This is a genomic window from Zavarzinella formosa DSM 19928, assembly GCF_000255705.1.
GTDB lineage: Bacteria > Planctomycetota > Planctomycetia > Gemmatales > Gemmataceae > Zavarzinella > Zavarzinella formosa.
This window is the reverse complement of record NZ_JH636442.1, coordinates 650158-693372: the sequence shown is the minus strand read 5'-3', so window position 1 is coordinate 693372 and position 43215 is coordinate 650158. Positions and strand designations below refer to the sequence as shown.

Genomic DNA, 43215 nt, shown 5'->3' with positions numbered 1-43215 from the left:
GTTTTTCGGCAAACTCGCACTTTCGTTCCGAGTGGGAGCTATTTAGCCCGCGAAACACAAATCGGGACACGCTCGGCTTGCAACGGATCCCGAAATCCGGATCAGATGATTAATCTGACTCTCGGAACCGTCACTGCTTCTTCGCGTTCGATTGATGACCAGGCCACGTGTTCAACCGATGCCAGATAGACAATTCGAGCACGTCATCCGGCATGGAGACGGAGAAAGCCAGCGGGCCGATTTTCACAACATACCGACGATCATAAAAACTTAATTGTTTTGAGGCAAAAAACTGGTGCGTCTCTTCGGCGGTCGGATAGCCACGCTCGACCACCGTGAGTGGTCCAAAGTGTCGTTCACGGTAAAACAAATTTTGGCCGGCGATGCCCGTCTCCATGTAAGTGTCCCAGAACACCACCCGATAAGGTTTGTTGCTTTTTATGACGCCGTCCGCCCACATAATCGTCGAACCCTGCATCCACTCTCCTCGCATCCGATTCGGACGTTTGGGCGGCGGGAGACAGAAGACGTGTGGCGAACTAGATTTCGGTCCGTATTCCAAGATCAATGGCGTGCCCCTCACAATCATATAGCCGTTGATTGGACCATAGACTATGGCATAGTCGTTCCCCATGACCTCCGAGAGAAAGTTTTCCGGAATGTCGGCGAGGACCGTGCACGCGACCATGAAATACCGCCGAGCAATGGCTTCCGACGAGACATTATTGTTGTGGGGCAATAGTCCCAGCAACATCAGGCAGAGAGATTGCAACACAGCAGTTACTCCGGAAGTTTTGGCGGGGCTAGCAACTTGTCAATTTCGGTTTCGATTGTATCCCTGATTTCTTTCTTTTGAACGATTTCGCTATGAGCCCCGTCCGGATTGGTGAAGTCATCTTTTGTGTATTGTTTGTTCGTGAATCGAGGATCGGCAACCGCAACACCGTGGATTGATTTGCCGATTGTGTGCCCGGCGATGTCCACGTACAAAGACTTGCCTTTGTCAACTTGTTGATACCAATCCCAAGCCTTGCCGATCGAACCCCAGATAGCTCCTCTTACAATTGCCGGGTCAGTCGGACTGGGGAATCCCGCCTGCGGGAAATCCGGGTTCAACTCTTTTGAAGTCATCGGTTCATCACCCAGGTCAGCCCGCACAGGATCGATGAAGAAAACGTCGTTCATGGTAAATGACGGATCTTTTCGCTTTCCGAAGTCGGCGCCAATTCCCAGTTTCGGTTCGAAAATCGAATTTCTCAAGGCATGTTTTGCGATCTGACCGCCCCAACTATAGGCGATCATCACGAATTTGTCTTCCGGACTGGCCTTTTTCGCAGCCGCTTCGTCTTTTGCAATCGCTTCCGCTACGGCTCGACCAGCACCGGCCTTGTCCAAGGCTTGGCCTGAGGTGACGCCCGTGGGAAAACCCGTCCATTTCACCTTATCATTATCCTTGTACGCGCCATCCTGCAAGTTTTTGACCACATTCACATACAGGCCGTCATCTTCTTTCTTTCCGCTCGGGGTGGTTCCTTGGAGCCAATAAACATGCACAGTTCCCGCCTTCAGCATGCCGGAGTTATAGCTGACCTGAGTGTCATCCGTAACCGGGAACGTCTCCGTGTCACCGGTGTCTTGGTCCGGGGCGCTGCTTCCTCCCTTGGGATCACGGGTGAATCCCGGCAGAACCCCGAATTGAAGGTGATAGTCCCCGGGGACCAGATCCTTGGTCGGGAAGAAATAAGAGCCTTGCATGTCCGTGACTTGCGTTGCCACATGCTGGCCATCCGCCGCCACGAGATCCACGGCGACGCCCGCGAGACTTCCTTCGCCGTTGTCCAATTGCTGATCCTCGTCGGCGTCTCGCCAGACTTGACCGCTGATTCCGCCGCTGACTCGCACGGCTGTGCCTGACAATTGGGTCCGCAGTCCCGCCGCATTGGACGTGGAGTCATCGTAGTTTCGTGTGACGAAAGTCAACGTGTTGATTCCCTCAACGAACCCGGACGTGATGTCAAGCGATCGAAGAGAGCGGAAATCACTGACTCCATCCTCGGACGGGACATACCCGGAATCTACTCCGTTGATCAGGACTTGGACAAGTCGGTTGTCCGCCGACACCAGACCGGTGATCCTCGCCGTCGCGGGATCATAGTTGGTCAGGTCGAAAGTTGTCTGGTAGGTGTAATCTCCCGCCGCTTCGGACACTCCGCCGCCGCCCGACATGCTGTTCTCGTTGGCATGCGGCGACACCCACGCTGAAGTGTCGTTGTTGGCTGTCCAGTAACCGCCGAACGGATAGCCACCCAAGGTGGCGTACGAAGACCCGCCGGAAAGCGAGTAATGAGGGTCTGCCGCCCCTGGTGTCAGCGGAATGCCGGTGTCGTCCACCCCGGTTGAGTAGACATCGAACGGCACAGGAACCTCACCTTCAGCCGGATCCACCGGAAGCGACAAGGAACCGGTTGAACTGTCATCCAGGTAACTGGCGCTCAGATCGCCCTCCCCTTCCGGGAGGGAGATTGTCAAAACCGCCTGGCCGCCCGCCAACTCGGCGGCGCCCAAGAATTTGCCGCCAATAAAAAAGGCGACGGTTCCACCCGATGGCGTCGCGGCGGTCGGGTCCGGGGATGTCACGGTGGCGGTGAGAGTAACCGGCTGACCAGCGACCGGAGTATCTGTGGATGCCGTTATCGTGAGACCTCCGGAGGGCTTGGCCGTCCCGCTCAACTCGGCGCGAAATCCGCTCGGGTTAAGCAAATCACCGGCGCCGTTTTCCACGATAAATTCCAAGGTGTTCACCCCGGCAATGAATCCGCGAGTGATGGACACCGGACGAAAATCAGCGAAGTCAGAACCGCCGGACGGAACGTATCCCACGTCCTGCCCGTTGAGTCTGATGGCGACAACAGTGTCATCGGCCGCCACTCGACCGGTGATCGCCGCCGAAAACGGATCAAAATCGGTCAAGTCAAACGTGGTTTCATATGTGTACAAGCCCGCCGGTTCGCCTACCCCGCTGATGGACGAATTTTCATTGGCGTTCGGTGAAATCCACCCGGACGAAGACGAGTCGGCCGCCCAATACGGGAATGGAAAACTGCCTGAGTTTGTGGCTGAGGCCAGCCCGATGGCGGTGGATGTCGGAGTGGAAGTGATTAAGTAATGCGGATCGATGAAGCCGGCGGCGAGCGGCAATCCCTCATCGCTCACTCCGGTTGAAAACAAATTGAACGGGGCGGCGGCCGGCGCCTCAGTCCCCTGCCCCACATTCAGTTCGAGCGTGCCCTGCTGCCGGCCAACATCACCGCCTCCGGCAAAATTCGCGGCCAGTTCGACGACTCCGGCAGGCAGTGTGGTCGAAAGGGTCGCCACGCCTTCGATGATCGGGGCGCTGCCCAGCAATGCCCCGCCATACGTAAACGCAACAGTTCCGCTTGGAATGGCCGATGGTGAGTTTGCCGCCGCGACTGTCGCCGTGAGTGTGATAGATTGGCCGGCCACGGGGGCTTCAGTCGAGGCCGTCAAGGTTATCGCGCCGATCAGTTTGGCGCTTCCGCTCAATTCGGCGCGAAACCCGCTTGGATTGCCTGGCCCGCCATCATTGTTCGTCACGACAATGTCGAGCGTGTTCACACCCGAGACAAAACCCGTGGTCGCGGAAATATTCCGCCAGGCGGCGAAATCGCTCCCGCCGTCTGATTGGAAACCAATGTCTTGTCCGTTTAGCATGACAGCGACCACGGTGTCGTCGGCGGCGACCCGTCCGGTGATCGATGCCGAGGATGGATCGAAATCGGTCAAATCGAAGGATGTCTCGTATGTATACTGGCCTGGTAATTCATCGGTTCCGCTGGCAAAGACATTTTCGTTACTGTGCTGTGACAGCCAGCGAGATGTGTTAGAGTTGGCCATCCAATACGGAAAAGGGAATCCTGAATCATCGACCGCAACGGCCGGGGCGGCCTCCGTCGCGCCGGGGGCCGCGACCAATTGCCAGTGGGAGTCCGAGTCACCGGCCGCCAAGGGCAATCCATTGTCGTTGACTCCGGTTGCGAACAGGCCAGGGATGGCGGCTGGCACGTCCCTTAACTCCAACGTCTCAACCCTGAGAGTGTGTCGGTGGAAAGAGACGGTGGGGCGGTTAAACAGACTGCGAGAAAGGGAGAGCTTCCAGCGGCGCATGCAAGTTCCTTGCGGGTTTTTGAGTCGAATAAAAAGGATACGCGAGATCAAAGGGATATAAGATTCCACAACCGGTGCAAACCCCCAGCGTTACGATAATTTCATGAAAAGAATTTAGCCAAGGACATGGGAGGTAAGAGTTCATGACCCATGGTTTTATGTTCGTGAGATTATGGTGGCGTGTGCCACATGGAAGTTCCGAAGCGGATGCCGGAGATGATGGTGACATGGCCGCAGGAGGCGGCCGCGTTCATCCAATTGCTTCTGGCGAAGATCGCGGAACTGGAAGTGAAACTCGGCCAGAACTTGCACAACTCTTCAAAGCCTCCATCGAACAACGGACCGGCTGTCAAGCCGCTCCCCCGAAACCCTTGTCCGGTAAAAAGGCGGGTGGCCAGCCGGGGCATCTCGGGCAATCTCGGAAGCTGATCCCGACCGCCGAATGCCGCAACTGCTTCCGGGCCACTGACCGGAACCGATACGAAGCTGCGTTTTCAAGTGACCGAACTGCCGCCGGCGAGGCCCGAAGTCACGGAATATCAACGTCACCGACGGGTTTGTTCCTGCGGGTTTTCGACCGGCGGCTTGCTTTCTGAAGGGATGGCCGGCCAGGCCGGTCCCCGCGTGGTGTTGCTGACCGGGCGATATCGGCTGGGCAAGGAGAATGCCGCGAACCTCATGGGTGACTTGTTCGGAGTGTCGCTGTCGTCCGGCCATGTCTGTTCCGTCACGACGGTCGGTGATACTTTTTACGATTACATCTTCTGTCATTGGTGATATTGAACAATAGAATTTGGCCGATCGGCTCATTCATTTCAAATCATAATACCGCCCATATACGAACATGAAAAATTCCGCGAGCAAGTCTCAAGAATTGAAGGCCGGCCAAGCAGGCCGGATTGAACAAACAAAAACCCCCGCTGTTTTTGGAGCGGGGGTTTTTGGTGAAAATCAAGGGTTTCAATCCGGGATGCGATTCTGTTCCCGATTGGCCCCGATCATCTCGGCCGCCCGGGCCAGCGTTTGGCGGACCTCCAGATGCTCGGCGTGAGAATAGCGACCCTCTCGCATCAACTTTCCCCAACCGCCCTTCCCGTCCGCGTTCGCAAATCCCCAGCGGTAGCCTTCGCTCTTGAGATATTCCAGCACCGGATGCGGCCGCTCCCGGCCATAGGGGACGCCCTCTTCGTCCGTCATGCCATTGGGGGCGCTGTCAAAGCGGATCACCCATGCGCCATCGGCGGCGCTTTTTGACAGCCGGACACAGTTCCCGCCGCCGCTGATGCTCTCGATGCCGAAGGGGTCCGGCGCCTTCGCCCTTTGATTGCCGGCCAGCGCGGCGGCGTGCCCGTTGACCGGCGCGTCCTGGATGGACAATCCATCACTCGCGTCTGTGTCGGGGTGGTCTGTCTCCCCGACATCACCGGAGAACGGACCGGCGGGTGAACGCATCGACGGGTCAAATTCGCCGGGATTGAAGTCGGCTTCCGCGCCGCCGGGCGACTCGGTTTCAGTCTGTGGTTCGGATCTTTTTGCTCGGGATTTTGCCATGGGGGCGATACCTCTCGTTCGGGTTTGGGTCCGTCTGGGCCGGATGGCCGGGGCGGACCCGAACGAGAGGTAACGAACCCGGCAGGGGATGTCAACCAACCGGTCTCGCTCCGCGAAAAGAATCGATCGCTGTTCCGGTCGACGGAGAGGGGAGGTACGAAAAACCTTCTTATCGGTTGTGAAAGCCGGAAAATCCGGGTACGACCGTCGGGAACCACGTCGCCATTCCCGGTCATGCCCCGCAAACGCCCGAATCCCCGCCAGCCCCTGCTGGATTTCACCACCTCGCCGGAGGAGGAACCGTCGGACGCGCCGGCCTCGCCTGTTCCCCCGACGATCCCGTCAAACCCGGCTTCCTCGCTTTTCACCAATCTCGTCAAGCGTTCACCATCAGGTTTTTCCTCCCACGCGGATCGCGTCAAGGCTTCCCGGCCGCGGGCCCGATCGCTTTACGACGATATTCCTGACACCGTCGAAACCATTGGCGAGGCAATCATCAACCCGCCGGCCGAGAGCAAGGAACAATCCGTTTCCCCGTCAAACGGCGATTCTCCGCGTGTCGCCGACATCGACGCGCCACTTCCGGCCGGAACCGGTCGCTCCCCGGACCATCATTCCCTTGGGCCGGGGTTGGCGGATACGGCGGATTTCATGCAATACCTGTCGGAACTCCCGACGGGCGGGAAGGCCAGGGCCCGCGATCTCCTCAACGCCATCCGCGTCATGAAACAAGCGGAAGGCGAAGGGCGGCCCGCCAACGCTGACGAGTGCTTAATCCTGGCCCGTTTTGGAGGTTTCGGCCCGGTTGCCCTCTCGGTCTTCCCCGATCCGGTGACGGACCAATTCAAGGATGGCTGGGGCGAAATTGGCGAAGAACTGAAATCCCTTCTGACGCCACAGGAGTACGACAGCGCCAAACGGACGACCTTCAATGCCTTTTACACCTTCCCGGTCGTCATCCAGGCCATGCAACTGGCCCTTTCCCGCCTGGGCGTGTCCGCCGGCGCCAAGATCCTCGAACCCGGTTGCGGGATCGGCCGGTTCATCAACCCGGACTTTCGCTTCATCGGCGTCGAAATGGACGGTGTCTCCGGCCGGATCGCCCGGTTGCTGCATCCCGGCCAGGACATCCGGATCGAGAATTTTCGCGACACCCGCCTGCCGGAACTGGACGCGGTCATCGGCAACGTCCCCTTCGCCGACGTGAAGCTCGACCACCACGGACAGCGGTTTTCCCTGCACGATTATTTCTTTGCCAAGTCGGTAGACGCACTGAAACCCGCCGGCGTCCTCGCCCTGGTCACCTCTCATTTCACCCTCGACAAGCAGAATCCCGCCATCCGCGAATACCTCGCCGGCCGGGCGGATTTTCTCGGGGCGATCCGTCTGCCATCCGACGCCTTCAAACGGGAGGGCACGGCGGTCGTGACCGACATCGTCTTCCTCCGCAAGCGGGTGGAGGGGCAGGAACCGGCCCACGCCGACCCAGATTGGCTCGGCACGTCACCGCTCAACATCGGAGGAGTGGAAATCCCGATCAACCGATACTTCCTCAACCATCCGGAGATGGTCCTCGGAACGTGGGGCCGAAAAGACAACCTTTACCGCGAAGGTTACAGTGTCACGTCCAACGGCGACTTGTCCGCCCGGCTTCACGAGGCCGTCAAACGGCTCCCCGCCTTCGAGCCGCTTCAGTCGGAATCCCAAAAGCCGATCCCTCTGCCCGTCGAAACACCCCGCCCCTCATCGCGAAACACACCACCCGCATTCGTCCCGCCCCCGCCGCCCCCGCCGCTGCCGCACATCTCCGAGGGCAGTTTTTTCATCGGCGAAGACCGGATCATCCGGCAGGTGGAAGACGGCCGCTCTGAACCGGTCACTTATGGCGGCGTCCTTCAGAAAGCCGACTGCACGATGGGCGGACGCCGGTTCGGCTCCCTTATCGAGTTGCGCGACCTGTCCCGGCGCGTCTTGCAATCCCAGAACGAGGACTGGCCGATGGCGAACCGCGAGGAGGCACGCCGGGCGTTGAACCGGGCTTACGACCGGTTTGTGATGTCCTTCGGGCCGGTCAACAAGACGACATTCAGTGAAACCAAGGATGGCACGTCGATCCGGCGCATGCCGAATCTGGTGAAGTTCCGGGAAGATCCCGATGCCATGCTGGTGATGTCGCTGGAGGAGTACGACGAGGCCACCGGCAAGGCGGAGAAGGCCGCCATCATGAGGAAGGACGTGGTCGGCCCCAAGCCGCCCGTCACCCGAGTTGCCAGCGCCGAGGAGGGACTGCTGGTGTCCCTCGATCACAAGGGCGGCATTGACCTGCCGTACATCGCCACGCTCTACGGCAAGCCAGGGGAGGAGATCGTCGCCGAACTGGGCGACCTGATTTACCGCGACCCGGAATTGAAACAGTGGCAAACCGCCGATACCTACTTGTCTGGGAACGTCCGGTCGAAACTGGTTGCCGCCGGGAAGTCGGGGCCGGAATACGCCCGCAACGTCGAGGCGCTCAGCCAGGTGCAACCGGAGGACGTGCTTCCCGGCGATATCGACGCCAACCTCGGCGCCCCGTGGATTCCCGCGTCCGATGTCCGGGCGTTTGCGGGCGACCTGTTCGGCGTGACGGCCGACTCTTTTAAAGTCGGACATCTGAAAAAAGACGCGGTCTGGACGCTGGAGCCTGATTACCGGGCGATGAACTCGGTCGCGGCCACGGCCGATTACGGCACCGCCCGGATTAACGGAACGTCCCTGCTCGACCAGGCGTTGAACCTCAAGACCCCCGTCATTTACGACATGGTCATGAACGGCGGCCGGGAGGAGCGGGTTGTCAACCAGACCGAGACGCTGGCCGCCCGTGAGAAGCAGAAACAGATCAGGGAGAAGTTCAAGGCGTGGATCTTCTCCGATCCCGACCGAACGGAGCGCCTCGTCCGGGATTACAACGACACTTACAACAACCTGCGGCCGCGTCTGTTCGACGGCTCTCATCTCAAATTCCCCGGCATGAGCCGGGCCGTCACCCTTCGGCCGCACCAGGTGGACGCGGTGTGGCGCTGCATGACGGCCGGAAACACGCTTTTGGCGCATGTAGTCGGCGCGGGCAAAACCAATGTCTGCATCGCCTCGGCCATGAAGATGAAACAGGCCGGGCTTGTCAACAAGCCGATGATCGTCTGTCCGAACCACATGCTTGAGCAATTCAGCCGGGAATGGCTCCAGCTTTACCCGAACGCCAAGCTCTTGGTCGCCAGCAAGGAAGATTTCACGAAGGAACGTCGCAAGTTCCTGACCGCCAAGATCGCGACCGGCGATTGGGAGGGGATCATCGTCACGCATTCCAGCTTTGAGCGAATCGGCATGTCCGGCGAGTATCAGCAGAAGTTTCTTCGGGATCAGATCAAAGAGTACGAGCAGTTGTTGCTCGACAAGGCGCCTAGGGGCCGCAACATCATCAAGACCCTGGAAAAACAAAAGGCGAACCGCGAGGAGAAGTTGAAAAATCTGCTTGCGGAAGACAAGAAGGACGACGGGTTGGTGTTCGATGAACTCGGGGTTGACCAACTCTTCATTGATGAGTTTCAGGCGTACAAGAACCTGGAGGCGCCAACCAAAATGGATCGCGTCGCGGGCATTGCGTCGGGGGGGAGCGAGCGGTCGTTCGACTTATTCATGAAGGCCGTGTATCTCGATGAGAAACATCCGGGATACGGACTCGTCGGAGCCTCCGGCACCCCCATTAGCAACAGCATGGTCGAAATGTACACAGTGCAACGGTATTTCGACCCGGCCGGACTTCGCTCGCGCGGCATCGAACATTTCGACGGCTGGGCGGCGACCTTTGGGGAGGTGGTGGACACGATGGAAATCTCCCCGGACGGCGCCAGCCTCCGGCCCCGCAGTCGCTTCGCCAGATTCGTGAACCTGCCGGAACTGACCCAAATGTTCCGCGCGTTCGCGGACGTGCAGACGGCGGATATGCTTGACCTGCCACGGCCGTCGCTCGAAGGCGGCAAGCCGAAAACCGTCGCCTGCCCGATGTCGGAGCAGCAGCATGAATTGCAAACCAAACTGATCGAAAGGTACGACCGCATTCGCAGTCAGAAAATTGATCCAAGAGTGGATAACGCCCTGGCCATCACGACCGACGGCCGCAAGCTGGCCTTGGACGGAAGGATGCTCGGGGCGGCGGGCGATTTCCCCGGCTCGAAAGTCAACGCCCTGGTCCGCAACGTCGTCGCCATCTGGAAAAAGGCCGAAGACACGCGCGGCACGCAATTGGTCTTCTGCGACATGGGCGTGCATCCGAATCCGTTCTCCGTCTATGACGAGATCGCTTCAAAGCTGGCCGATCATGGCATTCCGGCATGTCAGATCGCGATCATGGGCGACGCCGACACCGATGCCAAAAAGCAGGCTCTGTTCGAGAAAGTTCGTCAAGGCACGGTGCGAGTGCTGATCGGCAGCACGACCAAGATGGGCACCGGCACCAACGTGCAGAAGCGGCTCGTGGCCCTGCACCATCTGGACGCCCCGTGGAAGCCCGCCGAGGTTGAACAACGAGAAGGACGCATCCTCCGGCAGGGCAACCTGAACGAGGAGGTCGCCATTTACCGATACGTGACCGAGAGCAGTTTCGACGCCTATATGTGGCAGGCGCTGGAGACCAAGGCACGTTTCATCGCCCAGGTGATGAGCGGCGATTGCGCCGTGCGGAAGGCCGAGGACATTGGCGGGCAGGAGCTTTCCTACGCCGAGGTGAAGGCCATCGCCTCGGGCAACCCGGCGGTGCTGACGCTCGCGGAGGCCGACGCCGAGTTGCAACGCCTCGCCATCCTGCGAAAGAACCATCACGACGAACAATACCTCGCCCGCCGAAACCTTCGGGAGCTTCCCGCGACCATCCGGCGGTTGGGCCGGCGGGTGTCCGGTCTCGAAAGCGACATGGAAGCCATCAAGTCGCATCAAGGTGATCCCGTGACCATCAACAATCACGGTTATTCCCGTGATGACGCCATGCCCGTTCTTGGCCGGCGGCTGGAGCAGTTGCCGACAAACATCAGCGAGACCCGAATGGTTCCGATGGGCAAATATCGCGGTCTTTGGTTTGGCCTCGTCATTCATCCCTTGGGAGGGGTGGAGGCTTGCCTTGAGGGCGAGGTGACCCGTCGCATCGACTTCCAGAAGGACAACCCCGGTCCCCGGGCGGTGTTCAACGCGCTGGATCGTTTGATCGACTCCTATCCCGATGAACATCAACGGTCGAAGGAAGACTTGAAAATCTCCGAACGGCAGCTTCACGATTACGAAACCCGGCTTGGAAAGACCTTCGCTCACGAAGACTTCCAGAGGAAACTCACCGGCCTGCGCGACCGGCTGAAGTTGGGGCTGTCGGAAAAAGCCACCGAAACGGACGTGGAAGGACCGACTGTGGACGAACTTGCCATGCAAATCCAGAATCTCCGGGCGTCAAACATGGTGGAGTCGGTGCCGCCGCGGGCGGGGGCACCGACGGCCATGAGGGCGGAACGCCCGGTGACGGCGCGAATCCGCGAGAAGGCCGTTGAGAAAAAAGCCGTCGTTGAATCTGAGATGCTTCAGCCCTCGGTCGTTGAGGATGAGGACACAGCCGGTTCGCCTGCATCGTTCACGGACATTCCGGGCAACCGGCCATCTGGGTTCGGAAGCCGCGTCAGCCATGCGAGGAAAGACATCGGAAACGATTCGCGGCCCGGGCTCTTCGGATGACAAGCCAACCCCCGCTCGGAATCCTCCTCTGGCTCTAGTGAACGGTCGAGAGGCCCGGCCGCCGCCTCTGTCGCATTTCGCCGCAGGGGCGTCATTCGACGACATACCCCCGCGACGAAACACTCCGACGGCGACGGTCGAGAGGTGGCGTAACGAAGTATGTTGAGGAAAAAACCAGCCATTGACCCCAAATTTGCGCATTTGGCGACGGCCTTCCGGATTGTCATAACAGATGGCTGGCAAGATGTTCAAATGACCGGATTTTTCATTGACCGGCCGGAGCCGGGTGATTAGAGTCATTTGCAACCGGCGGGATAGATTTTAGTGCTGTTCGGGCGACGGTTGTCAAATCACCCGCCGGTTCACTTTTGATCCAACACCTCAAGAACTTTCTGGGCCAGGGAAAAAGGCGTGTAGGGTTTTCGCTGGAAAGCGGCCTCTGCCTGCGAGACGCCGCGACGGCCGTGAAATTCGCCAGCCATGACGCCTTGGTGCCGGCGAAGGACTTGAATGAAAAATGCATGATGAACGCCAAACAAAAATGATGTTTGAATGCTTGATGGCAATGTGACTGATACTCAAGAACAGTCCGTCCCGAACGTTTCTAAAAACTTTTGGACGCTGATGAAGACACGAATGGCAAGAAGAAACCTGAAAAAAAGAGTGCTAATTCATCATATTGACGTGCCTTTCTGTGGGCGACGTCCCATCTCCACTTGCGTTTCCTAAAGCCTTTGCGCGAATTTAATTCGCATAACCATTGTCGGTTTTAGATTGGCCAGCTTTCCAACACTGGAAAGTAAAAAATCCGGCAAAACGCCTGGGGCGTTGCGCTAACTATTTTGCTCGACCTGCGGGGCAAAAATGACGATTTCATTTAGCTGGAATTTGTGATTTCCAAGCGATACTGTGCGGCGACAACAGTATCCGCAAGCAAAGCATCCGGGCTTTCGGGAAGCGTGGAATTCAACATGGATTTTTCCATTTGACCCACGCCCTCGCCAATCATTTCTGCCAAGTCTTTTTGAGAGATCACGCCGCTACGAATTCTCACCAAGAGCTCCGCCTCGGGTCGCGGGTAGGTTATCACATGGTGGGTTAGCAGTTCTTCGGCCTCATGGCACATGCGGACAGCATGGGCCATGCCCTTCCAGTCCGTTTGCGTGTCATTTTTCGGCGGGATTTTGGACGCGTTCGCCCAATGTCGGCAGAAGTTGGCCATCGGTTTTATGGACCGATGAAGCCACCGCCGCTTGTGCCCACGGATTTCGTCCCAGACATCGGTCGTTTCAAATATGAAGGAATCCGGGGTGAAGAGCATCGAAAGTGCCACTGGCTGCCCTGCAAGCAGATCCTGCAAGAATTTTTGCAATGAGAAAGATTCCGAATCCGTGTCCCCGGCCGTATTGCGGAGGTCTGGTGTGACTTTCGATCTTGACTTGATCGCAGGCAAGACTCTCTGAAGTAGAATGTCGTTTGCTGGAGGAAGATGAACTCCCTTCAAATCGACATCACTCTGCGGCGTGCTGGTGCCATACAAATGGCTTCCGGACCGCATTTTTACCAAAATTCTCATACCGATTCCAAATGCATCAGATTCCGGCATTGAGGAATATGTGAATGGCGAATGATCTGATACGGAAGCTTTACGAAGCCCGAAAATGCCTCAGGATGTTTTCTCCAAGCCATTGAGCAATGGGGGGCGGCACTGCATTGCCAACCTGTTTTGCGGTCTCCCACACCCCGCCCACAAACCGGAAATCCCGGTCAAACCCCTGGAGCAGGGCTGCCTCACGAACGGTGATCGCCCTGTCATATTCAGGATGGCCGAAACAGCCATTGGAGAAGGAAATACATCGGGTCGTGATTGTGGGAGCGGGCGCGTCCCAGCGCATTCTGCCATAACTGTCGTCAAAAGCGCTGCGCGGCATCTTGCTCCGGCCGCCATTCTTCATGGTCGCTTGAATTCTCGCCAAGTTCGCGGGTGACAGTTTCATGGTGACATGGTTCGGAATCGAAAAATCGCTCTCAGGCAGGCCTTCGATAGCATCCCGGACCGTTTTGATCGACCGAACGTCAGGATCGGACAATATAATCTCCGATTTCGCGGCCACCAGAACGAGCCGCTTCCTTTTCTGCGGCACTCCGAGAGTCTCGGATGAAACAACTTTGAAAGTGACGTGATATCCGAGTTGGCGCAACCGATTCAGTAACCGCTCCCAAGCCTTCTTGTAGGACACGATGCGCGGCACGTTCTCGAACACGAGGTAATCGGGCCTGAGAGCCCAGAGAAGCCGCAAATAATGCCCAAATTCCTCTCCGACGGGTCGCGAGGCCCGATGTAACTGACTGAACAATTGACACGGAGGGCATCCGGCCAGAACGAACGGCCTCCTGCGATCCAGCAGAGCGGCAAGGTCTGCGGCGCGAACATCTTTCACGTCGGCGCACACACCGCGAGCCCTTGGAAAATTGCGGCGATACGTTTCGACGCTCAATTTGTTAAAGTCCACGCCGGCCCGAATCCTCAACCCTGCCGAACGCAGGCCGCAACTCATGCCGCCAGCTCCGCAAAACAAATCAATTACTTCAAGCATTCTCTTTCTCCGCTGCGGCGAGAGCTTGCTTGAGCAGGTTCGCAATTTCACTGCACAATGGATTTTTCTGGGAGACAAACCTCTTGACGAACATGGCGTGGACATTCGTCGTCGCCAGGTCGTCATCCCCCAAAGCGGCGGCGAGTCTTGCAAATTTCTTTTTGCTGTTCGACTCGGCCAAAAGAGCTTTCATCGTCGAATCGACTTCGGCTTTTTCAAGCGTGGTTTCGAGATATGCCCGGGCCGCGTCGTCAGACCAAAGCGCCTCCTCCGGCGTGTTGAATGGAAGATAAAACACTTTGTTTTTGAAGTAATCCAAGTAATCGAGTCTGATTTGAACTTTCCGTGAATCCGGCATGTTGGAATCTTGGGTGAATCGAACATCCAACCCCGATTGCTCCCTGATGATTTCGTCCAGGGCCTGCGCGTTTCTCAGCGATCCTTTGATTTCACCAGTGTCGATGTGCGCTCGCCGCTTGTCACCGTCGAAAATCATGATTGGGACAGCCGGGATGTCCTTGATGAATACTGCCGCGTCTTGCTTCATTGCCGTATCGCCGCCGGGTCCGAACCTGATACGAACCCTTGCGGCGAAAGCCGGCCCCTGTGATTTCGCTACCGCGTCCAGCATGGCCTTCGCAAGCCGGTCTTCGACAATGATGTTGCAATTGGGCGAGAATTCTTGGCCGATTTCGTAAAAGGCTTCTTCGGCTGACACCGCGTCGATAATGTTGACGAAGCCATCTCCCGCGGCTTGCAGGACTTTGATCGACTCGCGTGGCAGATGACGAACGAACGACGGGGCGTGGGTGGACAAGACGACTTGCAGTCGCTTCTCCTTGATTTTCTTCAAGATGTAGAGGAGCAGTTGAGCCTGTGCTCCGGGATGGAGCGAGGTTTCCGGCTCATCAAGCAGCAAAAGTGAATTTGGCTTGGCCCGCTCAAACAGACGGGCGATCATTACAACTGCCGTTTCACCGCTCCCGGCATTCGCTTCGGTGTACACGCCGGCATCCGTGACGAAACGGACGGAATACCCCCATGATTCGTAAAAGCGATGCCACACCAACCATCCCGACGTGTAGGCTTTGCCGACAATCTGGCTGACAACTGCCAGCAATTCAAGGGACAATGGTTCTGGAGCTTCTGCAAGCAAGTTCTTGCCTTTGGCAAACCCCTCCCCTGACCTAAGCACTTGTTCCAACCATTTTGATCGATGTCTGATGTAGTCACGTGGCTGCGCGGTTTTTCGCACTTGGCGGCGGGGTTTTGCCGCGATTTTCTTACGATCTGCGGCTTCTTGAGCCGCATTTACAACCGCCTGCCACGGACCGCTTTTTTGAAATTCCAGCAGTGTGCGCGTGGACGCGAAATAATAGCATTTGTCGAACGCGCTTAAATAAAGTCGCAAACTCAGATATTCCGAGTCCATTTTGATTTGAGGGTGGCGGCCGTCCTTCTCATCCGGGGGCACGGTCATCCCGTATTTTTTGCCCCATCGCGTTGGCTCCCAGTTGTCTGGATCGCCCCCCCGCCCAACCCTCTGCTTGATTGGCTGACGTTCCGTTCCGCTGTCCATGTAGCTGTACCAGAAACGTGCCTGCTCTTCTGATGCCAGAACATGATTGCCGACAGTGGCTGAATCGGACGCTTCGTCAATGGGATCAACCCTTGTTCCGAACCAGTGTCGCCCGACGCTTTTACCCTCGGGCGCGCCGGCCAGCGCGTGCAGAATCGAGGATTTGCCGGAGCCGTTTCTTCCGACCAGCACCGTAAGGGGGAACGCGAAGTCAATCCGTTGGTTCGCCGCGATGCGACGGTATTTTGGAAAGACGATGTAGTCGATGTAGGGAGCGAATTGCTTCGCGTTCTTCATCTTCTTGATTGTTTCAATCAAGCTCCGCAAATCGGCAAAGGCCATCAGAATTCCCCGCCGAGAAGTATGCCCCGTCAAGAAGATCGGCACGCGAAACACGAAGGACGGCAATTTTTTTCATGAACCTTGGAGATTACCAATTGCACTGGCGAACTGTGAGATTTTTTCGGAAAGGTTCGTTTGTAGTGACGCCGAAGACCATTCGGCCTGCACCACGCTCCGAACCCTCCTCATACCTCTGGTGAAAGACGACAGTGAAAAAAGATCAGGGACGGGCATGCCCAATGAAGGCAAGGATTGCCAATGCATTCGAACGGCCGCTGCCATAAGCGGAGACGGTGATAGCCACTAAGTAAGCGGACCGACGGACTTACAGCTCGTCTGTATTCGATTCAACGCTGTGGCACCTGGTGTCCGACCGGCCAAGCCGTCCGACGCCAGAAGACCGGGCGGTCAACGGTGACCAATCCCGACGTCATGCCGAAAAATACTGATCGAAGACGCTTACACCCTCGGGGAAGCCATGGGGTTGCCCGTCTGGTGTGCCGACTAAGCCGGGCCATTTCCGACGATTCCGCACGAAGGCACCGGTTGGGAGCCGGAAGGCGAACCGGCCCGGTTGCCGCATGAATATGTCCGCAACTGGACCGCCAAAGTGATGACGCAGTTTCGTCTGGCCAACGGAGTCACGCGGCTCAAAGGAGTGATCTCATGTTCGACTCGCGTGTTGCATCCTTGGCTGCAACACGAATTGTCGGAGATTCTTGCCAATCAATCCAAGACGGTTCAGGCGAAGGCTTCATCATGCCTGGCGTGAGAGCAATGGCAGACGGGGCTGAAGGTCCGAATCACGCTGCCGGAGGAGTTGCCACAATTGCGAATGTTGTTGGTATTGGCTAACCTGGCCGGCCTCAAGACACCGACCTTCGTCCTGTGGCTGTTTGCCCATGGCATCATGTCGCTGTTCACCCCGCTTTCCGGGGTGTGGCAGAACATGGCTGAGAGCATCCAACGGGTTCTCAAACGCCGGGTGCTGGCCGGACAGAATCCCTCACATCCCGAAGAAATCATGCCCTGGTTTGAGTCGGTCGCCGGTCATTGGAACAAAAATCCCACGCCGTTTGTCTGGGGAGGAAAACGGGCCGTCCGGCGAAAGAGACAACGCGAACACCGCCATCGCGTCGGCAGATCTGGGGCGCAAACCAAGAAATCCCTCCGAAAATTTGGCCGTCGCAATGATGGCCACGCCCAACACAAGTGACCCACTAGTCTGAATAACAGACCCGGAATCCGACAAAGTATCCGACGGCTTGAGGAGCAGCGATTCGCGGCGATTTGTCACGCCCTGCCGAACGGCATCTGGTTGCGTCCATCCGAAAATTGCCGCCGCGAAGGACCGCAAATCCTCTATACTCATCGGCTTGCTGTACAGGTACAGAATCGCCGTCAGTGGGTTCCAGGCGGTCATACGGGCCGTAATAATCCTGGCACCATTCCGACACATTGCCATGCATGTCTTGCAGGCCCCAGTCGTTGCCTTTCAGGAGGCCAACAGAATGAACCTTATCCCCGCTATTGTCTTTGTACCAGCCAACGGTTCGGAGACTGCTTGCGGCATCGCCGCTGGAGAATTTCGTATTCTTTCCCGCACGGCAGGCATATTCCCATTCAGCCTCTTTCGGCAACCGAATCCGCTTACCGGTGAGATTACTCATCTTGTCACAGTACTCGTTCGCCTTTTCATACAAGACTCCTTCGACGGGCATGTCGGCAACCTTGATTTGGACGAAGCTTGGATTGCGCAAACCAACCGCGTTCCACTGAGCTTGCGTCACTTCTGTTTTGCCCATCCAAAATCCTTTATTGAAGTTGACCTTGCGTGGCTTGTTCTTGTCATCCGTCTCGCCTGCTCCCATCTCGAATTCGCCGGGGGGAATCCAGCAGAAGGTCATCTCGACTGCAGGATCACCGATCAAAACCGTCTTCTCGGTTCCAGGAGTTGGATCAATTGGGACAGGCTTCGGGACTTGATGTCGTGGGTCGCTCGGAACGGTCTTGGTGGGTTCAGCCTGTCTGTCGTAACCTTTCCAGAGCAGGAAGACCACTACTGCTCCAGCACCCAGAACTATCGACGCGACAAAAATTGCTCGTCGGTTATCGATCTTTCGAACGGGGATGACGGGGGTAACGGGGATATTGTACTTGCCAATGGCTGGGTGGTTCGGGAAGGGAGTGGGCGATCCTGCGAAATCAGCGATATTGCTAACTCCCACGAAGGTGCCGATAATTCTTGCCTGCAAAATTTCCATTTCAGAAATCGGCTTGCCTGCCAGATCTGCCGCCTCATCGACCTCCCGGCCGACGTAAACGAGAAGCGCGAACGCTTCAGCGATACTCTCTTCTGTGCGGGCGGCGTGAAACGTCAGTAACGCCTTTACCTGCTCGCTCTCTTCACACGCCTTCAGTTGGGTGACGAGCCACCATCGGATGAACTCTGCGGCTTTTCGGTCGAAGTTCAACACACTCCGCATCCCGGACACGTCTGCTCCCTGGCCAGAGCCGAACAGCCTGACTTTGGTGTACTCTAGTGTCAGATCATCGCTTTTCTTCACTAGCCCGGTCCCTGCCGCCGCGTCGATGTCCGTCGCGAGATCGACTAACCGGCTTCGGACCGCTTTTGACAGACGGATCATTTCATCCGACCGGTGTTGTGGCAACTGGAGTTGGCCGAGAGCAACATCAATGTCGAATTGGCGGTCGATTTCCGACTCGGATTGTTTGCCGGTCATAGGAGCCTGCCTTGGTGTCTGGTGCATTTTGCATTCTATCGCGTACGCCGGCAATGGGATATCCGGTTCGTCCTTCACGGGTTGTCACCTACCATGTGGTTATCGGGGTTGGCCCCTCGAATACCACCTCGCGTGTGGAATATGAATCCCTCACCACGGATTTCCCGCGTGTTGTGGGCCGACCTGCCGAGGCCGCGATCTTTTGCCCGCAATCCATCGCTTGGCTCACGAAAAGGATGATTTCTATGCCACGGACACCGCCAACCCCAGTTCAAACGACAATCTCGTGGAGCAAGAAGTGTAGCATTGAGAACGGGATCGTGGACGCTAGCCTTGAACAGATGAAAGGGAGCGGGCACAAGCACAAGCAGGACAGATTGTGGTCGCAAATCCTCGGCGCGATTAACACGCTGGCCAGTATCGTGGAGGCCACCAGTCAGGACCGCTCACCTGACCACCAAACCGCCAATGAAACTCTCGCCGGGGTCTACGCGAAGACCGAAACCACGTGGAACAAACAGTGTGTCAGTCAGGAGGAAATCGTGGCAGTTAGCGTCAAGCAGATGGGGAGCAACTCCGATAAGAAGGGCGAGTTGTGGTCGCACATCATCAACGCGATTAACACGCTGGCCGACATGATGGGGGCCAGCAAGGGCCGCTTCACCAACCATTACTACCAAGCTGCAAAAGCATCAATGGTGGCGGCCATCGGGGATGCCTACGGTGAAATGAGCCGCGAGACTTCCCAACCAAATCCGACGATTGACCGCTTAAAGGAAACATTGAACAAGATCGAAAACGATGATATTATAAACGATGTTATTATTACAAATGTTATAGCATTAAAGGCATGGCTAATGGCAGAGTCGAGAGGGAAGCGGGGATTCGTTGACATAATCAGGCCGGAGCCCAGACCAAACCCACCCGAAGAATACAAAGAAAAGTACGCCGAGATGCTTGAGTTGAGCCAACGAATTCTGGCTGAGTGCGAAAGCATTGAGATGGAGGCTGCAAGTAAAATTGCTCCCTTGAAGGACGAGTTGGAGCAGGCCGCGATCAGGTTTGAGCCTTACTTCGATGCCAAGTTGCGAGAGCAGTTTCAAAATGCCATGCCAAAAACCTCCAGCGAACGACATGCATTCTGTGAATGGGTCATGAAAGAGGTAATCGGGTTGGGTTGTCGCTTATTTGAGCCCAGGACTCAAAAAGCAGCTAATCTTAAATACCTTGATGCAAAAGAGCAGTATCGGCTGATTCCAATCGGAGCAACGAATGGCCCATCTAACCAAGAATTGACCGAATTGCTTCCATTTCAAATTACGGTTGGTGGAAAACGAAAAATGAATCAAGAAGGTCAGCAACGCTGATTGGTTTGGCAAATCAAATCGACAGAAAATCGCAGAATTAGTATTGCTTTTTAATTCTCGGCATAACTATAATTATGCCGAGGAGCGACGCTTTCTGGTTTAGTTTTGCAGCCTAAGCCGGAAAGTATCACAAACAAATGTACAGTGTAACTTGCCATATCGTTGTACATCTTGGTTTTGGCATGTCTACCCCAATCCTCTGTTAGATGCCGGACAATTGCCGTTTCGTGGTCGAGCCTTCCTCGTTGAGGATGGGCGATAGCGGCGCACACCTACGAGAAACGCTCGTCGGGCGGTTCGCAGGGGCAAGAAGCCCCCTCGGAAGCCGCAGCAAAGACCAAGTGGTCGTTGGCAGCCTGCTGTCGTTGTAGATGTCCGGCGCACGAGCGGTAATGCCCGTTAGTCTGGGCAAAGAATAACCTCCCCTCCGCATCTCACCATCGGGGCAACCTCGCTTCGTGCGAGTTTTGATTGAGTGAGTCCTGTTTTTCTCCTGAGAGTTGGGCGTTTGAGCCGCCGCTGCTTGACGTCTGATGAAAACAAAGCGGCTGGAGTTTGGTCTAATGCAGTATCAACCGAAGCCAAATCCGAAACCTACCCCCCCCCCGCCGCGGCTGAACGCCTCCGCGAGAATGACGCGCTCGCTGCCCTACTTCCAGCTGGCAGACGTGTTTCTGCGGATCGGGAACGACGCGATCGACTTCTACCACCGCATCACGCACTCGCAAACCGGGCTGACTGCCAAAGTGATCGGCAGCCACACCTTCACGTCGCAGGAGCGCGACACCCTGAACGCCGGCGGGACAGTGGTCGTCACGGACAAGAGCGGCAATTCTTTCCACATCAAACTCTGAAGTTTGTCGATGGTGACCCGTCTCAGTGGCGGGCCATCACACGCAACTTCAAACACTCAAATAGGAGTTTCACATGAGTTGGTTTTCCGTGGCACGAGTCGTTTGGGAAGTCATGCAACCGTCTGAACTGAACCAGGGCGAACAGCAGTGGATCGACCAGCAGCAACATGATCGTGAACTACTGGAACAGCATGGCTGTGACACACAGAATGCGCAAGACCACAACCCGTCGTACGGCTCCTACGACGGTAGTTCGTACGATCTAGGTTCGTCCGGCGGTCCGGGAGGCGAGTAACTGCCAATTTCTCGCTGCGTGGCACCTAACACTGCGTCACAAGTTGAAGCTTTGTTCATGGAATTTGTCAGATCAAAATAAAATATCCCTCAAATGAATTTGCAGTGATGTTCGCCCTCATCATTTCAAATCTCAGTTGTGCCATGTCCGCACTGCGGGCTGGGCGGCATTCTTTCCATCAGGCCCTTACGGGGCCACGGCGACCCACACGGATGTGGCTCATCCATTCGGCAATCCGTCACCGCAAGGAGGCGACGACGGCCACGGGGAAGCAGGAGTTCTTCAAATGCGACATATGATCTTTGGGCGGCTTTCGTGTCTCATGGTGGTCGTGACTGTGCTGTTCGGCTCGCCTCAACCACGGGCAAAAGCGTTCGAGCCGATCACCACCACCGCCATAGTGACGTTCTTGGTGACGTGGGTCCTCGGCGAAACGCTGAGTGCCGGGTACGATGTCGTAACTGGCAAGCCGGACTTGCGGGAGATGCAGCGAGAGATTTCGGCCCTGGCCGGCCGCAGTGAGGCGCACGCCGAGCGGCTGTACGCCCTCCAGAGTGCCGTCGCCAAGGCGGCGACCAAGGAAGAGGTGCGGGCGGCATTCATGAAGACGATTCGGGAAATGGACGCTCGGCACGGCAAACTTGTGCAGATGATCGAGGCGAACAGGCTGAAGAGCGAAGAGTCCGAGCGCCGGCTCGGGAAACGGATTGATGTGGTCGACGACCGCGTGCTGAAACTCGGGGAAGATTTGGGCCTGACACGGAGTGATTTGGAGCGGATCACGCGTCGCGTGGCCAAACTCGAGCAGCGCATAGACCAAACCAACAGGGACTTGAAATTTCTGCGGGAGGACTTCGACGAGTTTCGTCGGTGGAATGCTCGCGAGCAGGCTGAGCGTTTGGGCGTCGGGGGGGCCTATGCCCTGAACAAGGGCGACTGCCGCCAAGCACAGGCACTGCTCGAACAGGCCGTCGCCTACGACCCTGCCGACCCGGGTGCTTGGTATTTGCTGGGAGTTGCGTTTCATCAACAAGGCAACTCGGACGTTGGGGGCCTCATGGTTGCCAAAGGCGTGGCCGCCGAGCGGTACAAAGGCCCGTCACAGTGGTTCCGTAACTCGTTGGAACGGGTCCAAGGGCCGCCTCGTCGTTGGCTGGAGGCGCGGCGGTTCGACCCGGTGACCGGAGCCCGCTCAAGCGGGATCGTCCGCATTCTAGATATCCAGCCGGCCGACGGCGGCGAGCCGGCTGTGGTCGGAGTCGGTCGCTGAACCGTCGCAAACAGTGACACTGAACGCCCTCGCAGGAGAACCTTTCCGCGTTCAGGGGCTTCTGGCAGCAGCTAAACGCGACACCTCAGCGGTCGTACCTCGCCATTTTGACAATCACCTCATAAATGAACCCGCCGACGCCATGGGCTGTCAGAAAGTGATCGCGGCCCAAATCGTCGAGGGACGCTGCGAGGATGTGCTCGATGTCAAGGATAACCAGCCTACTCTTGCGGCGGCCATCGAAACGTTCTTCCGCGAGGCCACCCTTGCCCGGCTGACACCGAGATGGCGGCCAGTGCGGCCCGGTTTTTGAATTTGCCGGATTCGATAAGTACCTGGTAATGGCAGGCAAGTTTCAGCGGATCGCGGTGTTCTTTCGGGGCTGTTTTTGTGATTTGTTTTGGCCTCCGAAATGCCATTCCAAGGAAAAAGATGATGGCAGACAAACGACATAACCTGTTGATCTGTAAGATTATTCGGCAAACAACCCCGAATCGATTTTAGACAGCCTTGGGGACCTGGATGCTCATGCGAAGGAAGTGGGGTTAATCGTCATACATCCACCTCCTCAAACTGGCTTCCCAGCATTGGACCCCGGCAATAAAAAGTTCAATAGCCGTCTTGTCGCCCCGATCCTTTTTATACTTCGCGTAACCAAGAATTCTTTCACCTCTGCATTTACTCAATCCATCAAGTCAAGTTCGAACCTGTCGGATGAGCCCAAATAATCATTGCAGTTGGGTAACAACCGGAACCGATCACAACGGATGAAGCGATGGTGTCGGCCTTTTCAGGCCGCCCGAACTGTTCGTGGTTCGGGTTGCGTGGATTGTGCGAAATTTGTTTAATAGACAGCCTTGCTTCATCTCCCGAGGTGAGGACGATGACTTTCAGGCTAACCAGCACGCGAGGCGGACGACGCATGAATTGGAGCGAAACCTCGGTCCTGATCACCGGTGGAACCGGTTCGCTCGGCAATAATCTCACCAAACACCTGCTGAGCCTGCCGAACCCGCCGAAGAAACTCGTGATCTTCAGCCGGGACGAACTCAAACAATTCGAAATGCAGCAGTTGTTCTCTGTGCAGGAATATCCGCAGATCCGGTATTTCATCGGAGATGTCCGCGACCAGCCGCGACTGAAGCGGGCCTTCGAGGGGATCGACGTGGTGATTCACGCCGCTGCTCTGAAACACGTCCCCGCCGCCGAATACAACCCGATGGAGGCGATCAAGACCAACATCCTCGGGGCGTCGAATGTCATCGAATCCGCGATCGACGCCGGCGTTCGCCGGGTAATCGCCCTGAGCACGGACAAGGCCGCCAGCCCGATCAATCTCTACGGCGCCACCAAACTTTGTTCGGACAAACTTTTCGTCGCCGCGAACAACTTCGTTGGCGGCAAGAAGACCCGGTTCAGCGTGGTTCGTTATGGCAACGTCGTTGGCAGCCGCGGCAGCGTGATTCCCTTTTTCTTGAAGATGCGTTCCTCCGGCCGTCTGCCGATCACCGACACGCGGATGACCCGGTTTTGGATCACGCTCGACCAAGCAGTGGATTTCACGCTCAACAGTCTCGACATCATGGAGGGGGGCGAGATTTTCGTTCCCCGAATCCCGAGCATGCGGGTGACTGATCTGGCCACGGCCGTCGCCCCGGAATGCGAAATCGACGTGATCGGCATCCGGCCGGGGGAAAAACTCCACGAAGTAATGATCCCCGAGGACGAATCGCGGAACACTGTGCGCCTCGAAAATTTTTACGCGATCCTGCCGATCCACTTCGGCTTGGACATCAACGGCTACATGGACCGCCACAACGGCATCGCCTGCCCGGACGGATTCTGTTATTCCAGTGATCGCAACGATGACTGGATCACTGTCGAAAAACTGCGGGAAATGCTTTCGCTGGGAACGACCGGGATCAAAATCGCCGCGTGAGCGCCCTCTTCCGATTCAAACGGTCCCTCCCATGTTGAAACAAGCCAAGAGTTTTCTCAAGTCACTTCCGTTCACAGACCGCGTCAATCTGGCGTTCAAGCAATGGCAGGTTCGCGGTCTGCCGGACTTTTCCTCGCCGGAGTCCGTCAATCGTTGGCTGCTTCGTCGTACGCAGATGGAAGCACCCTCCATCCCTTTTTCCACGGAAGTGACGCACCATCAGCGGCTTGCCCGATGGTTGGTTGATTTACACCAGACGACCGCCCAAACACGACCCGAGTTGAAGGGGCGGCGAATTCTGGTCACGGCGTTGCACAATCGCACTTGGATTTGGTATTGCATGCCAATTGCGATGGCGCTGGCCGGCCGGGGCGCGACCGTCGATTTCGCCTGGGCTCAGTTCACGGATTACCTTGGCGAGATGCCGGGCAACGAATACGCGGTGTCGGCGACCTCTATTGAAGAAATTGCCCTTCCCGTGCATCCCCGGTTGCGGTTCATTCCGTTCAACCAGCTGCCAAAGGCTGAGACAACGGCCGAGTACCGGATGATCGCCGAAAAATACGGCTACCGGGATACCTGCCATATCACAGCCCGCGAGACATGCAGCCCGGAATCAAATCCAGAACATGCCCGCATCGCCCGCATTCGCACGGCCCGCAATTTGGAGGCACTGGGTCGATACGCCCGCCTGCTCGACGAGGGGAACTACGACTGGGCCATCTTGCCGAACGGGGCGATTTATGAATACGGCGCCTGTTATGACTTGGCGAAGTCTCAGGGAGTTGGTTGCTCTGCGTTTGATTGTCATGAACGAACGAACGTCATCAACGTGGGCGACCGACAGCCGTGCGTTTATTGGGACATGACCACGTTTTGGGAAGCGGACGGAAACCATGATCTTCCCCCCGAGCGACTCAAACGTGTCACTGAATTGTTGATGCGCCGAGAGCAACCCAACTGGGCCGCCCAAGGGGATTTCGTGTGGCACGGCCAACTGGCCGCAGTGCAACCCATCCCTGAATTGCTCGAAAAACTTTCTCTCTCGGCCGAGAAGCCCACTGCTCTGCTTTGCACCAACCTCGCTTGGGATTCGGCCGTGCTTGGCCGCCAGCGAACGTTTAAGAGCATGATTGAGTGGATTATCGAGAGCATCCGTTGGTTTGGCGAACACCCCGAATTTCAACTCATCGTGCGGGTTCACCCGGTTGAAAAAAGCGTCCGCACCAACGAACCCGTCGTGGCCACCGTGGGGGAACAACTTCCCAACCTGCCATCGAATGTCCGGCTGGTGGACGCCAACGAAAAGGTAAACACCTACGGCTTGATGCGTCTCGCCCATTGCGGGCTGGCTTATACGTCCACGGTCGGGTTGGAGATGGCCACCCGGGGGCTTCCCGTGGTCGTGGCCGGAAAGACTCACTACGCCGAACATGGTTTCACGATTGAGGAACCAGACCCGGAGTCTTACTTTCGCAGGCTGGGGCAATTGCTCGCCCCAAAGACGCCGTTTCGCCTCACAGCCGACGAAGTACGGCTGGCCGTGTGTTACGCGGATTTATTTTTTGAGAAAATGCCCCGGCCGTTTCCGTGGTGGAATCTCAATCTGAACGAGACCTTCGCGGATCACTATCCCCTGGCAAAACTTCTCACCGGGGATGGCCCGCCGGAGTATCTCGACACGCTGGATCTGTTCGCCGGTTTGCCACCACAAGCTCGATAATCACCGCCAGCCCCATCGACGCGGGAATGCGCCCGCCAGCCAGGCTGCTTTTCGCCACGTCGGCACGCGCGTCCTTTCCCTAAACAGATCACCGTTTCGGTGTTCGATTTCGAGAAGCAAATCCTCGTAAGTGTCGATCATCGCGGAAAAGATCGCCCGGCCGGCGGGAAAGAGAAACGGACGCAACCGGCGCCCCTCGGAATAATATCCCTTCGTTCGGTCGATCTGAAAACGCAAAAACGTTCGGAATTTCTCGTTGTCAGCCGACCATCCCTCGGGGGGACAGCCCCAGAGCATCCATTCAGATTCCGGCAAATACACCCGGCCATTGGCGAGATCCTCGGCCAAGTCTCGCAAGATATTGGTGAGTTGAAAGGCAATACCCGCCGACTCGGCAAACTTCAGGGCCATCGGATCTCGAAAGCCCCAGATGTGAACGCACGCCAACCCCACCGCTGAAGCAACCCGGTGACAGTACCCGCGAAGTTCCTCAAAGGTGCAAATTTGAACCGGGTGGAGATCTTGTTCCACCCCCTCAATGACCAGTTCCAGATAACGCACCGGGATGTCCCATCGCCGGATCGTGTCCGCCAGGGCAGGATGAATGGCATGGACGAATTCGTTGTTCATGGCCGCATGAAGTTGATCCCGCCACACAGTGAGTGCGAACTGTTTCTTTTCCGGTTCGCCGACCTCGTCCGCGAGATCGTCCGTGATTCGCATGAACGCATACAGGGCTTCCATCGCGCGACGCTGAAGCCGGGGAAGAGTCAGAAACGCCGGGTAGAAGTTTCGGGCCGTCCGGCGGGTGAGTTGATGGCAGTAACGATAAGAGACGGCTGTGTTCACCGGAACCATCCCGCGAACCGGCCGAGCATGGCGCCGAGAATCAATTTCGCCTTTCCCCCTTTTGTGAGCTTCGGCCGGGTCGTCCACACGTCATAATTCAGGTTTTCGATGCGATCAAGAATGGCCCGGCCTCCTCGCAGAAACAGATCGATATCCGAACGCACATCTCGCGGCAACCGGCCAAGGAGCGGTTCTCCGGTGTTGAACATCTCGCGGGTGCGGGCCACTTCAAATCGCATTAGTTCACGAAACGCCGGAGTGGGGCATTTCCCCTCCAAATCCGCATCCGGATAGCCAAACCGACGGCGGTCCTCCTCGGGGATGTACACCCGGCCGAGGTTTTCCAGATCACACCGAATATCCTGCCAAAAATTCGCCAGTTGAAGTCCGGTGCAAACATGATCGGAGAGAATCGCGTTCTCAGGCGTAAACGACTCGGACAAATAGAGGACCAACCGGCCGACCGGGTTGGCGGATCGTCGGCAATAATCAAGTAGCTGATCGTAGGTCTCATACCGACTGACAAACTGATCTTGCTCGAACGCACTCAAGAGATCGAGAAACGGCTCGGGGGGAATGCGGAAACGATCAATAGTCGGCTTCAAGGCCGCGAACACCGGATGCCGAATGTTTCCGGCGTAACAAGCCCGTAATTCCTCCCGCCACCAATCGAGCAGGCTCAACGCATTCTCCCGCCCGCCGGTTTCATCCGCGAGGTCATCGGCCCATCTACAATAGGAATAGACTGCCTGAAAATGCGGAACCAACCGCCGGGGAAGCAACACGGAGGCGACTGAGAAGTTTTCGTAGTGAGTCCTTGTCACCCACGCACAGTAGTCCTTCGCAGACCGGAATGATCCGCTCCACGGCGGGGTGGCGGGGCCGTGGCGAAGAAGTTGATCCGCAAAGTTCCATCCCGCGTCGGCCATGAATGATCCGTCGTCCCCGGTCGGTTTCACCTGTTGTATCGCAGCGGCCGGTTGTTTCCTCTTTCACCCGACGGGTGGCCCTGTTACGATCAACCCGTGTTTCTTCTCACTCCGATTTCCGGCGGAACTGTCATGACACGCCGTTGCCTTGCCTTCCTTCTGCTTTGCCTTCCCGGAATGGCGTTTGGCCAGGACCACGAGGAAGCCATGCTTCGCTCGGCCGGTCTTCCCGCCGACTCCGCATTCCTGATCGAATACCTCAAACAACGGACACGGGACACCATCCCGGCCGACGAACTGAACAAACTTCTTGAAGAGTTGGGCGCCGAGGCCACGGCCGGATCGGCGACGGCCAAACTCGTGCAACGGGGGCCGTCGGCCATTGCCGCATTGCGTCGGGCAAAAAACGACGCCGGGAACCAGATTCTTGGCGAACGCGCATCCAAATGTCTCGCCCTCATTGAGGGAAAGGCGGGGACCGACTTGACGGCCGGTGTCTTGAAACTGGCGACGGCTCGACAGGCTCCTGGCGCCACCGAAACGATTCTGGCTTTCGCTCCCCATGCCGAGGATTCTGGGGTGTTGGATGTCGTCGGCACTTCGCTGGTCCGGCTCGCCTATCCGGATGGCAAGTCAGACACTTCCCTCGCAAACGCAATCACCAATCGGCAGGCGCTGATTCGGATGCTGGCGGCGGAGGCCCTTGCCCGTGCCGATCAACCAGCAACCAAGCGAATGCTTGTCCCCCTGCTCTCCGACCCTGTGCGGATCGTCCGGCAACGGGCTGCCATCGCTCTGTGCAAGGCCGACGAAATCCTGGCTGTCCCGGTTTTGGTGGAATTGCTGGCGACGGCCACCAAGGCCGAGAGAGTTCCGGTTGAGGAAACTCTGCAAAATCTTGCCGGCGAGACTGGCCCCAAGGGTTTGCCCGTTGGCGATGATCCGGTCGCCCGGCAGGCGGTGCATCAGGGGTGGGAAAAATGGTGGAAGAAAGTTGACGGCCCCGGCCTGCTGGATGAATTCCGCACCCGCACGCTGCACCCCGAGGAAGTGGCCGGGGTGAGGGATTTGGTTCGCAAACTTGGGGACGAAAATTACCGAGTGCGGGAAAAAGCCACCGAAGCCTTGGGCAAACTCGGGGCGAAGGCACTCCCGTTCGTGCGAGAAGCGGCGAAGGACATGGATGGCGAACGCTCCCGCCGGGCCGAAGAGTGTGTCATCCGAATCAATTCCAGCGAGACGAAACGCCTGCCATCCGGCATTCCCCGCCTGACCGCCCTGCGTCGGCCCGTGGACGCGATCGATGTGATGCTCGCGTATGTGCCGTTCATTGATGATGACGAGGGGATCATCAATGAGATTCGCACCGCCCTGAGCGTCATGGCTCTGGATGCGAACGACAAACCGGATTCCGCGTTGCTGAAAGCGCTGAACGATCCGTTGCCGTCCAAGCGATCTCTCGCCGCCGAGGCTCTTTGCCGGGGGGCAGGGCCGGGGGTACGGCCGACCGTGAAGAAACTGCTTGCCGATCCCGTTCCTGCGGTGCGGCAAACTGTTGGCATTGCCTTGGTGGGCCTCGGCGACAAAGACGCCGTTCCGGTGTTGATTGACCTGCTCGGGACACTGCCAGCCAACGCGACTTGGCCGACGCAGGACACCCTTCAGATGCTGGCCGGGGAAACGACAATTCCCCCGGCGGCCTCCGACAGCCTTGATGACCGCCGCAAACACCGCAACCAATGGGCTGACTGGTGGAAAGCGAGCGAATCTAAAATTGACGTCGCCAAGCTGATGCAAGCCCCCGGTTATTTGGGTTACACACTGCTGGTTCAAGTTCAGAACAACAGCAACGGCCGGGTGATCGAAATCGGTCGGGATGGTAAAATCCGTTGGAAAATCGAGAACCTGCGATATCCCGTGGATGCCTTCATGCTGCCGGGAGAGCGCGTGCTGATCACTGAATGGGATGGCAACAAGGTGACGGAATACGACACCCGCGGCAACATCATCTGGAAAAAAGAGGGCCTGGTCGGCCGGGCGACCAATGCCAACCGACTGGCCAGCGGAAACACGTTCATCTCAACGACCAATGAATTGCTGGAAGTGGACAAGGCCGGCAAGGAAGTTTACAAGATCCCGGTTCCGCTGGGCATCACGGCCGCCTATCGTGCCGCCAACGGGGATATCGTTTGTCTGCGAAACGACAGCAAGGTGGTCCGATACAACACGGCCGGGAACGAACTCAAAACATTCGACTCCAAGCGAGATTCCTCGTGGACGAGCGGACTGGATTTGCTTCGTAACGGAAACATTCTCGTCACTCAGCCGAACCCCAGCCAGAAAGTCACCGAGTACACCCCCGACGGCAAACAGGTTTTTGAGTGGAGCACCCCCGGCGTCACCACCGCCACGCGACTGACCAACGGGAACCTGCTCGCGGCCAGTCACGGGGGAAAGATCGTGATCGAATACGACCGGGGCGGCAAAAAGGTTTGGGAATACAAGGATGACTTCCACATCTTCCGGGCGCGGCGCCGATAAAACAACTGCCGACGGGAAGCATCGGGTTAATTCGAGGACGGCATGGTTGAACTAGATGATTGGTGGTGGGCCGAAACGCCGATGGGAGACCGGATTCGCATTGATCCCGTCGGCGTGTTGGCCGACCGGGGAGTGAATATCCCTCCGGGAACCCCGGACACGACGATTCGCGAAGTGCTTCGCATTGTGTCACTGCTCTGGGTGGACGGCCGGATCATTCCGCTGGAACACTTTTACATTGACCCGGCCGACGAGGGACTGTTGTTTGGTCGCGGCGTATGGGAATCGACCCGCACTCAGGATGGGGTGCCGTGGCTTTGGCCGTGGCATCTCGACCGGCTTCGCAAAACGGCGGCCGTTCTGGGCATTAACATCGCTCCCGAACGATTGCCGAATGCGAATCAAGTCGCCGAATATGTCCGCACCCTCACTTCGCAAGACGTGGTGATCCGGTTGAACGCGACCGCCGGCCGACCGGGAATGCCCGGCATGGTGTGGATGAGCGCGGCCTTGCAACAAATTCCTCCGGCATCGATCAGTCTGCAAACATGTCCAAACCCGGTGCAGAAGGGACAACCCTATTTGCTCTGGAAAACGTTCCAATACGCCACCCGGTTGCGGGTCGGCCAACAAGCCACCCAAGCGGGATATGACTCCGCACTGTTGTTGGACGCAGATGGCAATCTACAAGAAGCCTCTCACGCCAATATCTTCATCCGACTACCCGAAGGATGGGCCACACCCACAGCCAACGGCGGTTTATTGCCCGGCACAGTGAGGCAATTCTTGTTGCAGCAATCCCCCCTGCCCATCCGGGAACAACTGATTCCGGTGGAATTGATCGAGCAAGCGAGCGAGGTGTTCGTCACCAACAGCAACATGGGAATTGTTCCGGTGACGCAGATCGACCGATATACTTACCCGGTCGGAGCCGAAACCACTGCCTTGATGAACTGGCTGACTCCCACGACACCGGCGGGAAATCAATTGCGATTTGTGGAACGCCGAACGCCAATGCGGTAAGGGCTGGATTTCGATGAATTGAACAAAAAAGCCCCGGACATTGTCCGGGGCTTCGGCAGTCTTCAATCCGAAAACTTATTTCACTTCCAACAGTTCGATCATAAAGATCAACGTGGCGTTTTGCGGAATGACCGGCGGCCGGCCATCGGCGCCATAAGCCAGTTCCGGCTTGATGATGAGCTTCCGCTTGCCGCCAGCCTTCATGCCTTGAAGCCCTTCGGTCCAGCCCTTGATAACGGCCGTCTTGCCGATGGTCAGATCAAACGGCTCCTTGCGATCCACGCTGCTGTCGAATTTCTTGCCGTCTTCCAGCGTGCCGGTGTAATGCACGGAGACGCTCGAACCCGACTTGGCCTCGGCCCCGTTGCCCACCTTGAGGTCCACATACTTCAACCCGCTGGCCGTGGTGACGATTTTGTCGTTCCCCGGTTCCTCGGCGGTGAGAGTGTTGTCCCCGGTGATGGAGACAACGACGGCCAAAATGACGGCGGCCAGCAAGACCATCCCGGCGGCCCCGGCAACAAATGTCTTCGCTTTCATCGCGTGATTGCTCCGAATAAGAGTGTGTTTCTGGAAGAATTAGTTTAGCTGACGTTGATGAGTTCCACAACAAAGGTCAGTTCAGCCTTCGGGGGAATCGCCCCCGGATAACCTCGTTCGCCGTAGGCAAGTTGGTACGGAATCACCAATGTCCGACTGCCACCAACTTTCATGCCGACGACGCCTTCGTCCCACCCCTTGATGACCTGCCCGCCCCCGAGCCGGAAGCTGAACGTCTTGAGGCGGTCCTTGCTGCTGTCAAACTTGCTGCCGTCCGCAAGAGTGCCGGTGTAATGCACTTCGACGGTTTTCCCGGAAACCGCTTCCTTCCCGGTGCCGACAACGGTGTCTTCGTACTTCAATCCGCTGGGTGTCGTAATCAAGGGATGCTCCCTGTTCCAAGGTTTCGATCCGGTTGTCAGACCATGATATGGACCAAACCAAGCGGGAAGAGGGAAGAAACCGCTTACCGCAACGAATCCAGAATCCCTAACCGCATGGCCGTGATACTCGGCAACAACCCGCCGATGCGACCCATCACGATGGTGAACAGCAACCCGCAGACCACCACATCAGGGCCGAAGATCAACCGGGTGACCACGCTCTTGCCACCGGGACCGCCCCCGCCGGAGACAGTGCTGGTGATGGACAGGCCGCCGTACAGGGCCGTCGCGATGACCTCGATCCCCAGCAACATCATGATTCCCAGCAATCCCCCGAGCAGGGCGATGGCCAGCGATTCGATCATAAACGATACCAACACTTGCCAGCGTTTGAAGCCAAGCACTCGCAACACGCCGATGTCTTTGGTGCGCTGGGCGATGGCGGCGAACATCACCAGCATGATGCCGATGATCCCCCCCAAGGCCATGATGATGGCGACAATGGTGACCATCATCACCATTTGCGAATTGGACTTGCCGAGATCCTCGTAATACTTGAGTTCGTTGACTGCCCGCACGCGAGGGGTGGTGAATTCCTTGGTCAGCCAGGCGGCCATGATTTGGGCTGATTCGTCTTTGTCGTCGTCAATCCGCATCACCACGCTGGTGTAGGATTGTTTGCCGAACTGTTTCGACATGCGGGCGTTTGTCGCCCATGTTTCGGAACCGAATGTGGACCCGGCAGATTTCATGATGCCGACGATCACCATTTTCAGGTCGCCCAATAGGAAAGTGTCCCCGACATCCATTTTCTCCCGGCCGTAATCATCCGCGAAAGCGGCGGCCGCCCCCTCGCCGACGACGCAAGGCGTCCCCGTGGAGCCATCCGGCAGGGCCATGCTCCCTTCCCGGCCAAACCATTCCCCCTTCAGCAATTCAATGTTGTGGACCTTCCCGGCCACGATGGCGTCCTCCAACCCGCGAAGCTGCACAAACCGCCGTTTACCGGGGACGGCCGGGGATTCCTGGTTGATGACGAAATATGTTTCCTTGCTCACCAGCTTGATCGGCGGTTGTCCGGGGGTGCCGGGCATGGTCTTGATGGTCACCGGCTTTTCCATGGTGCGTTCACTGTCGTTGCGATAATCAACAAACGCCTTTTCCAGTTCCAGTTTGCCAACGTCGCCGTAACCGAGGTTGCTGAATACCTCGTCCGTCGCCCCTTCCGACAGCACAAAGATGTTCCCCGGAATCCCCGAGTTGGCCGTCAGGCGGCTCACGCTGTCCAGAAAGCCCATCATGATGGTTAGCAGACCAACAACGACGGTGAACGCGAATCCGGTCATGGCCGTCGTGATCCAACGGACCCGGAGGTTCCGAAGGTTGTAATTCAACGGAACCTTGCCAATGGCAAAGATCAAACCGATGTCGATCAGGTACATCAGGATGAGAACGTAGGGCCAGCCATCGATCATGGCATTCGGCAATTTGAGCGAGAGCTGTTTGCCGAAGATGAATTCGGCTGCCTGCCCGAAAGTCCGGCTGGAGAGATTTAGCCAAGTGACGATCTGCACCGACACGGCCAGCAAGGCAATCAACAGCGTGATACCGGAGAGAAGGGAAAACAATCGGCGCCCGATGTCACCGAATATCGTTCTCGCCCGTTGTTGCGTGTCTGACAGCACGGTTTCCGAAGAGGCCACCAACGGAATACAGAGGATGAAAACCGAAAGGGGCAACAAGGCGAAGCCGACAATCAACATGAGGCCGATCAGGCCCAGGCCGGAAGCACAGAACCGGAGGATTGCGAGGGCGGTTATCGTGGTCCGGGTTGTCTTCTCGGCCGGGGGCAGACCATCCTCGTGCTTGACGACAACTTGCGTGGTGGGCGCCACTCGGGCCTTGATCGCCATGAAACATACTCTCAAAAAAAAGACTGGGACTCGGTCAATAATCCACTCACGCCACCCGGCTAAACACTTCGGACACCTTGATCTTCCGGGCTGACCACGCAGGCATGATGGTCCCGAGCGCGGAGGTGATCGTGCCGATGGCCGGTCCCCACCACAGGGCGCTGGCGGGGACAAAAAACTTGCCAAAAAAGCCAATGGGCAAGGGTATCCCGCCCATCGCATTCACCAACGAATAAGCGGTGGCTGTCGCCAGAAAACCGCTCAACGAACCGAGCAGCAACGCTTCCCCGAGAACAAGCGCCATCACCATCCAAGGCCGGAAACCCAGCACCTTCAACACGGCCATTTCCACCCGGCGTTCCCGCACGCCGATGCTGATGACCAGCGAGATCACCAGTGTGGTGACCGCCAGCAAACCGGGCGCAAGGGCATAACGCAGGAAGCGAATGAGATCCTTGTAGGGTGACAGGAAGTTGGCATAGGCCGAGGATTCGATTTCCATCTTCACCGCCGGGGTAAAACGGCCGGAGGTGTTTAATCGCTCGGAAAACGACTCGAAAACGGCCTTGTTCGGCAGACGAATCCAGATCAGGTTCATGCACTTATCCGCGAGCGGATGGGCCTTGCCATTTTTCCCCTCATACTCGCTCAGGGCATTGTCCAAATACTTTCGGCTCATCGCCGCGCTTTGGTCCCAACGGGTGCCGGCGGGAAACTCCGCGACAATCTCGAAGTCGAAGACCAAATCCTTGTAATTCAGGCTCGTGACCTGAATGCGATCCCCGACTCGCTTGTTCATTTGCACTAGCTTCGCATGACCGATCACGACGGCCCGCGGATTCTGGCCCATCATCTTGCAGGCTTCTTCCAGCATCTTGAATTGTTCGGCCGTCAGGTCTTCAAGGCCGGGCATCATCTTGATGACTTTCTCCGGCTCCGTGCAGAAGAAAAAGAGAGAGTTCATCGGAGTTCGTTTGGACGGGTCCAGCGTCCCGCCGACGAACGCCCACGTCATCAGGTTGTCTTCAATGTTCTCGGGCTTTTGTCCCTCCGGCAGTTCTTCCAACATCGACTTGATGGTGTTCAAGTGGCTTGGCTTCATCTGGCTGGGAATTTGGTATTTCTCCGTGATGAGCCCCTTCATATTGGCGTCTTTTTCCTGGGTTAATTTGTCCAGAAAATCCAACACGCTCCACACACAGGTGACCACCCAGACGAGGACGAAGATGGCGAGATAAGTCAGTGAGGTGCGCAAGAGATTGCGGCCCAGACTCCGAAGGATCATCGTCATGCCGCGACGGCCGAAAATGAACGAGAAGCCAAACACCAGCAGGGGAAACGGGCCGATGATGAGCATGAAAAAAATTCCGACGCCGCGAATCAGTTGGATAATGCTCAATTGCATGGAACTCTGCGACTCGACCACCAAACTCACCATGCCGTCCAGCCGACGTAGTTGTTCCTTTGACAATTCCGTATGGTCCCCCTCCGGAGGAGGCGCATAGATTCCCGCCTGTTGCTGACGAATGATCTTCTTCAATTCTTGATCACGGACCCTCGCTTTGGCCTGGGCGGCCTTTAACTGTGATTTTCGGTCCGCTTCTTCTTCCGGCGTTTCCGGCTTCATGGTTGCGGGGACGGACAAACCATCGATGATTTCCGGCGTGGCCCCCTCGTCCATGACCAGCATCGCATGTCCGCCGACAGGATCTCGCTTCCATTCAACGGCCGTCCCCTCCGGGTAACGCCAGATGATTTTCTCCCCGGCTTTGCGAGTGAGATCGTCGTATTTGCCTTCAAAGAGGGTTTGGGTTGTTCCCTTTTTCCCAAGGGGCAGTTTCTCAAAAATGTCGAACACGCCGAAATAGCCGAATGTGATGACGGTGGAGAACAAACTGATGGCCGGAAATCCCGTCCAGACGGCTTGGGCAAAGGATCGCCGGAGGATTTTGCCGGTGCGTTCCTCGGCTGCCCAGAACCAGAGATTCTTGTAAAACATGGACGCGAAAAAGATCGGCAGGGTGAGCAAGCCCATGAACAGGCCGGCGCCAACCAGAATGCCAAGAATCGTTAACAGGGCCAAGGCGGCCTGACCGAGGGAAAATTCAAGAGACATGCCCGGCATGATGATTCCTCAAGCGGCGTGATTCAATCTCAGCGTGACAATTACGCCACGCCCGCTTTTTGGCGTTGGCCGAGTTTGGCGGTGCGGTCGTCGTCCAGCACAAGGCGGCCTTTTTCCAAGTGCAACGCTCGCATGGCTCGTTCGGCGGCGTGGGGGTCGTGCGTAACCATAATGATGGTCTTGTTCATCTGCCGACACAGCACGTCCATCAACGTCAGGATTTCGTCGGCTGATTTGCTGTCCAAGTCCCCGGTCGGTTCGTCGGCGACGATCAGCACCGGGTCGGTCACCATCGCCCGGGCGATGCCGACCCGTTGTTGCTGGCCGCCGGAGAGCATCCCCGGCCGGTGGCTCATGCGGTCGGTCAGGCCGACGAGATCAAGGGCGGTCAGCACTTGCTTGCGGCGTTGCTCCTTGGTCATCGGCAGGAGCAACAGCGGTAGTTCGACGTTCTCATAGGCCGTCAGCACCGGGAGCAGATAGTAGAACTGGAACACGAAGCCGACACTGCGAGTCCGCCAGCGGGCCAGTTCGCTTTCGGACATCCGGGAAACATGTTCGTTGTCCACATAAATGTCCCCGCCGGTCGGAGAGTCCAAACCGGCGATGAGGTTCAACAGCGTGGTTTTGCCAGAACCGGACGGCCCCATGAGGGCGAGGAATTCCCCGGCGGGGACATCCAGCGTGAGCTTTTGCAACACCCGGATTTCCTCGCTGCCGCGAGAAAATGACTTGTATAAATCGCGGACGCGGACCATCGCTTGCTTTTCGGCGGGCATGACGGGATTCTCCATCAGTGTTATTTCTTGGGAGGGGCAACGGAGGCTTCGTCGTCTGCTTCGTCGGCCTTTACCTTGGCTTTGTAAACGTCAGTCACCTCGCGGTTCAGGAAGGTGACGGACACGCCCATTTCCGGCTTGAGATAAGAACCCTGTTTTTCTCCGGGCGGAATCACCACTTTAATACGCACCGGCACAACGCTTTTGGCCCGGTTGGCGATGGGCATCATGCGCTCCACATAACCCTCGTACACCCGTTCCGGGTAGGCATCGGACCGCACCTTGCAGACCAGATTTTGCTTGATCTTGGAGATGTCGCGTTCCTGCACTTCCAAGTCCACTTCCAGTTTCCGCAGGTCGGCGATTTCGCAAAGACTTGTCGCCACGCCCCCCACGACCGGATTGAGCAGGCTGCCAATCTCCGCTTTCTTGGTCAGGATGATACCGGTCACAGGCGATCGGATGGTGCAGTTGTCCAGCTTCCATTCCACCTGAGCCAGTCGGGCTTTGGTGGCGTTGTATTCGGCCTCGGCGGCCTCGATCTTTTCCTTGCGAGGGCCGGCTTTCACCAAGTCGTAAGCTTTTTGCTTGGCTTCCACCCGCTTCACGCCCGAGCGGTAATTAGCCTCGGCCACTTCGTATTCTTTGGTCGTGATGGCGTTGCTCTTCTGAGTCTCAAATCGTTGCCATTCCCGGCGATATTGTTCCTGGAGCTCCCGGGCATCCTCCAACTCGGCAAACGCCTGGGCGATTTCTTCGATCCGGCTTCCGGCCACCATTTCGGCGTATTTGGCCTTGGCCGACGCCATCTGGGCCACGGCCTCGGCCTTGGAGGCGAGCAACGGCGTCTGCTCGATCTCGGCGAGGATTTCACCTTTTTTGAAGGACATCCCTTCTTCGATGTTCAACTTCACAATCCGGCCGGCCACGTCGATGGGGCTGATGGATATCTGTTGGGTGGGGATGAGATATCCCTTCACTTCCAACAACACGGCTTCCGGGTTCGTGTTTTCCGGCTGGCCAGCTTTGGGCTTCTCTTCAGACTTTTTGGAAACCCCCGATTTGCCGGCGTCAGCGGATGTTGTTCCGCTCGGTGTCGTTGTGTTGTTCGATGGAGTCGCCCGATAATACTTGATGCCAAAGCCCGCCCAGCCGAAGGCCAGAAGGATGCAAATCGTCCACGGCAACCACGTGGAGTTGTTGTTCCGCGTCTTGCCGCCGTCAAGCTTGCCGGTGAGACGCAGTTCCCGCACCCGTTCGCTCAGGGCGGGCATTCCGTTGGTTGGTTCATCGGCCACGTTGCTTCGATCACTCATTGAGGTCGCTCCCGGCCGGTTTTTTTGGCCGTGGTTTTGATGAACAAGGGGGCCAGCAGGCCGACACACAACTCCAGCATTTCCCCGCGGTCAAAAGCATCCGGGTCGACGGCTAGTTGCATCGTGAGGCCGTGCATGATCGCCTGAAACAATGAAGCGATCGTCTTCGGGGATACTTTTTTCGCCAGCACCGCCGTGGGATTGGCGCTCACGCTCCAGTGCGCGCCCATTCCCATGCGCATTTCGCCGAAACTGGTCGCTAATTTTTCCCGGAAATCCTCCCGGTGGGCCATTTGGGCGAGAAAAGTATATTGGAGAGCGTGAAATTCCCATCCGACGGGGCTTCTTCCAAGAACGGTTGTCAGAGCTTTGGTGATCATCTCCCAAATACCGGGAAGCCCGTGCTTGTCTTTGATGTCGTCCAATCCATGCACTTGACTGATCAACAGGGCCAGAAGACGGTCGAACACCGCCAGCAGAATATCTTCCTTGGTTGGGAAGTAATAAGTGAGCTGCCCCCGCTTCATGCGGGTTTCGCGTTCGATCTTCGAGAGCGAAAGGTTGTGCAACCCCTGCGAAATAATGATCCCGACAGCCGCCTCGACGATCTGTTCCCGCCGGGCGCGGGCGATCACACTGTCGGCCGGTGGTCGATGATTTGGCGTTTTGGTGCCCATAGATGTTTGTGTAGACCGTTCGGACTACGTCGAATGTAGTCCGAACGGTCTACATCTGTCAAGACGACTTGGCGGTCTGGGGAAAGATTGCGGAAGTTTTCATATTCGTGATGTTCGGTTCGTTACACGTCCTTGGTTCGTCCGCTTGCTATAACTGAAAGGGAAGTTCCGCACCACGAGGCCACATCGCTTTGACAGTCCTGTTCGCCATGATTGGGGTGATCTTCGCCCAACCGCTTGCCGTGGCGGCCATCGCCGGGGGGGCGGCCGCCATCCCGGTCATCATCCATTTGCTGAACCGCAAACGGTATGTCGTCATCAACTGGGCGGCGATGCGATTTTTGCTGGCCGCCCAGCGCAAAAACACCCGCCGGTTGAAACTGGAGCAATGGCTGCTCCTGACCACGCGGATGTTGCTCGGCCTGCTGGTCGTGCTGGCGATGGCCGCCGTCTCCCCGTGGGCCGAACGGCTCTGGCAGCGGTTCTTCCCCGGCACGGTGCTGACCGTTTCCAATATGGGCCGCACCCATCGCATCATCGTGATCGACGGCTCTTATGCGATGACCACCCGGCGGGATGACGAACGCACCCGGCTTGACCACGCCCGCGATCTGGCCCGCGAGATCATCACCGGCGCCAGCCCCGGCGATGCTTTCAGCCTGATTCATCTCACGTCGCCGGTGCAACCTCTTGTGCCGGGTCCGGCCGAGGATCGGGATAAGATCCTGCGGCAACTTGACGAAATCCCCGTTACTCACGGGACCGCCGATGTGGTCGGCGGTCTCAGGTACGTTGCCGAACTGGTGAACAAACCCCTTGGCAAGTTCGCCCGGCGTGAGGTCTATTTCCTCACGGATGCCCGGCGAACCGGCTGGCCGATGCCGACCGGCGACACGGCCAAACCCGTCGAGGGCGCGCCGGGTTCGACGACTTCGGCCGCCGCGTCGTGGAGCCGAATTTTTGCCAATTCCCGCGTGATCTTCCTGGATGTTGCCGGGAAGGACGAAGACAATCTGGCCATCACGAATCTAAGCATTGGCGATTCGCTGCCGCTGGCCAACCAAGATTTGGCAGTCACCGCCCAGATTCAGCTATTCGGCCGGCAACCCCGCGAGAAAGTACCCGTCGAACTGCTCGTCGGCCGGACGGGTGACAAATCCGGGCCAAAGGCGGTCTCGCAAAAGCTGGTTGATATTCCGGTCAACACGGCCGTGACAGTGAATTTTGCCCTTGATCGCCTCAACCGTTTGCGGGAACCGGGCCAATATCTCATTCAGGTTCGTGTCGGCGAGGATCATCTTCAACTGGACAATTCACGGTCGCTGATTGTCAGTGTGCGGGACACCGTTCCGGTGATGGTAGTGAACGGCAAACCCTCCCCCGAACCGCTTGACCGGGCCGGGGAATTTTTGAAACGGGCGTTGAATCCTTTCCCCGAAGGAGAACGCTCGGCCGAGAGCCCCGCCAAGGTGACCACGCTCAACCCCCGCGAGTTTCAGGACGCCGGGTTGGGCAATCTCTTCAAACCCGATTCGCCGACAGATGTCGTGTTCCTCTGTGACGTGCCAACCATCGGGGGGAACGAAGCCGCCCGACTTGAAGCCCACTTGAAGCGGGGCGGCAGTGTGGTGATCGGTTTCGGGCCAAACTCCTCTAAAAATCTTGATGCCTACAACCGTGTGCTATTCGACGATGGCAAAGGCATCCTCCCCGGCCCGTTCACAGGAGTTCGCCGGGTGGAGAACAACCACTACTTCACGTTGCTGGCCGACGAGGAAACTTTCAAACAGCCCCCTCTGGTCGCCTTCCGAAGCGAGCAAGAACGGAGCAGTCTCGGCACGCCGCACTTCACGCAATTCGTGCGGATGGATCTGCCGCCAAACAGTCCGGCCCGGCGAATCTTTTCGTTCCTTCCCTCGGAAAAGTCCGGCAAGGGAGATCGTCTTGAGCCGGCGGTGATCGAATGGCCAAAACACCGCGGTCGGGTGGTCGTGGTCACCACCTCGCTGAACGCGGACTGGAACGAATGGCCGCGAACGCTCTCTTATGCCCCGTTCATGCAAGAACTCTTGCGAATGTGCGTGGCCGACGCCAACCGGCTCACGGTTATCGCCGGGGAATCGGTCGAGCAATATGTCTCCCCGCAGTTCGTTGGCTTGTCGGCTGACATCAACCGTTTGGGTGACGCAGACTTTGTCAGCGATCCGGCAACTGTCACCTTAACGGACGAAGCCGGGCTGGTGCGTTTCCCGCATCTTGATTTGTCCGGGGTCTATCGGGTGACCATCGGCGGCAAGCAGGAATCAATGCTGGCCGTCAATGTCCCGTTGGTGACCGGAACCGGCGGGGCCGAGGCCGATTTGAGACGCTGGAACACCGGGGCGTTCAAGGAACTCGTTCCCGAAGCGGATGTCCAAGTGGTGAGCCAGCTCGCCGACGTGCAACGAGCGACCGGCGCTCTTACCACGGAAACCGAAATCCCCGCCGACCCGCGCGGGCCGACCGTGGCCCGCTTGCTCGGGTTGGTTTTGCTCGGGTTGTTGGTTCTCGAATCGATCCTGGCTCTCAAATATGGTTCGGCGAGGGCGGGTTCTTCCCCCGACCCGTCGCGGGTGAAACCGCAACGATGGACAACGGCCCTGTGGCTCATTCCCTTATTGCTATCGCTCGGTGTTTTGGGGGTGGTGCTGCATGCATTGATCTCCGGAGAGTTTCTTGGCTTCCTCTCGATGTCACTGCGAGAACCGATTGAAACCTGGCTCGGCGTTCCGGCGGCGGCCCCCGGCGAGGGAACTCGCTGGCGCATTGAAACCCGGCCATATCTTTCCGGCGACACCGGCACGAATTGGTGGTTCGTCAGCCTGCTGACGGCCGCCTTCGCCGGTTTTGTCGTCTGGGTTTATCGCAAAGAACGACTGGCCGAACCGGCTACGCCGCTTTCATCGGTTCGCCAGCCAATGCACCGATTGATCGCCCTGCGGATCGGCATGGCCTTCTTGCTTATGTGGGTGTTTATGCCGCAAACCCGGCTGATGTTTGAGCGGGAAAGCTGGCCGGACGTGGTGGTGATGATCGACGAATCCCGAAGCATGGGCGTCGTCGATGAATTTCACGATCCTCAAGTGAAATCGGCGGCCGAAGAACTCAAGGTCGCCTGGGCCGAACTGGCCGCCCCGCTGATCCGCGAACACGAATCCGAACTGCGACAGGCGAACTCACGCCTGACAAACGCCCCCGTCGCCGAGCAGGCCGTTCTTCGGGACCGCATCGCCGTGTTGGAAGCGAAACTCCTCGATCTCAAGACCCCTCATCGGTTGAATCTCATCAAGGCAATGCTCGCCCGAGGGGATGGCCGTTGGTTGCAAACTCTTGTCGGCCAGCGGCAGATGCGTGTGCATCTCTATCGGGCCTCATCAACGGCGACACCGATGGCCAGCCTCGACAATCCCGAGGCATGTGCGGACTTGTTGAAGGAACTGATGGACGTCCGGCCCACAGGCGACGCCAGCCTGTTGGGAAGCGACGTTTCCACGGTGTTGAAATCCTTCCGGGGGAACTCGCTTAACGCCATCATCATGTTCACCGATGGCGTCAGCACCGGCGGGGAAGACTGGGCGACGGCCGCGAAGCAAGCCGCAAGGGCGGGAGTGCCGTTGCATCTGGTCGGCGTCGGCGACGCAGCCGAAACGCCCGATTTGGCCATTACCGAGTTCCGAGCAGAAGACACCATTAACCTGAACGACCGGTTGGTGATGCTCCTCAAGGTCCGCTCACAGGGTCCGGGCCTTCCCGATTCCGTGCCGGTGGTTCTCAGTGAGGTACGGGATGGCAAACCCGTCGAGATTGCCCGCGAGGTGATCCGCCTTGATCCGAACGGCAAGCCTGTGCCGGTAAAGTTCGTGCATCAACCCAAAGAGGCGGGTGAAAAAACATTCATCGTTGA

Annotated in this window: 31 protein-coding genes (1 of these 31 only partly in view); 14 read left to right on the top strand and 17 right to left on the bottom strand. The window is 57.5% G+C overall.

Annotated elements, in window-relative coordinates; translation table 11 throughout:
- Nucleotides 1–130 precede the first annotated feature (130 nt).
- Complete coding sequence (locus tag BGIM_RS0124090; RefSeq protein WP_162136281.1) at nt 131–775, bottom strand: hypothetical protein; 645 nt, start codon at nt 773–775, stop codon at nt 131–133.
- Between the two features lie 5 nt (nt 776–780).
- Nucleotides 781–4083: an Ig-like domain repeat protein gene (locus tag BGIM_RS58155; protein ID WP_020472284.1), complete on the bottom strand. Its 3303-nt coding sequence runs from the start codon at nt 4081–4083 to the stop codon at nt 781–783.
- 291 nt (nt 4084–4374) lie between these two features.
- Between BGIM_RS58155 and BGIM_RS67255 the strand changes: the two genes are divergently transcribed.
- A complete protein-coding gene (locus tag BGIM_RS67255; RefSeq protein ID WP_029630387.1) occupies nt 4375–4614 on the top strand; it encodes a DUF6444 domain-containing protein in 240 nt (79 codons plus the stop codon).
- A gap of 69 nt (nt 4615–4683) precedes the next feature.
- Nucleotides 4684–4962, top strand: a complete 279-nt coding sequence (locus tag BGIM_RS67250; protein ID WP_029630385.1) for an IS66 family transposase zinc-finger binding domain-containing protein — start codon at nt 4684–4686, stop codon at nt 4960–4962.
- 183 nt (nt 4963–5145) lie between these two features.
- Here BGIM_RS67250 and BGIM_RS0124070 read toward each other — a convergent pair whose 3' ends face one another.
- Nucleotides 5146–5736 carry a hypothetical protein gene (locus tag BGIM_RS0124070; protein ID WP_020472283.1) on the bottom strand — a complete coding sequence of 197 codons (591 nt, stop codon included), beginning with the start codon at nt 5734–5736 and terminating at the stop codon, nt 5146–5148.
- 234 nt (nt 5737–5970) lie between these two features.
- On the opposite strand from BGIM_RS0124070, the gene BGIM_RS52120 reads away from it, so the two are divergent.
- A complete protein-coding gene (locus BGIM_RS52120) occupies nt 5971–11487 on the top strand; it encodes a helicase-related protein (RefSeq protein WP_020472282.1) in 5517 nt (1838 codons plus the stop codon).
- 877 nt (nt 11488–12364) lie between these two features.
- On the opposite strand, the gene BGIM_RS58150 is transcribed toward BGIM_RS52120, so the two are convergent.
- The 3 genes from BGIM_RS58150 to BGIM_RS0124040 are packed head-to-tail and all read right to left on the bottom strand — an operon-like array spanning nt 12365 to nt 16005.
- Complete coding sequence (locus BGIM_RS58150; protein ID WP_072022280.1) at nt 12365–13093, bottom strand: DNA polymerase beta superfamily protein; 729 nt, start codon at nt 13091–13093, stop codon at nt 12365–12367.
- Nucleotides 13094–13133: 40 nt separating this feature from the next.
- The gene (locus tag BGIM_RS0124045; protein WP_020472278.1) at nt 13134–14084 is read right to left on the bottom strand and encodes a DNA cytosine methyltransferase; all 951 of its coding nucleotides are present in this window, start codon (nt 14082–14084) and stop codon (nt 13134–13136) included.
- Nucleotides 14077–16005, bottom strand: coding sequence for an AAA family ATPase (locus tag BGIM_RS0124040; protein WP_020472277.1), 1929 nt, complete (start codon nt 16003–16005; stop codon nt 14077–14079). Before BGIM_RS0124040 ends, BGIM_RS0124045 begins: the two co-directional genes overlap by 8 nt.
- An 829-nt stretch (nt 16006–16834) precedes the next feature.
- Between BGIM_RS0124040 and BGIM_RS66540 the strand changes: the two genes are divergently transcribed.
- On the top strand, nt 16835–17221 hold the full coding sequence (locus BGIM_RS66540; protein ID WP_202947297.1) for a hypothetical protein: 387 nt from the start codon (nt 16835–16837) through the stop codon (nt 17219–17221).
- Between the two features lie 4 nt (nt 17222–17225).
- On the opposite strand, the gene BGIM_RS58145 is transcribed toward BGIM_RS66540, so the two are convergent.
- Nucleotides 17226–18827, bottom strand: a complete 1602-nt coding sequence (locus tag BGIM_RS58145) for a formylglycine-generating enzyme family protein (protein ID WP_157369376.1) — start codon at nt 18825–18827, stop codon at nt 17226–17228.
- Between the two features lie 242 nt (nt 18828–19069).
- On the opposite strand from BGIM_RS58145, the gene BGIM_RS0124020 reads away from it, so the two are divergent.
- From BGIM_RS0124020 to BGIM_RS68350, 5 genes are all read left to right on the top strand, one after another.
- Nucleotides 19070–20116 (top strand): hypothetical protein, encoded by a 1047-nt coding sequence (locus BGIM_RS0124020; RefSeq protein WP_020472272.1) that lies wholly within the window; start codon nt 19070–19072, stop codon nt 20114–20116.
- Between the two features lie 563 nt (nt 20117–20679).
- On the top strand, nt 20680–20970 hold the full coding sequence (locus BGIM_RS0124015) for a hypothetical protein (protein ID WP_020472271.1): 291 nt from the start codon (nt 20680–20682) through the stop codon (nt 20968–20970).
- 73 nt (nt 20971–21043) lie between these two features.
- Nucleotides 21044–21265 carry a hypothetical protein gene (locus BGIM_RS52105; protein WP_020472270.1) on the top strand — a complete coding sequence of 74 codons (222 nt, stop codon included), beginning with the start codon at nt 21044–21046 and terminating at the stop codon, nt 21263–21265.
- Between the two features lie 286 nt (nt 21266–21551).
- On the top strand, nt 21552–22535 hold the full coding sequence (locus BGIM_RS0124000; RefSeq protein WP_157369375.1) for a tetratricopeptide repeat protein: 984 nt from the start codon (nt 21552–21554) through the stop codon (nt 22533–22535).
- Between the two features lie 142 nt (nt 22536–22677).
- On the top strand, nt 22678–22848 hold the full coding sequence (locus BGIM_RS68350; protein ID WP_157369374.1) for a hypothetical protein: 171 nt from the start codon (nt 22678–22680) through the stop codon (nt 22846–22848).
- Nucleotides 22849–23225: 377 nt separating this feature from the next.
- On the opposite strand, the gene BGIM_RS63200 is transcribed toward BGIM_RS68350, so the two are convergent.
- Complete coding sequence (locus BGIM_RS63200; protein ID WP_157369373.1) at nt 23226–23459, bottom strand: hypothetical protein; 234 nt, start codon at nt 23457–23459, stop codon at nt 23226–23228.
- Between BGIM_RS63200 and pseB the strand changes: the two genes are divergently transcribed.
- Together pseB and BGIM_RS0123985 are read left to right on the top strand one after the other, a co-directional pair.
- Nucleotides 23458–24474 carry a UDP-N-acetylglucosamine 4,6-dehydratase (inverting) gene (gene pseB / locus BGIM_RS0123990; RefSeq protein WP_020472266.1) on the top strand — a complete coding sequence of 339 codons (1017 nt, stop codon included), beginning with the start codon at nt 23458–23460 and terminating at the stop codon, nt 24472–24474. The genes BGIM_RS63200 and pseB overlap by 2 nt on opposite strands.
- Nucleotides 24475–24505: 31 nt before the next feature.
- Nucleotides 24506–26197 carry a capsular polysaccharide export protein, LipB/KpsS family gene (locus BGIM_RS0123985; protein ID WP_020472265.1) on the top strand — a complete coding sequence of 564 codons (1692 nt, stop codon included), beginning with the start codon at nt 24506–24508 and terminating at the stop codon, nt 26195–26197.
- Here BGIM_RS0123985 and BGIM_RS0123980 read toward each other — a convergent pair whose 3' ends face one another.
- Both BGIM_RS0123980 and hpnC read right to left on the bottom strand, forming a co-directional pair.
- Nucleotides 26198–27046 carry a phytoene/squalene synthase family protein gene (locus BGIM_RS0123980; protein ID WP_029630373.1) on the bottom strand — a complete coding sequence of 283 codons (849 nt, stop codon included), beginning with the start codon at nt 27044–27046 and terminating at the stop codon, nt 26198–26200.
- Nucleotides 27043–27975, bottom strand: coding sequence for a squalene synthase HpnC (hpnC, locus tag BGIM_RS0123975; protein WP_040889952.1), 933 nt, complete (start codon nt 27973–27975; stop codon nt 27043–27045). Before hpnC ends, BGIM_RS0123980 begins: the two co-directional genes overlap by 4 nt.
- A gap of 132 nt (nt 27976–28107) precedes the next feature.
- On the opposite strand from hpnC, the gene BGIM_RS0123970 reads away from it, so the two are divergent.
- Both BGIM_RS0123970 and BGIM_RS0123965 read left to right on the top strand, forming a co-directional pair.
- Entirely contained in the window at nt 28108–30516 is a 2409-nt protein-coding gene (locus tag BGIM_RS0123970) for a HEAT repeat domain-containing protein (protein WP_157369372.1), read from the top strand.
- 42 nt (nt 30517–30558) lie between these two features.
- A complete protein-coding gene (locus BGIM_RS0123965) occupies nt 30559–31539 on the top strand; it encodes an aminotransferase class IV (RefSeq protein ID WP_020472261.1) in 981 nt (326 codons plus the stop codon).
- A gap of 75 nt (nt 31540–31614) precedes the next feature.
- On the opposite strand, the gene BGIM_RS0123960 is transcribed toward BGIM_RS0123965, so the two are convergent.
- The 7 genes from BGIM_RS0123960 to BGIM_RS0123930 all read right to left on the bottom strand — a co-directional run bounded on the left by BGIM_RS0123960 (nt 31615) and on the right by BGIM_RS0123930 (nt 39272).
- Nucleotides 31615–32079, bottom strand: a complete 465-nt coding sequence (locus tag BGIM_RS0123960) for an FKBP-type peptidyl-prolyl cis-trans isomerase (protein WP_020472260.1) — start codon at nt 32077–32079, stop codon at nt 31615–31617.
- Nucleotides 32080–32123: 44 nt separating this feature from the next.
- Nucleotides 32124–32462 carry an FKBP-type peptidyl-prolyl cis-trans isomerase gene (locus tag BGIM_RS0123955; RefSeq protein WP_020472259.1) on the bottom strand — a complete coding sequence of 113 codons (339 nt, stop codon included), beginning with the start codon at nt 32460–32462 and terminating at the stop codon, nt 32124–32126.
- Between the two features lie 83 nt (nt 32463–32545).
- Complete coding sequence (locus BGIM_RS52100; RefSeq protein WP_020472258.1) at nt 32546–34375, bottom strand: ABC transporter permease; 1830 nt, start codon at nt 34373–34375, stop codon at nt 32546–32548.
- A 46-nt stretch (nt 34376–34421) separates the two neighbouring features.
- A complete protein-coding gene (locus tag BGIM_RS61485; RefSeq protein ID WP_020472257.1) occupies nt 34422–36500 on the bottom strand; it encodes an ABC transporter permease in 2079 nt (692 codons plus the stop codon).
- Between the two features lie 41 nt (nt 36501–36541).
- The gene (locus tag BGIM_RS0123940) at nt 36542–37279 is read right to left on the bottom strand and encodes an ABC transporter ATP-binding protein (RefSeq protein ID WP_040890263.1); all 738 of its coding nucleotides are present in this window, start codon (nt 37277–37279) and stop codon (nt 36542–36544) included.
- A 20-nt stretch (nt 37280–37299) separates the two neighbouring features.
- A complete protein-coding gene (locus BGIM_RS52095) occupies nt 37300–38595 on the bottom strand; it encodes an HlyD family secretion protein (RefSeq protein WP_020472255.1) in 1296 nt (431 codons plus the stop codon).
- Nucleotides 38592–39272, bottom strand: a complete 681-nt coding sequence (locus BGIM_RS0123930; protein ID WP_020472254.1) for a TetR/AcrR family transcriptional regulator — start codon at nt 39270–39272, stop codon at nt 38592–38594. Before BGIM_RS0123930 ends, BGIM_RS52095 begins: the two co-directional genes overlap by 4 nt.
- 191 nt (nt 39273–39463) lie before the next feature.
- Here BGIM_RS0123930 and BGIM_RS0123925 point away from each other — a divergent pair, with 191 nt between their 5' ends.
- Nucleotides 39464–43215, top strand: the 5' portion of a protein-coding gene (locus BGIM_RS0123925; RefSeq protein WP_157369371.1) for a VWA domain-containing protein. It continues 1432 nt past the right edge of the window; the window shows 3752 of its 5184 coding nt (coding positions 1–3752); the start codon lies at nt 39464–39466; its stop codon lies beyond the right edge, outside the window.

Excerpts from the sequence above, each read along its gene's own strand:
- pseB (WP_020472266.1), top strand. The coding sequence starts at position 23,458 with ATGAATTGGAGCGAAACCTCGGTCCTGATCACCGGTGGAACCGGTTCG.
- BGIM_RS0124070 (WP_020472283.1), bottom strand. The coding sequence starts at position 5,736 with ATGGCAAAATCCCGAGCAAAAAGATCCGAACCACAGACTGAAACCGAG.
- BGIM_RS52100 (WP_020472258.1), bottom strand. The coding sequence starts at position 34,375 with ATGGCGATCAAGGCCCGAGTGGCGCCCACCACGCAAGTTGTCGTCAAG.
- BGIM_RS63200 (WP_157369373.1), bottom strand. The coding sequence starts at position 23,459 with ATGCGTCGTCCGCCTCGCGTGCTGGTTAGCCTGAAAGTCATCGTCCTC.
- BGIM_RS0123960 (WP_020472260.1), bottom strand. The coding sequence starts at position 32,079 with ATGAAAGCGAAGACATTTGTTGCCGGGGCCGCCGGGATGGTCTTGCTG.
- BGIM_RS0124000 (WP_157369375.1), top strand. The coding sequence starts at position 21,552 with ATGCGACATATGATCTTTGGGCGGCTTTCGTGTCTCATGGTGGTCGTG.
- BGIM_RS52105 (WP_020472270.1), top strand. The coding sequence starts at position 21,044 with ATGAGTTGGTTTTCCGTGGCACGAGTCGTTTGGGAAGTCATGCAACCG.
- BGIM_RS67255 (WP_029630387.1), top strand. The coding sequence starts at position 4,375 with ATGGAAGTTCCGAAGCGGATGCCGGAGATGATGGTGACATGGCCGCAG.
- BGIM_RS68350 (WP_157369374.1), top strand. The coding sequence starts at position 22,678 with ATGGGCTGTCAGAAAGTGATCGCGGCCCAAATCGTCGAGGGACGCTGC.
- BGIM_RS0124015 (WP_020472271.1), top strand. The coding sequence starts at position 20,680 with ATGCAGTATCAACCGAAGCCAAATCCGAAACCTACCCCCCCCCCGCCG.
- BGIM_RS0123970 (WP_157369372.1), top strand. The coding sequence starts at position 28,108 with ATGACACGCCGTTGCCTTGCCTTCCTTCTGCTTTGCCTTCCCGGAATG.
- BGIM_RS58150 (WP_072022280.1), bottom strand. The coding sequence starts at position 13,093 with ATGCCGGAATCTGATGCATTTGGAATCGGTATGAGAATTTTGGTAAAA.
- BGIM_RS52120 (WP_020472282.1), top strand. The coding sequence starts at position 5,971 with ATGCCCCGCAAACGCCCGAATCCCCGCCAGCCCCTGCTGGATTTCACC.
- BGIM_RS0123965 (WP_020472261.1), top strand. The coding sequence starts at position 30,559 with ATGGTTGAACTAGATGATTGGTGGTGGGCCGAAACGCCGATGGGAGAC.
- BGIM_RS0123985 (WP_020472265.1), top strand. The coding sequence starts at position 24,506 with ATGTTGAAACAAGCCAAGAGTTTTCTCAAGTCACTTCCGTTCACAGAC.
- BGIM_RS0123930 (WP_020472254.1), bottom strand. The coding sequence starts at position 39,272 with ATGGGCACCAAAACGCCAAATCATCGACCACCGGCCGACAGTGTGATC.
- hpnC (WP_040889952.1), bottom strand. The coding sequence starts at position 27,975 with ATGGCCGACGCGGGATGGAACTTTGCGGATCAACTTCTTCGCCACGGC.
- BGIM_RS0124040 (WP_020472277.1), bottom strand. The coding sequence starts at position 16,005 with ATGGCCTTTGCCGATTTGCGGAGCTTGATTGAAACAATCAAGAAGATG.
- BGIM_RS0124045 (WP_020472278.1), bottom strand. The coding sequence starts at position 14,084 with ATGCTTGAAGTAATTGATTTGTTTTGCGGAGCTGGCGGCATGAGTTGC.
- BGIM_RS0123940 (WP_040890263.1), bottom strand. The coding sequence starts at position 37,279 with ATGCCCGCCGAAAAGCAAGCGATGGTCCGCGTCCGCGATTTATACAAG.
- BGIM_RS52095 (WP_020472255.1), bottom strand. The coding sequence starts at position 38,595 with ATGAGTGATCGAAGCAACGTGGCCGATGAACCAACCAACGGAATGCCC.
- BGIM_RS61485 (WP_020472257.1), bottom strand. The coding sequence starts at position 36,500 with ATGCCGGGCATGTCTCTTGAATTTTCCCTCGGTCAGGCCGCCTTGGCC.